Below are 57,671 nucleotides of genomic sequence, written 5' to 3'. Positions count from 1 at the left end.
GATCACGAACAAGGTGGTCTTATGCTTGGCAAGTTAATTTTCGTACTTTTGACTTTTCTCCCGACGACGTTATGGGCGCAATCCATGTGGGGTACGGGCATGTGGGGAGGTATGCAAGGCTGCTCCTACCAAACTCGCGCAGGCAATGGTGCCACCAACCAGGACGATGCCACCAAAGAAATTCAGACCGCCATCGCGGAAGCGCAACAACAACTGAAAACAAAAAAGTCCGAGAAGAAAAAGCTGGATCGAGAGTCTGAAAGACATAAAGCTGATATCGAGAAAACCGTTTCCGACGACTATGCTCAGTTCGTTTTTGAACATATTGAAAACTCACGACAGTGTTATGAATACAAAGGTTTACAGGACGAAAGCGAAATCTCAGCCCAGGGACAACAAGGGGCGGAGGTCCTTCCAGGAACAGCCATGACGCCGGTTCACGGGTTCACGATTTCCGAGTGGAAACAGTATTGTGATCCTGGAAAGGCGGGCTCTGTCAGTGCGTCGATATGCTCCAACCCACGTTTCAAATCCAGTGAAGGTGGTCGCGCTGACGCCAATTCATGTAAAAAAGGTTTGAATGACTACAGAAAGTCTTACGCCAAATCACAAAAACTTCAGCGAGAGATCGAAAATTTAGAAGCCACACTCGAACGTTCGAAAGAAGATTTGAAAGACGCCAAACAAAATGCCCTGGAAGAACAGCGCGAACGTATGACCGCGCAAACCGAGGGCGGCATTTGTGTCGAATGCATGCAACAAGGCAATGGGGGCTATCAATATCAAAAACCGCAAACAGATTGGGCCAATGTCATTGCCAATGTTGGAACCGGATTGTTGGCAACGTACGCGGGATACCAAAGCAATAAAATGGTTGCGGAATACAATTCCAACATCGGCTGGCCAACACAAAGTTATCCAAGTTGGAGCTATGGTTTTCCCTATCTTGCCGCGGGAATTTATGGAGCTTTGGGGGGCGGTACAGGCCAAGGTACTTTCGGTTGCGGCAGCGGTATCGGTGGGACCGGAAACATGAATGGTCCGATGGGAATGATGGGTGCTTACGGCACCGGAAGTTTGTACGGGTCGATGGGAATGAGCGGGGCCTTTGGTTACCCCACAGGCATGATGGGCAACACCATGGGCGGAGGAATTTTCAACGGCGGCATGGGCCCCTGGGGCATGGCCGGCTACGGCATGGGCGGCGGCTACGGCAACATGATGGGTATGGGCAACATGATGGGTATGGGCAACATGATGGGCATGGGCAACATGATGGGTATGGGAAACATGATGGGTATGGGAAACATGATGGGTATGGGCTCAATGATGGGTCTTGGTGGAATACTGGGAATGGGTGGAATGACCGGCTATGGAAATATGATGAGTGGTTACCCGATGAGCGGAATGATGGGAATGGGTAATATGACGGGCTATGGCAACATGATGGGCATGGGCTCAATGATGGGGTATGACTCAACGTCGATGCAATATCAGCAGCAAATGATGCAACTGCAGATGCAACAATATCAGATGCAGATGCAATACCAGCAACAATACCAATCCCAAGCCATGCAAAAATATCAGGCCGTTTCGTCTTTGCAGCAGGAAATGTACAATCTCATGTACCGCATTCAGCAAATTCAATATGGCGGATATGGAACCAGCTATCTGGGATCAACTAGTTCCATTGGCATCACATCCTTGGGGACAACTGGCTCGGTCCTGACTCCTCTTCCTGGAAGTGTGATCGGTACCACAGGAACAACATCAACCCTCATTCCGTCCAGCCGATAAAAAGTTTCGATCAAAAAGCTCCGCGCTGAAGAAGCCGAGCTCCTTGACGGTAAGTATCTTCAGAGAATCGGATCACACCATCTGAGTTCATACTTGAAGTTTGAAACACAAGATAGACCGGGATGGGTTTCTGCAAATTGACCCTGGTGTCGTTTTCCATGACCTCGCCGGGTTTTGCCATCGCCGACTCGATAGCGCCACGATTCCAGTTAGTCCCTTTTAAAAGATATTCGGCCAGCTCTACAGGTTGTTCCAGACGAATGCAGCCGGAGCTCAATTGCCGTTGTCCATCAGCGAAAAGCTCCCGCTGATTGGTGTCGTGCAAATAAATCGCATAGGGATTCGTCATCATAAACTTCAAAACCCCCAGAGCATTTCCCAAATGAGGTCGCTGACGAATATAAAACAAGTTGTCCGAGTTAGGATCGAGCGAGTTCCAATCCACCGTCGAAGGGTCCACCCGTTTTGTGAAGGTGCTATTCCAAAGTTCATAGTTATGGCTGTCAAAATATTCGGTGATTTGCGAAGGGCTTAAGCCTTTTAAATCCTCCATCTTGTCTTCGCGGAAGATCGTGGGCGGAACCACCCAATAGGGGTTGATCACAATGTACACGATTTTGTCCTTCATCGTTGGCGACGGGCGTGCGGTGCGGCCGTTGATGGTGCGAAAGTTCATACTTGTGCCCGACTGCTTGTCGATAAGATTGAACTGAGTCATCGCCAAGTTCACATAAATATAACGATCTTCAAAGGTTTGCGGAAACCAACGCAGCTTTTCCATGTCTAGACGAATTTGGCGAGCCCGTTCCACACAACCCGTATTAAGATATTTGTAAGTGCTTCCCGTTGCCGTGATCGAGCCATCGGGAACAACTTTATTGAGCCATTGAATATCATTGATAGCGGTCATCATCTGCGTATCGAAAGTCTGATCCACACTGGTCACTTTGTAACCCAACAAGCGCAGACGCTCTTTCCAGGCGGGAATAGCCGGATCACTGCCACCTAATTCCACCTTTTTAGACGGTGGTGGTAAACTTCCCCAAAGGCCGTTGTTACAATAAGAAGTGATTCGACGAAGAGCTTCTTTGAGCGCAATGTAAGGAGCCGATTGAGAAGAAAAGCTCATCAATAAAGGCTGAGAGCGCAAACCGTGCGTGTACATCAAGACGCGCAGCTGTTTGTCGCTGACGAAGGACTTTTTTGTCATTTTCACGTCAGAACCCATCGTACCCGGGTCGACAACGCCGCCATTCATGTCTTCCAGAAGCAGCAGAAAATTTTCATTGGCTTGCCGTTTCAGATTAGCATCCCAGTAGCCACCGGCTTTCCAGGCTTGCTCCATCCCGGTCGTCCAATAGCGATTCGGATTTAAACCCTCATTGCCAACATTGAGCATCGTGTTTCGCATGTCGCCTAAATCGAGCTCATCAATAACGTTCAGGTAGTCGGCACGCGCGGCCTGCGTAAATTGGGCTTTTGCCTGCGTCCCCATCAATAGCAACGTGTGAAGAAAAGCGATTAGAATCAATTTCATAGCCTCCCCCTCAGGTTCCATCATTTAGCTAAATTCTGTTCCGATTTGAGGTTTTTGGGCAGCTTTGAGTGGGCTAGGGACGCATATATTTCGAAAAAAAAATAGTCTGCAGAAGTACAAAAAAAAGAGGAGACAAATGTCTCCTCTTTGCGAATGAAAATTTAAAGTTCAATAAATTATCTTTGCGCTGCAGGAACCCATTTAAGGCCTTCTTTTCCGGCCCATTTACCACGAGGACGATAGATGCGGTTGTTTGCGTATTGTTCAAACGCATGAGCGCACCAACCAGAAATACGAGATGCCGCAAAGATCGGTGTGAACAGATCTGTCGGAATACCCATAGAGAAGTAAACAGTCGCTGAATAGAAGTCCACATTCGGCATCAAACCTTTTTCTTTGTACATAGTGTCGTCAATCAATGTCGACATTTCGTACATGTGGTGAATGCCAGCCGCTTTGGTCAATTTGTCAGACATGCCACGCAAGATACGCGCACGAGGGTCCCCATTTTTATAAACGCGGTGACCGATACCCATCACTTTTTCTTTGGCTTGCAAAGCGTCTTTTACAAATTGTTGCGCCTTATCCATGGTGCCGATTTTCTGAAGCATCAAGATCACTTGTTCGTTGGCACCACCGTGCAGAGGTCCCTTCAACGCCCCGATCGCAGAAACAATCGCAGAATGAAGATCTGACAAAGAAGACGCCGTTACGCGAGTTGCAAATGCAGAGCAATTCAACTCGTGGTCGGCATGAAGGATCAAACAAGTGTCCATCACCTTCACGTGCTCAGCATTAGGCTCTTTACCACCACCAAGCATGTACATCATGTTCCAAGCGATAGACTTATCCGCCTTGGGTTGAACCGGCTCTTGCCCTTTGCGAATAGCATCAAAAGCGCAAAGCAAAGTTCCCATTTTTGCAGTCAAACGAACCGATTTACGAAGATTCGCTTCTGGAGAGTTGTCATTGGCATCTGCATCCCAGTGAGCCATCAATGAAACCGCTGTGCGCAACCAACCCATAGGATGAACATTGGTTGGGATCGCTTTTAGAACTTTAATAAACTCGGGGCTCAATGCCATTTCTTTGTGAAGTGTTGCAGAAAAAGTCTCAAGCTCTTTCGCATTAGGCATTTTATCATTCCAAAGAAGGTAAGTTACTTCCTCAAAAGTTGAATTTTCCGCCAGATCGTCAATTGTGTAACCACGGAAATTAAGAGAATCACCGACGATAAAAGATACTTTCGTCGTACAAGCGACAACGCCTTCCAAACCCTTATCTAAGGCGCCTTCGTAGATATTTACTTCAGCCATTGTAGTTTCCTTTCTGACTTTTCACTTAAACATTGTACTCATAACAAGAAATTCAACAACAAGTCACGGACTTACACATCCAAAGTCTCATAAACTCTTTGTTGAAAACGATTTGGGCCCCGACGAAGAACCATCAAAATGGAGTTATCATTCCATAAAATGACAGCCCCAGAGAAGAGCCTTTTTCATAAAAACCATCGCAGATCAGGGATCTTATGTCTTCGCGAGTTTGATGACCTTGTCTTTCACTTCCGTGACGATCAAAGTTTGGTCGCGGATAGGATCGGTTTTGCCGGTATATTTTTCGTTCGAGAACAAAATCTCATTACGCAGTTCGTGCACGCCTTGTTTGGGGGCTCGACCAATAGCCTCTGCCAAACCATGCCCGCCCCAATTCACGCCCAAAGAGTTTTGCGAATTTTTTAGACCTTCGGTAGCGATCACCACGCGATCTCGCGGATTCAGCTGCACAGTCCGACTTTGAGGCTCTGTGTTAAAATCTTTAGCCAGACTGGGCCCGGTCGGCAATAGCTCAACTAAGCTATCCTGGCCATAGACCTGCAAGAATCCGTCTATAATCCCTACGGAACAGTATTGCATCTCGTAGTTGCGGCGATCTACGACACCATAAAAGACGCTGGCCTTATCCTCATTCAAGATGTGCGGCACGATCTCTTTGGCCAAAAGAGCAACGACTTTATGCGCCTCCAGCCCGCGACGGGCTTCCATTTGCGACGAGATTTTGATGATCACAGAAAGCAATAAGGAAGACAGCGAATAACCACTGGCGCTAGAAATCAGAATACCAAACTTGAGTTTGTCTTCGTGCTCGAAAATATCGAAGTAGTCACCGCCCGAGCGGGTGCCGGGAAGAAATTTGGTACTGAACTCGAAGCCCTGCACATTGGGCAGGTCGGTCGGAGAAAGAAACTTTTGTAAAGTCTGGGCCAACTTCAGTTCCTGACTGATCTGCGTGATGAGCTTTTCCAGAGCCGTGTTGGCCTTCGAAAGCTCCAGACGATAACGATGAAGCTCGCCATCTTTCACTGCGAGTTCATGCTCTAGTTCGGAAATACGCTCTTTATAATCAGTCTCGTTAGCCATGAAAAATATTGTAAGGAGGACATCCTGAGGTGTCACCCATATCAGTTTTCACGGCCTTTGGTCGAGTTAAAGAATGAGTCGGGCCAACTGTTGTTCTTCATCCTTCAGGCGACTTTGCAGGTGTTCCGGCACTTGTCCTTCCTTAAGACTTCCCAATCCTTGCAGGTGGTAGCGGATTTCACTGAGTCGTTTTTGCACTTTTTCTTTCGCCCAGGACATGGCGGCGGCTGACAAATACTCGCGCTCGCTCCACATCGGAGAAAAATAACGGGCCTCTTGAAGTTCGCCCACTTTCACCCGACTGCCGAAATGACCCCAAAGCATTTGCGCCAAAAACTGACACACAAGAACCAATAAAAAAAGCCCCATCAGTTGCAGGCTTCTATCCTGGAAGGATGCCAAGTCACCGGAAAAATCAAAGTAGAAAAGATTGCGCGCTTCTCCGGCCAGCCAGAAGCCGATAAGCACCCCAAAAATGGAGACAAGCGAAAGTTGCTTACCAATACGCTGACAATCCTGATTGAGTGAACGAGTGTGCCACCAAAATAGAATCATCCGCCCGATTCTTTCTCCGACGATCATCCCTAGCACACCATTGAAAGACACCGTGCTGGTCAAGAGCAGGCTTAACCCCAACACGAAAGACCAAAACTCAACCTTCACGACCAGAGTCAAAAGCACGCTGGCGATCAGCAAAGTGAACACGGCAGGAAAGCGCCCGTCCGCCAGAAAGAACGCCAGATCACTTTGTCCCAAAAGAGACTGCAACACGGTGGAATTTTTGATCATGCTTTCCCCGCCAATCAAAAAGATTCCAATGTTAAAAGCAAATTGAAGAAGAGTTTTGGTTCTGGCGCTAGAACCAAAAACAAACAACCCTAAGACACAGAAGCCTAAAATGAAGTAACCGCTAAAACCTAAAAAAAGAATTCCTAAAAGCGCGACCCACCACACCCCTAAAGTGCTCATGCTCATGATCAAGGCCGCAGGTGCCAATCCCAGAATCCGCAAATTGTACAAAGCCATTCCGGTGTAAAGAGAGCGCTGCGGGGACGCTTCAAAAATCACGACGTCAGCGCATCTTATGAACATTTTGACCAGACCGGTTTCCACCCCAAGATTCAAAACTTTTTTATGCAGCGAAAAGAAAAGTGTCGACAGTTGCTTCTGTGATTCTGCCATTCCGTACATCACCAGAAAAAAACTACCCAACCACATAAGTATCATAGCGGACCACCTTTCCTTCATAGGCGTGACGGACGCCTGGCAGTAACTGTTCAGCGTGCAATGGGCGCTTCACCACAACTCTCTGCACTGGCCAGGTCAAAGCTTCCTTAAGAACCTCTGCCGCATCCTCATCGTGTCCGACCAGATCGCGAAACACGACCATCTCTTGTTTGGGCAAAGCCGACTTCTTTTTATGCGGATACATCGGATCAAAATAAATGCTGTCGATGTCGAGCTGCCCTTTTTTTTCCTTAAGAAAATTCAGACTGTCAGAATAATAAAGCTGGTACGTTCGCAGTGACTCTTTCTGAGTTTTTTCGAACGCCTCTTGCAAAAGGGCATAAAGAACAGGGGATCGTTCCACACCAGTCACTTGAAAGCCCAACTGAGTTAAAAACACACTGTCGACGGCAAGCCCCACTGACAGATCTAAGATTTTATGGCAGCCCTTGGCAATACCTAAAGCTTTGGCGATAAGTTCATTCTTTCCGCGATGTCCTTTGCGTTCATAGTCGAGATGATTTTTATCAAAATCAATTTCAAGCAAACGACGCTCCTGATCGCGCACATAAACGCGCTCATTTTCAATGAACAGGTGAAAAAAGAATTCTTCGGGGTTCGGGGGATTTATCGGACAATTTAAAAAAGTGGCCCAGCGCGAGGCTTTTTCCGTGGCCGCTTCTGACGATATAATACAGAGGCGTGACGCCTTTAAGCTCCCAGATACCACAGACATTCAAAAACCCACAAGCCTATGGTGACAAGGAAAAGTCTAAAACCCGCTTTAAAGACTGACCGAAGCTCACTCCCGACAGGACTGGAAATATTTTTTAACCGATAGATAAAACTAACTGAAAGTAAAAGCAAAACCAGGGAAAGATAGAACCCCCAATAAAAGCCGCCGTAACTCATATGAAAAAGAAAGTTGAAGCCTAAAAAAAGAAACCACCAAATCGCCAATAGGCGACGGCTTTTATCAAAGCCCAGCCAGTTCACAGTATTGGTAAATCCAGCTTGGGCACTGGCAAAAATGTTCATGAAATTTTTAAGCTGAACTACGAAGAGAACCAACCAACCCCACACACAGCCTAGCCACACACTTTCCCAGTCAAAACCCGCCCCCATGGCCAACTGATAGCCGACCGTTAACAAGGGACCCAACATCAGGAACAGAGCAAATTCTCCACCAATCTGATATTTGAAAGAGTTTTGTTTTTTAAACTGCGCCCACAATCCCACGACCAGACTAAGGAAAATCACTCCGGCCACTTCCGGGAAAGCAAAGATGATGGGAAGCGCGCACAGAATCGCAAGGGTCAATAAAACTGTCGAATAGCTTTTAACCTGAGCGGCCGTGACCCATCCGTTTTGAATCGAGCGACTGCCACTTCTTTCCAGAACGCGGTCCACACCCTTCATGTGATCCATATAATCATTGCGCAAGTTCACCGCGATGAAAGCCAGAATCACCCCGACGGTAGCGATAATTGTGGTGATGGGGTCTACGACAGTGCGAAATACAATGTTTTTTGTAAGCACCAAAAACAACGGCGCTAAAATCAACAGAAAACTGCGAGCCTTGAAAGTCTGCAATAGCACGATCAACCAGGAAGGCTTCTGAATACTCGCAAGAGGAAGAACACGAAAAGTCACTGTTTCAGAGGCAGAATTCACGTTAAGTGTCTGTACCGGCAAAGCTCTTTGTTCTTTAGAGAATGTGCCTAACAAGTACGATTCAAATTCCGGAGAATTTTTTGAAAGCGTGATCAGTTCACTCACGAAGGCTTCCTTCTCCAATAAAGAATTTCCGTCAAAGGTCGAAGTTGCTCGATCAAGCCTTCTTCCCCGGGCTGCAAAAAGGTCTTCAAACGCTCAAGGTGATGATTGTACATCTGGATAAGACCTTTGTTCATTTCATCGAAAGCCAAAAGTTTTTGATCGAATTGAGCTTTGCCGCCGATGCTGGCGTAGAACTCTTCCAGATTTTTACTTTTCACCAATGTGTCGATCTCTTGACGAGAACGCCCTTGCGATACGAACGCGCCGAAGGAATTTAGATATCCGGATTTAAGATCGCCCAAAATGGCTTTGCCTTCATCATTGCGAATATCATAATCCAATAAGTCATCGCTGCGCTGGAAGAGTTGACCTAACAAGGTTCCCATTTCCTCAAGGACGCGATGCAATTCCACGTCGTATCTTTCCTGCGCGATGAAGGGCGCACGGATACACCATTTAAACAAACTGGCCGTCTTTAAATTGTGAATGCGATCCAATTGCTCAAGAGTGACAAAGAAGTCGCCCACCACAGAGTCTTGAAGCCACTCCCCTTCTAAAAGATCAGAAATGACTTCGGCTGTGTATTGCACAAGCTGGATATTGCCATGACCGGAAAGGTTGACCATCACGCGCGCCAAAAGATAGTCGCCCGCCAAAACAGCGTACTCGGGAGTGTACTTCAGCCACGCAGCCGTTTTGCCACGACGAAGATGCGAGCGATCGATAAGGTCATCATGAAGCAAAGAGGCGTTATGAATAAACTCGATTGTCTGTGCCAAAAGAAGTTCCGCTTTGGCATCCAAAGACAGGTTAGAACTCATCATGCGAATGAGTTTTGCGCGGAACCCTTTTCCGCCAGCGAAGAGATCCTCGTAAAGCTTATTCAGCTTCGGCAAATAAGCCGGAAAATCCTTTGGATCATAGACTTTAAGATCAATGACACTTCGCTGCAATTTGAACTCCTAAAGGTGGGTCGTAAGCCGATAACTTGGCGATTTATCTGCTTGCTGTCAAGGGCTCTCCGGCCTTAAAGTTCGAGACATTATGAATAAAATCTTTCACACCAAAAAGACCCTGACCTTCAAGGAAGCCGATCCTGCTGGAATCATGTTTTTCGGGAATATTTTCGGCTTTGCGCATGACGCATTCGAAGAGTTTATCCAGGCTGCGGGTTATACCTATCAAGGGTGGTTCGGACAGCGCGACCTGATTATTCCCATCCGCCATACTGAATCTGACTTTTTATCTCCTTTTTTTCCTGGGCAAACCTACGACATCGCTGTCACGGTCGCGAGTTTTGGTGAAACCTCTTTTAAAATGAAGTATGTTTTCTCTCAAAACGGCAAAAAGAATGCCGTGGTTCAAATGGTGCATTCTGTGGTCGATGGCAAGACGAAACAGAAAGCGCCTCTGACTGTGGAAATGAAATCTCGTCTTGAGCCCTATCTGGAAGCTGTGAAAGGTTAAAACGATGGAAGAGTTTAAATTTACAGGCGATGAGTGGTGGCGCAAGGGCGTGCGTTTTGAATGCACAGGCTCGGGCAAGTGCTGCACGTCACACGGTGAATACGGCTACGTTTTTTTAAGCCTTGAGGATCGCAAACGCTTTGCTAAACATTTCGATATGCGGGTCAGCGAGTTTACGAAAAAATACTGTGCCCGCAGTGGCGGTATCTGGCACTTGAAAGAAGATCCCAAGAACCCGGACTGCATGTTTCTTAAGGGAAAAAGCTGCGGTGCCTATGAAGCACGTCCCACTCAATGCCGTACTTGGCCTTTTTGGCCTGAAGTCATGAATGCCAAAGCCTGGGCCAAGGATGTCAAAGCTTTCTGTCCTGGCGTCGGCCGTGGCGAGCTGGTTTCTGGTGACCGCATCGAAGCGCAACTGCGTGAGCAAATAAAAAGTGAGAAAGGGTGGGGAAAATAACCCACTCTTTTTTTCCAACCGTTTCATCCTGATTCACTTTTTTTACAAGAAAGTTAGTTCTTCGAAGAATCTCATTCTGAAGCTTTAGGATACCCCGTCCTTTGTCGAAGAGATACTCATGAAGAACGTAACCTCTAAATATGCCTGTGTTTTATTCCTTTCTGCGATCTTGTTAACAAGTTGCAAAAGTCCCGAATTAGAAGTGGCGTCACTAGGAAAAAAACTTCCCGCCCCTTCTTTGAAGGGATCGAGTCCGTTTGATCAGGACTTCGATGTCCAAAACTATGTGCGCATTCAAGGAAGTTGTGACACTCGCGTTGGCAACGTCTTACTTAGCTTCGACAAAACAGCATGGCATCAACCGCCCTCGATTCCCGATACAACAGGAACATCCTTGACCGGAATTACCAACGATCGGGATTGTTCGGATGGATCTTTCGATCTTTATTTGACTAAAAATGATCTTGAAAATATTTGGGGCATTACGGCCGGAAGCAGTGGAACCGACGTCGACTACATTTATATAAAAGGTGAAACGGCCATCGGCGACACCGCCATTCTCGTTTTACAAGACCCCAAACAAGGCGGAGGCTCTGCCGCCACCGTGAATATCGAGAAAACCTGGCCGGCTGGATATGCAGGCTCGGGACAGTGCGATTATCTGCGGGTGTACCTGACCAACTCACAAGGATATCGAACTTCCCATTCGGCAGCCGTCACTTTTTCAGTGCAAAAAACTTATCAATCTGTGGCGGCTCCCATCGCCGCCTATGCGACTTATCAGGATTGTGAAAATGATGTCGCTGGAACCGCCGGGCAAACGTCTTTCAGTATTCCCGCAGGTCAAGATGGCATCGACATCATCTATCGCTTTCCCACCACCGCGAAGTCTGGAAACATGAGTTTCAAAGTCATCAATACTTCGGCACTCACACCAAGCTCCACTCCTTATTCTGTGGTCATGCGCGACTCAAGCTCGGCAAACACGCGCTGGATTTCCCTGGAAGATCATCGCTATCAAATCTATAAAGACCTCTGTTATCCGATTAAGATGCGTGCCAACAATTATGATCGATCTGCCGTGTCTTCAAACTCAGGTGGGGTGATCAATTTAGCCAGCTCCGATTCGAAGGCAAAATTCTATACCGATGCTTCCTGTTCTTCGGAAGCAACGACGATGAACCTGGTAGACTCAGGTGAATTTACGGCCTATTTGAAATACCAATCTGCATCGGAAACGGACTCTTATAAATCGTTCAACATCTCAATTTCGACCGGCACCGGCAGTGCGTATACTTACGACTTTGCTCCGTACAACATGAAGGTGGATCTCACCAATAAAACAACTATCACCAAGACCGATATCTGGGGACCTCGCGATGTGAATCGATACTCCTGTCAGTCTTTTCAAGTGGTGGTCATGAATGAAAACGGGACTCGTCTACCCGCAAGCAGCAACACGATTATAAGCCTTGCGACTTTGGAGGCTTCGGTAGGTACATTTTACGCACATTCGGGATGTTACGCCGGGTATGAGGCCACGCAGGCGACGATCCCTTCTGGGGCCGATTCGACGATCGTCTACTTTAAAGCCACCGCAAGCGACGGCACCTATCATTTCAAACTGAGCGGCTTGGCATCGAACAGTACAGAATTAAGAGTGAAGACGATCGCCAATCGCATCACTCTGCAACCACAAAGCGATCTATGGGATTTGGCCGTAGCACCCAGTTGCGTTCCGGTTCTTGTTACACGCAAGGATGAAACTTCCAATCCGGTATCTTCGGCAGCAAGCCTGACCATTCCTATTGACGTGAACTTTGGTGATGGCGTCAACAATCGTCTTTATGCGGATGCCGCATGCTCGATCTTAAGTTCACCGTCCGTCATAATTCCGGCAGGCAGTGACTCTGGCATTTTCTATATTTCCAAACAGACCATCCCGGGCGGAACGTCGTTGACTCTCAGTGTAGCAATGCCAGGCTTCTACTACACCAACCTCACCGGCTACTTTAGTCCTTAATTTTCTTTCGTAAAATATTAAGCAATTCTTCACGGTCCTCCTCTGGGTGGACCGTGAAAGTTTCCGTTTGACCATCGACGCTGGCGTACGTCAGCGCTTGAAGCTCATCGATGCAGACATCCAAGCAACTGGATGTCACGATCCGTATTTTGGAAAGCTCGCCGCTTTCTTTGAAAGACTTCTTCAAAAATGTTTTTAAGTTTTCTCCGGCATTGCCTTCTTCGCGCAAATTTTTAGAACTGATAGCTTTGTGACATTTCGTACATACTAGCACGATGCCTTTGGACCACGGATTGTCTTCTTTTTTAATCATAATGAATTCCTTAATTGCGCCCACAAAATCTTGCCTAAATCGCTGCGCGGGATTTCTTTCGCATAATGGATCTTACGCGGTTTTTCGAATGGAAGCACTTTTTCAGAGAAGATTTTCACTATGTTTTCAGTTTCTTCCTGGGAAAGCAGACTGACAATATGAATTTCACTGCCTAATCTTTCAGATGGCATATCCAGCAATGTCATTTTTAAAGGAAAATCCGGACTTACCGACAGCGCACAATTTTCGAGTATAGACCGCAAGTGTGCGACATTAGTCCCCTCGCCGCCGATTTTTATATAGTCCTTACTGCGGCCCTGAATATGCAAAGCCCCTTGAATAACTTCACCCCGATCCTCCGTGGTGAACCACCCATCAACTTTAGGGTCCCACCAGCGAGCTTGTTGCGCGGAGTTTTGCGCATAGCAAGTGAACAACGATGTTGCCTGCACCTGTAAGAATCCATCTTCATTTTTCCGTGCCTGGGCATGGGAAAGAAGAACCATCTCAGGAAAGTCAGATTCTGTAAGGGACTGCAAACGAGCCGTCGCAATTTGGGAGGCCGTCTCGGTCATTCCATAACTGGGTAGGACGGGCCACCCCAAAGCGCGGGCTTTTTTAAAAAGCTCCACTTCAAAGGCCCCCCCACCAACGACGATCGCGCGTATCAACGGCGGTGCCGGCAAAGAGCGAGCCACCAAATCATAAACTTGAGTGGGAACCAAAGCCGAAAGTGTGCAGCGTTCTTGAAAAAGGATCTTATAAAAATGATCCGTGTCCCAACGACCGTCTTTTAAAGCCGAAACAACCCGTGCGCCCGCAAGTTCGGCACGCACTTCGATGCCCAACCCGCCAACATGGAAATGAGGCAAAACCTGAGTCCACACGTCGTTTGATGTGCTTTGCAAATGCTGATTCACGGCTTCCGCAGAACTAAGAAGAGCTTTTTTGGAAAGCGCGACCAGCTTCGTTCGCGCCGCCGACTCTGCCGTCGAACCGGATGTCGCTAACCACACATGTCCTTGAAGCTGTTTTTCTTTTTGCACATTTTCCGCTAAAGCGTAAAGAGCCTCGTAATCTTCGCGCGGTAGACGAGGGTTCAGAAGAATTTCATTCGCCGTGGAAAAGAGATCTAATTTCTCTTGAGCTGATGCCACGGCAGTTCCTTTAGAAGTTTGTCAAAACCCACACCATGCCCTTTGATTCTCAAAAGATACGGTCCCTGCGTATTTATTTCGGCTGAAAACGAATCCATGTTGTAATGACGATGAGTTAAACAACCCGCTTCCAGGATCATCTCGCCATGCTTTTTTTTGAGTTCCATGGCAACGGCCGCGGCATGTGCCACACCGACCGCATGATCCATATAGCTTGTCACTGTCGCTTTTAGATTCCACTGCCGACAACGCTCAATGGCCTTATCCACGTCCATTTTTGCCGGTTTAATAACGATGACATCAAAGGGGGCCGTCCGCAAAATCTGCCAGGGGACTTTGTCATACTGATTGTCGATCGCTATTTTCACAAGCTTCTTGGCTTCGTTCCAGGAAGTCACGTCGAACGGAAAGGGATCTTCGACGTACTCAATAGATGGCTTTACCGTCGTAGGAAGGCTGCGCATGAATCGTTCAAAGATCTGCCAGGTTGCGACCGCATTAAAATCTAGACGAATTTTCAGCCCAGCGGCCGCCACATGAGTCAGCACATCCGCTTCCTCTTGCAGATTCCTTCCGACTTTTATTTTCAAAGACGTGTATCCGTCCCTTTTGAGCTCGTCTAAAAAACCGGGCTTAAGAGAATTAAAGTTTGTAAGAAGAAAATTATTTTTAAGCTTCTCTGTCCCATCAAAAAGACTTTTCTTTTCATGCCGAGCCAAAGCATCCCGGCGAGCCAACCAAAAACTTTGCTCAATTTGTGGCGACATGCGTCCGCGGCGCAGTTCTGACATCTGCTCTTCCAGGCTCAAGTCACCCAATTCAGGCCAAGGATGCAGATCCGCGTAGCCCTTCATTCCATCATCCCATTCGATCTTTAGCAAAACCCCTTCGCGGGGTGATGCCCCCGCCACGGCATTAAGTGCCTGCACGGGTTTCAAAGAATAAGGGCTGTATGAAATTTGAATCAAAATGCAAATCCTATCGCCAGAAGAAGACCGAATACCAAATGCAAACCCGCTGCTTGCCCCAAGAAACGATTATATGCGGGACTGGGCTGGGTAGAGAAAACATTTTTTGTGATCTTGATCGCCAAAGGAACGGCGAAGAGCGAAAGCACGGCCGGAATTTTATATCCTTCAAACCACCAATAAAGATTGAGTACGAAAGGGAGAAAGCACAAAGTCGCAATTTCATAGCGAGAAAACTTCACCCCGAAACGAACGGCCAAAGTTTTTTTATTCACCAGGGCGTCGCCACTATGGTCACGAAGATTGTTGATGGCAATTAGGACCGTCGCATGAAGGCCAATCTGCAGCCCCAAAACAAAAGCTTCTTGCAGCCACTCGCCGGTATTTAAAAATACGATCCCCGTCACCGCCAAAAGGCCGAAGAAGAGAATCACAAACAGGTCCCCCAGGCCAAGATAGGCCAAAGGAAAAGGACCCGCCGTATAGGAATAACCCATTAAAACGGAGGCGACGCCAATCGCGACAATCACCCAGCCGCCTTTCATCACCAACGGAATTCCACACAGCACCGCCAAAAGAAAACACAAAGAACCCAAGGCCATCACCTGACCCGCCGTCAAAATTCCCGCCTGAGTGATGCGCTGAGGTCCGATGCGTTTTTCCGTATCCGCACCTTTTTTGAAATCAACGGCATCGTTCACGAGGTTGGTGCCGATTTGAATAAGGAAAGAGGCTGCCAAGGCGTAGAATAAAACCCAGCCATCCCAGGAAAGTCCAATGGCGCGAACCAAAGCGGTTCCGGCCAAACAAGGAACCAAGGCCGCCGTCAGAGTTTTTGGTCGAAACGCCAGAAGAATACTTTTGAGTTGAATTGCAGAAGAAGCCATATTTTGCATTGCACCATTGTGAGTTGGAACGCTTATGTAGCAGGGCCTTAGCCATTTATAAGCGCTCTGAATTTCAATCCTTTTCTATCAGAACTTTTTCTGATGACCAACGCAAATTCTAAGTGCAAAAAGAAACCGTCGGAGGTCTTTCCATGAATCTTTTTGCCATTCTGTCTTTTATTGCGGGAGCTCTTATTGCCGGGCTTATCGTCTATTTCAAATTGAAAGCTCAAGCGACCTCTGAAAAAGCCCAATTGCTGGCCGATGTGCAAGCTTTGCAAATGAAAAACGACCTTCTTTCACAAAGCCTTTCGGAACAGAAATCGTTGATGATCGAAGCCCGCAAACAGCAAGAAGCTTTGGCCGAAAGAATGAATACCCAGTTTGAAGTTGTTGCTCAGAAAATCTTCGAAGAAAAGTCGGCGAAGTTCACCGATCAAAATCACAAGAATATTGCTTCTGTTTTGGAACCCCTGAAAGAGCGTATCAAAGACTTCGAAAAGAAAGTGGAAGAAACTTATTCGACGGAGCGTTCGGAACGCGGCATGCTTCGCGGTGAGCTGACAAAATTGATGGAACTGAACAAAGTCATGTCGGCAGAAACACAGAATCTGACCAAAGCTTTAAAAGGCGAAGTGAAAACGCAGGGAAACTGGGGCGAACTGATTCTGGAAAATATTTTGGAACGTTCGGGCCTACGTAAAGGCGAAGAGTACATCATACAAGGCACGGACTTGGATTTGCGTGGTGAGGACGGCCAGATTCTTCGCCCCGATGTGATCGTCAGTCTGCCCGACGAAAAACATTTGATTGTCGACTCGAAAATGACATTGATCGCCTATGAGCAATATTCTTCTGCGGAAACTCCGGAAGATCTGGAACGCGCTGGAAAACTTCATGTCGAGTCTTTGAAAAAACATATCGATGGTCTGTCGGAGAAAAAGTATCACGCCGCCGACAAACTGATTTCACCGGACTTCGTGATTTTGTTTATGCCTTTAGAGCCAGCCTTCGCCTTGGCGTTTAAGCTGAAGCCAGAACTTTTCCAATATGCCTGGGAAAGAAATGTGGCTATCGTAAGTCCAACGACATTGCTAGCAACCCTCAGAACCGTGGCTGCTTTGTGGAAACAGGATCGTCAGGAAAAAAATGCGCTTGAAATCGCTAAGCGCGGCGGTCTTCTATACGAAAAGTTCGCAGGTCTTTTAAAGGATCTTCAAAACTTAGGCGAAAAACTGTCTGCCGCCCAAAAAGCGCATGAGGATGTTATTAAGAAAGTTTCTGAAGGCCGCGGTAATTTGATTGATCAGGTCGAGGACCTTAAACGCTTGGGCGCAAAGACTGAAAAATCTTTGCCTCAACTAGAGAATGCTTAAGGGACAGAAGCATTTGACAGCCCAGGGGCCACGATCAAAAGTCGCTTTCCATTTTTTAAAAATAAAAAAGGCTTGGTCTCCCAAGCCTTTTTTTATTCTTCATTTCGAACAGGGTTTATAAGCCCACTTCTTTCACGACATTCAATTTCGTCGCAACATCAATACCCGAAGACTGGTTCTTGATCGCTACCGCAGGATTTTGCACCACGCGCTGCTGAAGTTTAGTAAAGATAGGCTCTCGGATTGCCAAGTTATTATCTTGAAGAACGCATTGACGAGCTGTGCGCGCCTCGACGTTGACGACGACAGGCGCTTTTAAATTCGCCGTCATTTGTGTAGGGTCGTCAGGAATAGTCACGATAGAGAAGTAGCGAGCTTTTTCTTGCGCCGACAACTTCAAAGCTTCCATATCACTTTTCGTCAAGGTGGCTTTGTATTGAGGAGCAAACAACTCAGGCTCTAAAACTGGGAAAGCGATTTGCGGCGCTTCGCAGCTTTGCAACCAGGCAAAGATTTCGTCATTTGGATCATCAAGAAGAGCGAACTTACGTAGATCCCCAAAACCCAATAGGCCTTCTGGAAACGTCAGAACATCTTCCTGTTTCAGCTCAACTTGGCCGAAGCGCGATGTCGAAATGATCATTCATCCTCCCGGAAAACGCATTCATCCATAATTTAGACACACCAAGACGGTATGATGGTGAATACATCTATAAATCTGGACCTAAATCTAGGGAGACTCAATTAAAATTTAGAGCATTTGACGACCCGCTTCTTCAGCGCGCTGGGAGCGGGTCTTAAGATGACTAAGGCTTTAGGAGTTTGGCAACACTGCGCGTCTTATCCGCGGGGACGCTTGCGGACTGCTGGTTTTGTTCCTGAATAGCTACGTAGACTTCTTCACGGTGAATTTTGGTGTCTTTAGGCGCTTCAATGCCTAAACGAACCTGTTTACCTTTGATTTGAACTACTCTGATTTTGATGTGGTCATCGATAGCGATGCTTTCACCCAACTTCCGTGTGAGAACCAGCATGACAACTCCTTTTGCTGCAGTCGTTATCGGTAGTTTTAAGCGGAACTGTAGGTATTATTTTTATCTTAGAAAGTCAAGAAGGCTTGGTTGAATAAGCTTTCCCGACGTTTCGAGGGTCGCTTTAAGGGTGCTATCGGTCTTATTAATATCTGAAATGACCTGGAATGCGTCAGCGTCCTCAAGCTGGGAAGCTGCCACTTTATTGTCCACCACGGCTTTTTGCAGGGAATCCATGGTATTGTTCACTGCCATGATTCTGGACCCAACCTCTGAACGAGACAAAACCACCTGAGAAATCGCCTGATCCAGGGTATCCAAGGCGGACTGAACGCCTTGCTTATCATTCGTGCGCAAGGATATCTCAAGGTCCTTAATGGTCGAGAATATATTCGTTCCCCCACCACCCGTCACCGGATCTTGCTTATCATAGCGGGTTGAACGGCGCTCTGAAGCAGGACCGCGGGTTTCAACGTAGTTTTCGTCAACCTGACGGTTAAGCTCTTCACGTTCTTTTTCTTCCCTTTGAAACTGCTTCAACTGCTCCACACTTGTCGGAGCCTCATAGCGAGCACGAACTATACCGTCCGCGCCTAAGCCACGCCCCAAAAAGACCTTGCTGCCCGGAATATTCATGGCAACAAAGGAATCCTTGTGAGTTTGGATTTTCATATCCCCATCGTCACCAAAGTATTCCCCGGCTTGATTAAATGGCATCGTCTGAGTTTTATAACCGCCAAAGACATAGCGCTCACCCAACTTGCGATTTCCGATTTGCACAGCCTGATTATAAATCTGTTCAATTTCCGACGCCGTCACCAGACGAGTTTCTTCATTTCCACTGGCATCATTGGACTGACTGATAGCCAATTCCTTTGCGCGGACCAGGATTTCAGAAAGCTCTCCTAAAGATTGATCTGAAAACTCCAGGAAAGAACGAGCATTATTGATGTTCTTAATAAACTGGGAATTGCCACGCTCTTCAGTACGAGCGGCAAGGACCCGCGCTGACGCCAAAGGATCATCAGAAGGTTTGTTAATGCGTTTTTGAGTTGCAGCCTGATTTTGCAAGTCGGCCATATCTGAACGATTCTTCGTCAGATTTTGGTTTACTTGATTAAAAGCCATCTTATCTGCAATTCTCATTAGCTCTTTCTATCCTTCTGCTTCAGTTACGGCCTAGGGGCCTTCACTCTGCGGGCTTCCGCCCGGCTTCAGTTACGGCCTAGGGCCTTCACTCTGCGGCTAGCGCGCGTTATAACCTCTTTAAGTTCAATACTGTATCGAACATTTCATCCGCTGTTTTAATCAAACGGGCGGAGGCATCGTAAGTTTTTTGAAACTCAATCATCTTTGTGGTTTCTTCATCCAAAGAGACACCGCTGATGCTTTCACGAATGTTTGTCAGCTGATTCATGACGTTCTTTTGTGACTCTTGAGATTTTATCGCCCGTTGCACGACGGCACCGATCTGGCCTACTTGAGTATTGTAGTAGTCATCCAAAGTCGATGTTCCACCATCCATAACTTGGCGGTGTTGTAATGACGAGATCAGATTCGCAACAGTATTGTCGCCGGTCGCGCCCGACTGGGCTCCGGCCGCGATTCTGCCAACATCGTTAAAGATTGTTTTATTAACTCCGATAACCGATGCAGCTCCCTTTGTCGCTTCTGGCATTTCAAAGAACAAAACACCAGGACGACCGTTTTTATCAAAACCTTCGATATGGGCTTTGTTGACTTCTTTAGCTAAGGTGTAAGCCATGTTGTCGACATGATTTAAAAGGTCTTCGATGACCCGGTCACGGACTTCCAAAGCGCCGCCGATACGGCCGCCGGTAATCTGATCAGTGATATTGGCCGGAGAACCTGTCCCGACAAAGAAAACTTCGACACGGTCACGAGCGCCAGTCTGTTCCGCTTTTAGTTCTGAAGAGCCGATACCAGAGACAAGAATGCCTGTGCGTCCCGCAGTGACAGTGACCATACCGTCTTTGCCTTCGGCCCAGGAAATATCGATCTTTTCGCCTAACTTTTTAAGAACAAGGTCACGACGATCCCGCTCATCATTGGCAGGGGTCTTCTGCACTTCGATCATTTGAATTTTTTCATTCAACTGAGCGATTTCCTTCGTCAACTGATTGATCTCGTTCACTGTGGTCTTTACCTGACCATCCAAGTCTTCCTGCACCGCTTTCAATTGCCCGACCACACGACCGAAATCTTTCGACATCGCGACGGCAGATTCACGCACCAAGGTTCGGGAAGCCAAGCTTTCCGGATTATTGGAAAGTTCGCGAAACGAATTGAAGAAGTCCGTCATGTATTGATTGAGGCCTTTGTTGTTCTGCTCATTGTAGATTTGTTCGACGCGACTCAAGGCATCGGCACGTGAGTCTTGATAACCCATACTCATGCCTTCTTTTTGGATTTGTTTTTCTAACCAGGGATTGTTAACTCGAGTAACGACACCGGCACGGGCCCCCATGCCGATTTGCAGATTGCCCTCACCGATAGGCTGATTCGACATAAGCTCAACACGCTGGCGTGAAAAGCCTTCGGTTGATTTATTGGCGATGTTATGACCGACCGTTTGTAAGGCCGTCTGAGAGTTCATCAGCGAGCGCTTACCCGTATCCATCATAGCCGAGATTTTAGACATCCTATCCTCATCTTCGGTGGGTCGTTATTACTTCAGCTTCGCGCCTTCTGCGCTCCGCTCTGTGACCTTACGGCCTTAAGCTTCTTTACTTACAAAATTTCCGGCAACTTGAGGGCCTTGTTTGTACTGGCCTTTTCCACTGTAAGTTTTTTTACCGGAAAGAGTTTCTTTAATTTCCCCCAAAGCTCCATTTAAGGTTTGCAATGCGGTTTTAGCATACTCTTCGTTATCTTTGTTGATGTCTGTAATTCTTTTGATCAGCATATCCAAGGCTGCATGCTGTGTGCGAAGACGATCTGCCGCGGGAGTGCCGGCAAGTTTCTGCGCAAGCTCCAACAAACGCGGATTTTCAACATCGGCTCCAACCATCGTTGCAAGATCCATCGCATAACGAGCACGCAAAGCATCTTGGGCGCGTAGCTTAAAAAGCAACTCTTCCTTAAGCTTATTGCTTTCATCCAAAGCATCGCGATCCGCTTGCAGAAGAAGGTCTTTTTCTTTACGTACGATATCGAGAAGAGAACGATAGATCTTGGTGAGTTCTTCGAGATTTGCTTCTAACTTTTGAAACGCTCTTTCTACTGTTGCGTCCATCATTTCATCATCCTTGATGCCGCCAGGGCGGTGAGATTTTCTTTAGCTTCGACCTTATGGCCTCGGCTCGGTCCGCTGCCGCGGACTAGAATTCCAAGTGTTCGTCGACCATCTTGTCGGCGATCGCTTTTGCATCAATGTTGTATTTGCCGTCGTCGATCAGTTTTCTGAATTTAGCAACTTTGGCTTCGTCAACATCAGGAGCCGACATCGCAAGTTCTTTGATTCTTTTTGCTTCTTGTGCACGTGGAGAAAGCTCAACACGAGAAGATTCGCCCAGAGTCGACGCAGTCAAAGCATCTGCTTTTGCTGTCGGCGCACCAGCGGAATTATTTTTAATACCGTCCGCTTTGTTAGAGCGAGAAGAATCTGTCAGATTCAAATTCTGTCCAACTTTGTTGTGCGTGATCTTCATTGAAGGCCTCCTGCTTTCGAGTGTTAGAATACACTCTTTGTTCTTTTCATAGTATCACAATGGGACAGTTACACCAAATCATTCTGAGACAGTTTCTGGTCCAGGTTCCACACCCTTCTCTACGGTCCAGTAGAGGGACTTCGCCTCGGGACTTAAAAACCCAAGGGTGTCGCCAGCTTGCAGTTTTTCTCCTGTCGAAACTTTAGACACTCCACCCTTAAAAACCATTTGGCTTTTAAGACCATTGTCGTGCTCAATCTCAATCATTGTTTGGTCATCCGCTAAAGTCTTCTTCCCCAGCAAAACCCCGTCCCATGGGGCTTTGACGGCTTCAGGAGCCTTGTCTGCACCTTGTGGGCCTTGCATATTGTCAATGCGATATGAGACCGCTTGTTTTTTGCCAGGATGCTGAAACGGACGAGCCGCGAAAGATTTCGTGTCAAGAGGGAGAGGCCCTTGTGGCTTATAGACCTGCGCCTTAATTCCCATCATCACACCAAATTTCTCGACGAGCTGATTGTAAATCATATCGGAAAGACCCACACCACCGCGCTCACCCCATTTTTCAACATAGTGGTCATCTAATTGCTCGAGAAAAATTTTTTCCGCATGCGAAGTCTGAATGAAACCACCTTCTTGAATCGTCGAACGCATCGCTTTCGTCATCTCGCGAAGAAAGTGCTTCTCATACATATCAGAAACTTCTCGCAGTTTCTGCTCTGGGGACTTAGGCGCCGGCCGAGAAAGAAACTTCGACCCCAAAGCCTTAAAGTTTCCCGCGCCACCAGCAGCATCACTCATACGAAGCTCCCACTCTAAGAAAACCAGAAGAACTGATTTCCCCTCTAGCACCCATTTCACTTTCAACAAGTGAGCGCGTCGTTGGGATTCGAGAGTGGTGGATTGCAGAACCCTGACACAAGTTCCGCAGCGCCAACAAACGTCGGCAATAGAAATATAAAGAAAAAGAATGACCCGACATCAAAGCCAAGAAAATCTCCAAGCGCGAGGACTGTCCGCAGCAGCAGGTTTCAGCAACCCACTACTTACAGAGTCCAACGCAACGATGTCCTTTGAAGAAAGAGAAAAAAGGGGAGTTAGAGTCGGAGAATCATATGCATCCTGCAATTGATTCTTAGAGTGTAGCTTCGGCTCGTGTTCACCAATCCTTGGTGCCTGCTGACCTATTGCTTCTGTTTCCTGCGAGAAACTTTTGACTCTTGACCTTCCATGGTTCGCGATCTCTTCCTCACCCTCCCCGCGTTTCAAACACGTCCATGTGTCTGAAACTATAAAATTAATTCTATTGCATAGTGTGTCATTTCGAAACACAAATTTCATAATACTTCGAGTTCCCCGTGCAAAGCTCCAGCTGATTTTATGGACTGAAGTATAGTTATTAGGTCCTTCGGCGAGACACCTAATTTGTTTAGTGCCTGCACAAGCTCCCCAACACTGACACCACTTTCTAAAACAGCGACTTTTTCTTCGCTGCCTTTTTTGCCATCGCCCACTTTCACTGACAGTGAACCGTGAGAAATAGCCACTTTCGAAATCTTCACTTTGTCACCGATCACAATCGTGCCGGTTTTTTCATTCACGACAACACGCGCTTTCATGTCGGGATTGATATCGATAGATTCAATTGTCGCCAACAACTCCACACCGCGATTTTCATAGGCAAAAGGGGTGATAATATCAATGGTTCCAGAATCCTTGGCAGAGGCATAATGGCCGCCCAATTCTTTATTGATCGTCAAAACAGCCCGGGCTGCCGTCGTAAAATCAGGATTGATCAAGGTCAGCCGATACATTTTGCGAGAAGCAAAATCCGCGGTCATATCGCGCTCGATCGTCGCGCCGTTGGGAATTCTTCCAGAGGTTAAGTGCTGATCTTTTCCATCTCCACCGATGATGATACTTCCCTGGGCCACGGCGTAAACTTGTTCGTTGGCTGCGCGCAAAGGAGCTTGCAACAACGTACCGCCTTGAAGCGAAGAGGCCTCACCAATCGCACTGACTGTCACATCAATCGGATTTCCCGCTTTACCGAACGCTGGCATGGTTCCGGTGATGATCACCGCCGCCACGTTTTTACTTGCGAACTCAGGGGAATCCAACTTCATTCCCAGTTTATCCAGCATGCGCACCATGCTCTTGCTCATAAATTCATTTTTGCCATCACCTGTGCCTTTAAGGCCGACCACGATACCGTAACCCAAAAGTTGATTTTCCCGCACACCGCGAATGCTGGCGATGTCTTTCAAACGAGCGGCATTCGCGGCCTCAAAAGCCACCATCACAAAAAAGGCTGTGAGTGCGATTACACTAAATAGTTTATTCATTGCGTGCGTTCCTTCTGATGCTGACCACATCGTATTGTGGATCAAGAAGTTTATCAGAGACGATACCTTGATCATTGAAATCTTCCGGACGAATTAAGCCGGTCACGATGACTTTGTATTCGCGTTTACCAATCATGAATGGCTGCTGACCTTTAATGCGGTAATTGCCATCAGCCAGTTTTTCGACAATACGGGTAGGAATGTTTTGCACATCCGCCAATGCATCCTTGTCTTCTTTTTCCTCGGGCTTGGCCGCTTCCGGCTTTTTGGCTTCTGCTGACGCCGGAGCACGTGACGCCTCAGTCCCGTTTGCCGCCAAAGAGTTGTTCAGACTTTGCTGCTGCTGCTGTTCTTCAAGCTGCTTTAAAAGTTTTTTGATCACGGAAACTTTTGTTTCGACCTGTTTCAAAGCCGGCCCGTCCAATTTCACATTCAAAAGATCGCCTTCGCGACGCATTTTGTTCTGAGCAAAAAGATAAGCCCCTTGGCCTTCCATCACCCACGTGGAACCGGCATTGGCGCCCAGATCCGACTCTTCTTCCATGCGATTGCGAGTCATGCGTTTGTATTGACGATCTGTCGGCACACCCAGGTTCTGAGTGTCTGAGTAGCGCGCGGCCGTATTGATCTTTTCTAAAGGTGGATTTTCTTTAGGCGTATCCAATGAGGCCAAAAGATCGTTCATCGTCGCACAACCTGTGAACAACGTCAGAGCTACCAAAGAAGAAATCGTCACGAAGAAAGATTTAAGTCTCATTGCAACTTCACCACACCTTTTTCAATCACTACACCTGAGAGAACTTTTTGATTATCCAAGTTTTTAACTTTAATGAGATCCCCAACAAAGCCATTGTCCTCAGCCTGCATGTTGACGGAGATTTCAAATCCCTCATCGCCAAGCAAAGCTTTGACAATTTGTCCCTTCTTAGCTGCCGGTTCACGTTTGAGATCGGTCGACCAAATAGCCGTACCGACGGGAAGAGATCTCGCCGCCAACTGTCCTTGGATGTCAGCCAGGCGAAGTGCATTGTCTTTGGCAAACGTCACATCGGTCATCACCATGTGCACGTCTTCCTGTTGCACTCTCTCTCCCTGTAAGATCAAACGCGAAGCCACCGGGGTTAATTGGGACACGCGAATTGTTCCAGAAATCCATTTTAATTGGCGCTGATCGCCGTCGCGCAGTGGCAAAAGGAAGCCCCCTTTGCCCGTTAACTGCGTAAAATCGAGATCCCATTGTTTCTGCGCCGGGGCCGGTGTGCTTTGAATACTCACCTTATACTCACATTCGTTGCAACGAACCTGAAGATGATTCAGAACTTTTCTTTGAATTTCTTCGCGAGAAATTGGCGTTGCTGCGAAGGCCACTTTGACTTCAGAAGGAATTTTGTAAGCGGGATTCAAGGTGCGAAGGCCGGCCTGACTTTTCATCGCCTCGCGCACTTTAGTCAGAATTTCGGAAGAGGGCAGCTTTTGAGAAAGCAAAAGTTCGCGCGCATCTTCACGAATCACCACACTTTCGATAAAGGATAGAAGCTCGGGTGTGCCTCCGGAAACGGTGGCAATATCACTTAAACGCAAAAGTTCGCGTTGAGAAATCTCAACACTTGCGGGAATAGTGATTTCCGGTCTTGCGAAAGACTGCGAACTCACCAGCAAAAGAACAAAAGACAGAAACTTCTTCATCAATTATCTCATGTTATTCACAGATTGAAGCATTTGATCCGAGGCCTGAATAACTTTAGAGTTTGTTTCAAAAGCGCGTTGCGCCGTGATCATATTCACCATTTCTTCAGCTATATTGACGTTACTAGTTTCAAGCTGTCCTTGCGCCAAGTAGCCCGTTCCATTCAGACCGGGACGAGAAATCACGGGTTGACCGCTGGCGGGACTTGGCATGAAGACATTTTTCCCCATCGCTTTCAGACCTGCGGGGTTGACGAAATTGACAATATCAATTTGACCAATTGTTTGAGGTGCGGAACTCAAGCCCTGAATAACGCGGACTTCTCCGCTGGGTGCGATTTCCAAACCGGCGATATCGGGTGGCACTGTGATTTCCGGCTGAAGAAGGTTTCCATTTTTATCAACGACACGACCGTTCGGATCTTTTTGGAAGGCTCCGTCACGAGTGTAACCGATTTGGCCATCCGGAGTCAGAATTTGAAAGAAGCCAGAGCCTTCAATTTGGATGTCTAAAGGATTCTTGGTGACAGCCGCATTGCCACCTTCAAAGTTTTTCTGAATACCCGCGGTGCGAACACCCAAGCCGACCTGCACACCGTTGGGTGAATAGGCATTCATTCCCGTCTGAGCACCGGGCTCTTTCTGAGTTTGGTACATCAGATCTTCAAATTCAGCGCGAGACTTTTTAAACCCGTTCGTTGAAACGTTGGCGATGTTATTTGAAATGACGTCCATATTTGTCTGCTGGGCCGCCATACCTGTCGCTGCTGTATTTAAACTTTTAAGCATTAAAGAATCCTTCCATTAACTGCTTATTTAAAACTCGTCACTGCAAACCGGTCCTACTGACTAGTTTGTTTTTCCTACCACGTTGACCATCTTATCAGCCATCTGATCGTAGGCCGTGATCGCCTTCTGGGTACTTTCAAAAACACGATTGGTAGAGATCATATCCGTCATTTCTTGAACAATATTGACGTTAGAGGCCTCTAAAAAACCTTGTTTTAGACTGGGATTATTCACATTCGTTAATTCGGGCGCCATGTTGGGCTTAAAAGAATAAAGAGAGCTTCCCATCTTTTGCAGCGAATCCGGATTATTGACGTTCACCAAAGAAAGGCGTCCGATATTTTCAGCACCTTCGAAAACGTCTCCATTATCGTTGATAGACAGAGGCAAACCTGTGCCCTGCAAACGAATCACCCGAGAAGCCGGGTCCGCACCGGGTTCTCCACCACGCAATACGGGAAAACCTTCTTTAGTGACCAACTGTCCATTTCCATCCAAAGTGAAATTTCCCGCACGAGTCAGCCTCACTCCACCCGGAGTCGCGACTTCAAAGAAGCCCTTTCCATCAATCGCAAGATCCATCGGATTGCCGGTGTGTTTTAAACCACCTTGCGAGAAATCAGTGAAGGTTCCTTTGGCATCGACATAACTTTTGTCTCCGCCTTGCATATTGTAAAAGCTTTCGATGGAAGCGACATCGCGGGGAATTTGCGTTGTTTCGGGAGGTTTTTCATTGGCGGTCAGATATTCCTGAAAAAGCTGTTGATCGCGTTTGAACGCGGGCGTGTTCACATTCGCCAGATTATTGGCGATGGTATCTAGCTTTGTACTTTGCGCGATCGCTCCACTCAGAGCGGTATAGACCCCTTTTACACTCATGAACACTCCTCCACACCTTGTTGAGCAGCAAGGCGTGTGCCATGTTTTGACAGGACGGATCTTCGTCTGGGAAATGATTTCCATCCCCGACCTTTGTCGTAAAAGAAAATCTTGGACTCAAGTTTTTTTGGATCTGACCGAGCATTGACCTTTGTCGATGGCACCGAAGAGTTGTCAGTTCTTTGTCGACAGTGTCAAAGAATCGGCTTCATAATGAACTTTATGAGCACGTGGTCAGCAGTTCTTTTTTCTCTATTCTTAGTTCCCTTTGCCCAGGCGGAAACGCCGGCCGTGGCTGCGCTCCCTGCACCCGCATTGACCTTAAAAGAGAAATTAAAGGCACTCACCTCACGTTCCACGCATGTCCAATCGGACAATCTGATTTTTGATTTGCCGGTCACTTATAACAAAAAAGTCAGCAAGTGGGTGGCTTACTATCAAGGGCCTCGCGGAAGTAAGTGGTTTCGTGAATGGCTTCAACGCTCCTACAAATACATGCCCTTCATTCAAACCGAATTAAAAAAAGCCGGACTTCCCTTGGACTTGGCTTACATGGTGATGATCGAAAGTGGATTTGCTCCCAATGCCATCAGTCACGCCGATGCCGTCGGGCCTTGGCAGTTCATTGAAAGCACGGGCACTCGCTACGGCCTTAGCAAAACATGGTGGTTGGATGAACGACGCGATCTTAAGAAGAGCACTCTGGCAGCGATCCGTTACCTCACGGACCTGCATCAGGAATTTGGCTCGTGGTACCTTGTGGCGGCCAGCTATAACATGGGCGAAAATGGCCTTCGCAATCGCATAAAAAAATATGGCACGAAAGACTACTGGACGCTCATTAAACTGAATGCGTTGCCCGCTGAAACACAAGAGTATGTCCCCAAAATTCTTGCGGCCATGTTAATTGCCAAAGCGCCGAATCTTTATGGATTCCGAGATTTGGAAAAGATGGACCCGTTGGAATATGAAGTCGTCCTTGTGCCAGGAGGCACAGACTTGGATGCCTTGGCCGACCATCTGAGCGTCACCAGAAAGTCATTAAAAGATTTGAACGCCGAACTGTATCTGGGTTACATTCCTCGTCAGGTCGAGAAGCATTTTATCCGAGTTCCCAAAGGGGCAGGACAGCTTGTTTCCTCTTACGTGCACCAGTTTAGTCGGAAAGTTGCATTGGAATGAAACCTCTGATTGTTCAAAAATATGGCGGCGCTACTTTAGCAGATCCTGAGAAAATCAAAGCAGTGGCTGCTCGCGTGGCTGCCCAATCCAAAGAAAATTCTTTGATCGTCGTCGTCAGTGCCATGGGTAAAACCACGAACTCGCTGATTGATCTCGCAAACCAGGTGTCTTCTCACCCGCAACGCCGTGAAATGGACATGTTGCTCACAGTGGGCGAAAGAATCAGTATGTCGCTGATGAGCATGGCACTTAACGATTTAGGATGTCCTGCGATCAGTTTCACCGGCAGCCAAGCAGGTATTTTTACCGATGACTCGCACGTCAATGCCTTTATTAAAGATGTAAAACCCATGCGCGTGGAAGAGTCTTTAAAGACGGACAAGGTTGTGATCCTGGCAGGCTTTCAGGGCGTGTCTCCTCAGACTAAAGAAATCACTACTTTAGGGCGCGGTGGTTCAGACACTTCGGCAGTAGCGATGGCGGCGGCCTTTAAGGCAGAACGCTGCGAAATTCTTAAAGACGTTCCTGCCGTGTTCACGGCCGACCCCAATGTCGTAAAGTCCGCCAAGCCGATTCAAGAGTTGAGCTATGATCAACTGATGGATATGACATTTTGGGGTGCAAAAGTTCTGCATTACCGCTCTGTCGAACTGGCTAAACTTCGCGATGTCACTTTGTACATCGGTCCGGCCTCTAATAAAACTTCAGATGGAACACTTGTAAAAAAAGGATTGAATATGTTTGAATCCTGCAAAGCCCTTTCTTTGAACTCTCATGAAACGGTCGTCGGAATCTTAAGCAAGGAAAAAAATCCTGCTAAAGCCCTGAAAGATCTGCAGGTTCTGTTTGATGAAAAGCAGATTCCTTTTCCTCAGCTTCTTCATTGTGAAATGAATCTGGATAAAACAGAAATGCTCTTGACCGGCCCTTCTGAAATTATCACTGCCATTAAAAAAGAACTGCAAAATCATGCTCAGTTCACTTTGCTACCCACAGATTTTTCCACAGTGACTTTGACCTGCACAGGCGCAACATCACCGGAAATCACACAAAAAGTTTTGAATGTTTTGTCAGATAAAAAATTAGAAACTCGCAAGCTGATGATGGGCGCGATGAGTGTCACGGTTTTAGTGGATGCACCACTGAGAAAACAAGTTATCGAAAGCCTGCATCAACTCATCTAGGCAAAGACATTAGGGTCCTTGCCTTCTATGGAAGAAGTGATGGCACCATCACTTTGTAGCGATTTTGAATCTTCAGCCAAATGTTCGAGTGAGGCCCGGTGATCCCGTCGGGACCCGCGGCGCCTGCCACTCCGCGCAGTTTCGGATCGAATTGACCGCCCGGTAAAAACTTTCTTAAATCAGGGCCATTCGCAGAGGGAGCTCCATTGCCCGCGCCGCCACGAGAAGCTCCCGCAGGTCCGCCGCCGCCGGAGTCGCCACCGCCTGCGTAAGAGCGACTTCCACCGCCGCCGCCATAAAAGCCACCATTCACGTTGGCTCCGTTGTCGTCACCAGAAGCTCCGCCACCTGCGGAACCGTAAGATCCACCGCCGGAACCGCCACCGCCGCCTAAAGAGCCGCCGGATCCACCTTGGGACCCATCAATCGCCTGACCGCCACCCGAAGGAAGTTGCCCATGTTCAAAACCTGGTAGGCCTGGAAGATCTCCGCCTAAGGCATCACCGCCTGCTTTCGCCGCCAGACGCGAAGAAGAATCAATCATCCCTGTCACCACACCTGAGTCGCCTGCTTTTTGAGCCGTGACACAAGCGGGGTCTAAAGGATTCTTCTGACAGATACAAACTTTATTGCTGGCAGCAACCGTCGGATTCGTACAGTCCACATTTTGCTGGGCTAAACAACTGACATGCGTGGGATTTGCGGCACAGAATTGCGGGGTCGGTGTTTCATCCCCGGCATTCAAGGCCGCGCACTGAGAAGCGTTGGCTGATGTCGCGCCAAAATTCGCAATCGCCTGATTGGCTTCGTTGACTTTATTTTGAAAATTATCACAACGCTTCAGTTCACTGTCCGCCCGTGAAATAATCGCCGTATAGTTCGCACCAGGGTTTGCTGCAACCAAACAATGTGCCTGTTGTTCCGCGTAGGTCTTAGCAGCACTGCACGCAGACTTACAACTTGAAATCGAATTGCTGCAAGTGAGGCGATAAGCCGCCACCGCCGCATTCGCTGCTTGAGTCAGCCCCGCCATTCTGGAACATGCGGCTTGAATGCTCGCCGAGGTTTGCTGCCCCATCATGAGCGCCAACTGTGACGCCGTATCGGTCACTTCCGCCATTCCGGAATCGTTTTTTTCATCGCATGTATAGGAAGTATCTTCAAGTTGTGAAGAGCATGCTTGCATAAGTTGCTGATACTGTTGCTCACAGCTCGGGCCATTATTCGCGGCAGGAGTTCCATTGGGTTCTCGGCAAGAATAGCTGGTACGCTCGTTGTTATCCGCGTAGCATTGCTTCGGAGCCTGACAGGTTCTTTGACATTGCTCCATCGGTGTCGCCGCAGTTCCCGCGGTGGGTCCCACAAAATTGGGATCTTGCTTACAAGTTTCCGTCATCTTGCGAGTGAGAGGGTCTGTCTTTCGTTCGCAGAAATGGCCTTCTCGACAGGTCATCGAGCCACAGGCTTCACCAGCCCATGAAGATGAGGAAGCTCCCAAAAAAAGGAAGGAGAAAGAAAAAAAGGCGACAAAAAACTTCATTCCCATAGAACCATTTATCGGTTCTATGGACCAACAACTTTACAAAAGTATAAACTATCTCAAAATAAAACGTCTCAATATGGCAATAAGGAAGGCGTCACCACCTTATATCTGTTCTGAATCTTATGCCAAATGTTTGAGTGAGGTCCCGTAATCCCATCAGGCCCGGCGGCTCCCGCAATTCCTCGCAGACGCGGATCAAATTTTCCGCCCGGCAAGAATTGACGAAGATCTGGGCCTCCCTTTGCGGCGTTACCTGCAGCTGCAGCGGATTGGCCCAGACCTGCGACGCCTCGGCCTTCACCTTCAGCACCACCGGAACCGAAACCGCGAGCACCACCGCTGCCGTAATATCCGCCATTCACATTCATAGAAGCTTCGTCACTGGCCTGACCACTTCCATTTAAACCAGAATAGCTTCCACCGCCGCCATCTCCTCCTGATCCCAAAGTGCCCCCCATACCGCCTTGTGATCCGTCAACGGCATCACCGTAGCCTCCCGAAGGAAGTTGGCCCTGTTCGATACCGGGAAGTCCGGGAAGATCACCGCCCAAATCATCGCCCGCTTTATTTGCCAAACGACTGGAGGAATCAATCATGTTACCCACGACCCTGCCGTCGGAATTTTTTTGCTGCGCGAAGCAAGCGGGATCCAAGGGATTTTTAGTACATATACAAACTTTGTTCGTGGTGGCTAAATCCGGTTTGGTACAATCCACGGGCGCTGCAGGATTACATCCCGGATAGTTCGGCGTCGATTTACAGAAGTCGGGTACATTTGAAACTTCGCCTTTATTTTGTTCCGCACATTGCGAAGCATTGGCAGACGTGGCGCCATAGTTTTGGATCGCCTGCTGCGCTTCATTCATTTTGCTTTCGAAGTTATCGCATCTATCCCGACGCGATTGCGCCTGAGATAAGGCATTCACAGCATTTAACTGATTGCTGGAATTGCTTGGAAAACAGCTTTGATTTGCGCGCACATACTCAACGGCCGCATCACAGGTCGTACGACACGTTTTCATCGATTCACTGCACGTCAGACGATAAGCAGCCAAGGCCCCACTCGCCGCTTGCGATAGGTCCCCCATTCTGGAGCAGGCGGCCTGCACACTGGCGGCAGTCTGTTGCCCCATCATGAGCGCCAACTGGGAGGCCGTGGTCGCCACATTATTCATACCTGAATCATTTTTTTCGTCGCAGGTATAAGACGTGTCTTCAATTTGTGTGTTGCACTGTTGAAGCAGACTCTCATACTGAGTGTAACACTGGCTTTGCTGATTCTGATTTTGGTTTTGATTTTGGTTATTTTGATTCTGTCCGCTATTTTGATCAGGAGGCTGCCTGGTCTGCGTACTCGACGGCGTCGAACTGCCGGGACGTTTCCCGCAATAACCTTCGGTCTGTGTTTGCACAATGCAATTATCCCAGCCTCTACTGCCCACAGTATACTTGGCAGCACAATAGTACTCACAACCCAAAAAAGGTTCCGCACTATGTGCCTGAGGCAAAGAAATCACAGTTATGAAGAAGATCCAGAAATACCAATTCCCCATGGTTTCATTATCGGTGCACACTTCTGTAATATAAAGAGAAGTTCGCAAGTTTTTATCGGCATTTGTCTCGACAGGCAATTAATGGCTTTATATGATTCTGTTTGTTTCAGGCTGAGAATACATGACACAATAGTAATTCAAAATTTCAGTTAAGGAGTGAACAAATGGAAAAAACCTTACACTCATTCACCGTTAAAGCGGCTGATGGCAGCGACGTCCCACTGGACAAGTATAAAGGACAAGCGGTTCTTGTCGTGAATGTCGCTAGTAAATGCGGCTTCACACCGCAATATGCAGGCCTTGAAGAACTCTATGAAAAATTCAAAGATCAGGGTTTCACTGTTCTTGGCTTTCCCTGCAATCAGTTTGGCGCGCAAGAACCCGGCAGCGATTCAGACATCCAACAATTTTGCAGCCTCACCTATAACGTGAAATTTCCAGTCATGGCCAAGATTGACGTGAACGGTGATAACGCTGATCCACTTTACAAGTGGATGAAAGAGTCCGCACCGGGATTTCTGGGAACCGAAATGATCAAGTGGAATTTCACGAAATTTCTGATTGGCAAGGATGGGAAGATCCTCAAGCGTTATCCGCCCCAAGAAGAACCCAAAAATCTGACTGAGGACATTAAGGCTGCGATTAAATAGTCCCTTAAGAAGTGCGGACGAATTCTTCGCATTACATTGTTAAAAAAAAGAATACACCCTTTTAATTTGGCATCCACAAGTCGTTGAACAATCATTCTGGCTTTTATTGCATCGGCAAAGGAAACAAGAATGATTGTACAAGTTCCTGACTATGTCATTGATTGCAGAAATTTTGTCTCTGGCAAATTTCAAAAAGCTTCGGGCTTCAAAAGCGAAATTATCAGTCCCTACAGCGGAAAAAAAATCGGCGAGTTTCATCATTCCAATCACGAAGATGTGGAGCTTGCCATTGTCGCCGCAGCAAAAGCGCAAAAAACCTGGGCTGACATTCCCATCAAAGAAAGATCCAAAGTCATGTTCAACCTGCGGCACATTCTGCTGCGGGACCTGGATGAAATCGCCCATCTAAAGAGTGCCGAATCCGGCAAAAGCTTTGCCGAAGGTAAAGCGGGACTTCTAAAGGGAATCGAGGTCTTGGAGTTCGCCACCGCTGTTCAAAATCTGGATCTTGGCGGCAAGGTCGAAGTTTCACGAGGGGTCAGTTGCGAATACCGCCGGGAACCCTTAGGAATCGTTGCCAGCATCACCCCCTTCAACTTCCCAGCGATGGTTCCCCTGTGGACGATGCCCATCGCCCTCATCTTGGGTAATGCCTATATTTGGAAACCTTCAGAAAAAACCCCGCTGACTTCCCTAAAAATAGCAGCCGCTTTTCAAGAAGCGGGACTGCCTTCGGGGCTGCTACAAGTTCTGCAGGGTGGAAAAGAAACTGTCGAAGCCATCGTCGATCATCCTTCCGTCAAAGCCGTCGCTTTCGTGGGCTCTACAAAAATCGCACAAGCCATTTACGAACGGGGCACACGACTGGGGAAAAGAGTTCTGGCCCTGGGTGGGGCGAAGAATCACATTGTTCTTTTGCCTGATGCTCATCCTGAATTGGCCGGTTTGGCGATCAGTGACTCGTTCACCGGCTGCGCGGGTCAGCGATGCATGGCTGCGGCGGTTCTTTTAGCCGTCGGTGACGTCGATCAACACATTCAAAAAATTATCGAACGAGCCCGTTCTTTAGAGCTCGGCAAGGATATGGGAGCTATCATCACTCGCGGGCAAGTTGAGTTTTTAAATAAAGCCATAAAAAAAGCTGAACTCGAAGGCGCTAAAATTCTTTTGGATGGTCGCAAAATCAAACCCCCTCTAGGCTTTGAAGAGGGACATTGGATCGGTCCCACAATAATCGACAACGTCTCTCCGCACAGTGAGATAGCCAAAATTGAGCTGTTCGGACCGGTTTTAAGCATCCTTCGCTGCAAGGATATCTCTGAAGCCATGCGAATTGAAAACACGGTCGAATATGGAAACGCGTGTTCTGTGTTCACGTCCAGCGGAAGCTTGGCCGAAAAAGTGGTGCGAATGGCCTCGACCGGCATGGTGGGCGTGAATGTCGGTGTCCCCGTTCCCCGCGAGCCCTTTTCTTTTGGCGGAGTTAATGCCTCAAAATTCGGGCATGGCGATATCACGGGCCATCACTCTTTGGATTTTTGGTCGAACGTAAAAAAAGTAACCGTCAAATGGGAAAAGCAGGAGGACACCACATGGATGTCATAACCGGGACCGAAATAAAGAGATCATCACACGTCGTTCTGACATCACACTCAAGCCAGATTTTTAAAGGCAGCCCACCCCTGAAGTGGGGCGCACGTTCCGCCATCGAGCGCGGTCCGGTCATTGCCTCTTTGACCGATACTAAAAAGCGCAATGCCATCGGTACGCACAGTGGAAGCTACACCGTTTATCGCGCACTTTCGATTGCTCAGGGTAAGTATTCCACTTTACACCGACCGGATCTGCATAACACGGAAAGCCCGGTTTCTCTTGGTCCCTATCCCTCGTGGTTTGATCCGCAAAAAATAGTTTCCATCGATCCTTGGGGCTTCGATGTTCCTCGCCATTTTCAGGAATACTTTAACCAGGGTTATGATATCCGCCCGACTGTGGCCGTCACACAAGCCCATCTGCAAATTCCTGAGATTACTGAAGCCATCGCCGCAGGACGACTTCACATCGACGGAAAAATCATCAAAGAGAACAAAGACATTAAGATCACAAAGGTCGCTTTCGAGCCGGTTTGGTATTTACCCGGAATTGCCCAACGTCTTAATGTGGAAGAAGGTTTCCTTAGAAAAATTCTGTTCCAGGAAACGGGCGGCATGTTTCCGGAATTAGTCACTCGTCCCGATCTAAAAGTGATGCTGCCGCCGATTGGAAACACCACTGTCTACATTTTCGGAGACCCTCAGAATCTAGCCAAACCCGACATCGAACTTACTTGCCGCGTGCACGACGAGTGCAACGGCTCTGATGTTTTTGGCTCGGATATTTGCACCTGCCGCCCCTACCTTATCTATGGAATTGAGGATGCCGCCCGCACGGCGCAAAGGGGCGGTGTCGGCCTTATCGCGTATTATCGCAAAGAAGGAAGGGCTTTAGGAGAAGTTACAAAATTTCTTGTCTACAATGCCCGTAAGCGCCAGCAAGGCGGCGACTCTGCGGCGACATATTTTCATCGGACCGAATGTGTCGCAGGGGTCGAAGATGCCCGCTTCCAAGAATTCATGCCCGACATTCTGCATTTCTTTGGCATTACTAAAATTCACAATTTGCATTCCATGAGTAATATGAAGTACGACGCCATCGTAAACAGCGGTATCGACGTTATCAATCGCATCAGTATACCGCCGCATCTGATTCCTCCCGATGCACAAGTGGAAATCGAAGCAAAAAAAGCCAAAGGCTATTTCGACGCAGGCACAAAAAAATCAACGGAAGAGTTAAAACACGTTATTGGGAGACCCATCGATGAATAACCATTCCTACTCTGAAAAAGATCTGGATTTTCTTTTGTCTCCTTCAGCGATTCGCAAAAGTGCTGAGGAAATTCTGCAACTGACCATCGCAGGAAAAACGAATTTCGTCTATCACCCAGAGGAAATGGATACCGTGGTCAACTACGTGCTTGAAGTGATTCGCGATAAATATCCCACCTTAGACATTCCTTTTCATTCACGTTGGGGACACTTTCGCGTCGGTAACGTCGATCGCATTAAGATCCTGGATGCGAAGCTCTCTGAAAAAGACGCATTGGCAATCGCCCGTACTAAATTCGATCTCGTCATCACCTCAGTTTTGCTGGATGCAGGCGCCGGCGACCTCTGGTCTTACGAAGAACGAAATACGGGGCAAAAGCTGTCCCGTTCTGAGGGTTTGGCTGTGGCCAGCTTCTATCTTTTTATGCAGGGACATCTTTCCAGTCACCGCACCAACCCTTTGCAAGTGGACTCGCTAGGACTAAGAAGTCTTTCAGAAAAAACTTTACGTTCTGCTTTTCAGGTTACCGCGGAAAATCCCCTGATCGGCGTTGAAGGCCGCCTGTCACTACTGAAAAACTTGGGAGAAGTTCTTTTAAGCAAGAAGGACCTTTTTCCCGGAGAACGTCCCGGTGGTCTGGTCGACTATCTTCTGAATCGGTACGGATACACCGTGACCGGCCCCCAAGTGCTGCGCGCAGTTTTGGACGGTTTAGGAGAGATTTGGCCCGGCCGTGTACGGATTGGCACTACGAACCTCGGTGATATCTGGTCTTACAGTAAAATCTCGGGCGGATTGGCGGCATTTCACAAGTTGTCTCAGTGGATGAGTTATTCGTTAATGGAGCCTTTGCTAGAAGCGGGTTTTGAGGTTCAGGAAGTGGAACAACTGACAGGCCTGGCTGAATACCGTAACGGGGGCTTGCTTTTGGATTTGGGCCTTATCACGTTGAAAGACACAGAACTGCAAAACCGCCCTCTCCGTCCTGACTCTGAAGTGGTGATTGAATGGCGGGGACTGACAATCTCTCTGCTTGATCGTATCGGCGCTGAGGTTCGCAAAAAATTAAAGAAATCCAGTCAGGATTTTCCTTTAGCGAAGGTCCTTGAAGGAGGCACCTGGTGGGCCGGCAGAAAAGCAGCGGGTTCTCTGCGCAAAGACCAATCGCCCCCCTTGCAAATCGAAAGTGACGGAACGGTTTTTTAATGGAGGCTCTATATGCATAAACAAGTAAAAATCATCGAACACCCCTTATTAAAACACAAGTTGGGCTATCTGCGCGACAAGGACACCTATTCCCACGAGTTTCGCGAGATCGTAAAAGAGATTTCGAAAATTTTAGTTTACGAAGCCATGCGCGACTGGAAACATCTGGAATCCGTGCCTATCGAAACTCCCATCGCCAAAACCACTGCGGAAAGAATCATCCAGCCGCCCGTGGTCGTGTCGATTATGCGCGCAGGAAACGGAATGCTGGATGCGGTCCTTTCAATGATCCCCCGGGCTTCCACGGGCTTTATCGGCATCTATCGCGATAAATTTATTCAGAACACCGTCGAGTACTATTTTAAGCTTCCTCAGGACGTACAGAATAAAGAAATTATACTTTGTGATCCTTTAATTGCCACAGCGGATACAATTGTGGCAGCTATAGATAGATTAAAGAACTACGGTGTCGGCAAAGTGAAGGTTTTAAGCATTCTGGCCAGCCAACAGGGCTTGGACAGAATTTTACACTTTCATCCGGATGTCGAGATTTATACCTTGAACATCGAAGAACAAGTCAACGACATGGGATATCTGGTACCAGGCTTGGGCGACGCTGGAGATCGATTGTTTCAAACGAAATAGGACCATGCATGAGTGTTTATATTATCGGCGTAGCCGGTGGCAGCGGATCAGGAAAAACTCACTTTGCTTTGGAGCTGCAAAAGCAGTTGGGCGAAGACAATTGCATGATTCTTTATCAAGACAACTACTACATTGACCAATCCGCCCGCTTCGATGGCGATGGTGGATCAGTTAATTTCGACCATCCCAACAGTCTTGATTTTTCTCTTCTTGCGCAGGGTCTGCGCCAACTTAAAGAGGGGCGTAACATCGAAGTGCCCCTTTATGATTTTGTTACGCACACCCGCAGCTCCGAAACGTTGATCAAAAGCCCCACCAAAATCGTCTTGGTCGATGGCATTCTTATTCTGCATTCGGATCTAGTGCGCGCCGAGCTCAATGAAGCCGTCTTCTTTGATACTCCCGAAGCGTTGCGTTTTCAAAGACGCCTGCACCGCGATGTTCATCATCGCGGTCGCACACCTGACGGAGTTAAAAAGCAGTTTGAACTTCAGGTGCGTCCGATGCACAATGAATTTGTTGAACCTTCCAAAAGTTTCGCCGATATTATCGTCAAAGACTTGGGAGAGTACTCGGAAGCTTTGAACTCCTTTTGCCAAAGACTGAAGTCCTATTTGCATTCCTGACGTTTTTGCGCAAAAGCCTTTTGCACCAAGGAAGTTGCGCATGAAACAAAAAACACTCGTCCTTTTTCTTACCCTCGGTCTTTTAAGTTGTCAGAACAAAGTCATTCGCACAGATAAAGAACGCGTGGATCGCGAAACCGCACAAGCTTACGGATCGCGATATGCCGTCGCGACCCAGGGACGCTTCTCTTCAGAAGCAGCGGAAAAAATCTTCGCCGAAAATGGAAATATTGTCGATGCGGCCGTTGCGGCGTCCTTCACCGTTGCCGTTGAACGGCCTCAATCGACCGGTATTGGTGGTGGCGGCTTCATGCTTTTTCACGAAGCTAAAACCGGTGAAACTTACGCCATTGATTTTAGAGAACGTGCACCATTGAAAGCCACTAAGAACATGTACATCGGTAAAAACGGTCAAGCCGACCCAGACAAATCGCAGAACGGAATCTTAGCCGTTGCGGTCCCGGGAATGGTGGCTGGCTTATTGGAAATTCATCAGCGCTTTGGATCTTTGCCTCTGGAAAAAGTGATGCAACCTGCAATTGACCTCGCGGAAAAGGGATTTCCAATTTATCCCGAGTTTCATCGCGCTTTGGAAAACCGCGCCGACGTTCTTGCACGGGACACTGAAGCAAAAAGAATTTTTCTTACTGCCGAGGGGAAAGTCCCTGCCCTGGGAACGATCTTGATTCAAAAAGATTTGGCTAAAACACTTCGTCTTATCGTCAAACATGGTAAAAATGGTTTTTACAAAGGAACCGTGGCGAATTCTATTTTCAAGATTTCGAAAGAGCGGAAAGGTCTTATCACCCAAAAAGACTTTGATAGCTATCAGGTAAAATGGCGCAAGCCGGTTCATGGAAAGTTTCAAAAATATGACGTCGTGTCGATGCCTCCACCGAGCTCTGGTGGCGTTCACGTCATTCAGTTCCTTGAGTTTTTAGAAAACGATCAATTGAAAAAAACGGGTCCCCTTTCCGCCAAAGCCATCCATCTGGCGGCCTCCGCACTCCAGTCCTCTTTTGCCGATCGGGCAAAATATTTGGGCGATCCCGATTTCGTTAAAGTCCCTGTCGAAGGCCTGATTTCCGAAGACTATGTACGAAATCGTCGTGCCGAAGTTTCCCTAGATAAAGCCCGAAAAGCCTCTGAAGTGAGTGCAGGCAAACCGCCTGGCTACGAATCCACTGAAACCACTCACTTGGCCTTGATGGACGCCGATGGCAATGCGATCAGCACCACTCAAACCATCAATGGCTGGATGGGAGCTGCCATTGTCGCTCCGGGGACCGGGGTCGTTCTTAACAACGAGATGGACGATTTTTCGGCCCAAGAAGGCGGTTCAAATCTGTTTGGCGCCATTGGTGGCAAACCGAACGCCATCGCCCCGCAAAAAACTCCTTTAAGCAGTATGTCGCCGACGATACTTTTGCATAACAAAAAACCCATTCTTGCCGTGGGGGCTCCCGGCGGAACACGTATTATCAGTTGTGTGGCGCAGACGATCCTGAACTACGTTGAATTTAAAACCTCCCTGTATGATTCCATTGCCATGCTACGCTATCACCATCAGTGGCAACCTGACGTTTTGTACATCGAGCCCCCGGGCCCCGGCGCCGATGTGGTCGCAAAACTGGAAAAGATGGGCTACGAGATTAAAATGGAATCCATCCCATGTAACGTGATGGCCGTGGCAAATGAACGAGACACTCTTCACGGAGTCGCCGACCCCCGTGACATCGGGACCAGTATCGCAAAATAAAAAGGAGAGCATATGGAAACAAATGAACTACACCGTGGCCGCCTGATCGATCACATTCAGTTGGTCGTTAAAGATCTGGACGCCAGCAAAAAATTCTACCTGGCCGTTTGCAAAGCCTTGAGCATCCCTCTTGGCGGTGAAGGCCCCGGGTTCTTCTGGGTCGATGAGCTGTTCATTTCAGACGTGAAGAGCCCCGCCTCGGCAGGAACTCTGACTGGGCGAGTGCACTTGGCGTTTCAAGCTCAGAATAAAGAAGCAGTTCAAAGTTTTTATAAAGCCGCTGTGGAGGCTGGTGGAAAAGACCATGGCGCTCCGGGTGACAGACCTTACCATCCGGGTTACTACGCAGCCTTTGTCCTTGATCCCGATGGGAACAACATCGAAGCCGTGTATCATGGACCCGCTAAAAAATCCGCGGACTCTGTGAAAATCACTTTTTAAAAAGTTCTTTCTATTTCCTGTCAATCCGCAGAAGCCGGGAACAAATCCCGGCTCATATATTCCTTCCGTGCCTGGCGCCTCACATTCTTCTCTCGCGCAGGCTATTGAGAAAACCCAAAATAGGTTTTACAATATTTGTTGGAGGTTTTCTGTATGAGAACACTCACTTTAGCCGTGCTGTTGAGTCTGTCTATGAGCGGGCCAGGCTGGGCAAAAAAAGAAATCGTCGCCAAGGAGAAATCTGTGAAGACCGATAAATACAATCCGGAAACCTGTGCCTTTCCCCAAGATGATGCCGAGCTAAAAAAACTTTTAAGCCCCGAACAGTACGAGATCACAAAACGAAATGCCACAGAAGCTCCATTTAGAAACGCCTACTGGAATAATCACCATCCCGGCATTTATGTCGACGTCATCTCCAAAGAACCACTTTTTTCTTCTAAGGACAAATTTGACTCGGGCACGGGTTGGCCTAGCTTCAGCAAACCACTAAATAAAAGCACTGTGAAAGAAAAAAAAGATTTTTCTCACGGCATGATTCGCACAGAGGTTCGCTCAATGCGTGCGGATTCTCACTTAGGTCATATCTTTGATGATGGCCCCGGGGAAGAAGGTTTGCGCTATTGTATTAACTCAGGCTCTCTTAAATTCATACCTTTGGAAAAAATGAAGGAAGAAGGTTATGAAGACTGGCTCGCTGGCTTTGACGAAAAGGATTGGGCCGAGGCGAAAAGACAACCTTACAAACCATCAAAATAATTTTTTATTTATTGACTCCGCAAGTGCAGTGAAAATTTCAGATACTACGGGGACCTTCAAAAATCCCCTCGATATCACACATATGTGAGGTGTGTTTCCCTCATGTCCAACAATGTCGACCGTGTACAGGTCTAAAAAAATGCGAAGTTTAATTTTTGTGATTCTTTCCTCTTAATCTTTCGGGACTCAAGACCGATCTGCCTATCAAGAACCTTTAACAACTGGAGTATACGCATATGAAATCTTGGAGCCTCAAGTTAAAGCTGACGGTCATGGGTTTATTCGTTGCTTTGTTATCCGCCACAAGTGGTGTCATTGGTTTTTACTTCCTGAATGAAGTGAGTTCTGAATACAGCGTCGTTGTCGATGAAAACCTGCCTTCGTTAAGGGAACTTGCCGAGCTTCGCTCGACAATTCGTGAACTGCGTATCCATGTGCGCAGCATCGGGCTTGCCGGAAACACAACCGCAGACGTTCAAAAGTATGTTGAGGAATCAAAAAGACAGATCGAGCATTTTGAGTCGCGCATTAAGGCCTATACTCAAATTGATCCCTCTGCCAGCCAACGGCCCAGCTATCAAGATTTCATCAAAGGCTGGAATGAATTTAAAGATTTTGGCTCCGAAGTTTTTATGCTGACTCAAGACTTTCAGGCCAACGAACAAAAGATCGTAAACATGATTCGGAATATCTGCGCCGTAAAGGCGGAAAAAGTCTATCAACCCCTTTTGAAAGAAACCCAGCATCAGCTCGATTATGCAGAACGCTCTTCAACCCTGGCGCATACGGCAGAGGATAAATCAAAAGCCTCTGTGAGTATTTTTGCCATAGTGTCGATCCTTCTTGCCGGGGCTGTTTCTTTCTTCGCTTCCATCTCGATATCAAAAACAGTTAAAAGTATTTGTGATGCTTTAGCCGAAAATTCGCAAGAGGTTCACAAAGCTTCTTCGGCACTGACTGAAGCCAGTAAAACCGTTCATGGCGGATCCAGCAAAGCGGCCGCTATGGTGGAGGAAAGTACAGCTTCAATGACCGAGATCGAATCCATTGTAAAAAACAGCGCAGAGCGCGCGCAACAAGCCAAGGTCGCCTCTGAAAACTCGAAACGCTCTGCTGAAGATGGTTCAGAAGCCATCGCACAACTTATGGCTTCTATGGAGAAGATCAGTGAAAGTTCCAAAAAAATGCAGGATATCATCAACATCATCGAAGACATTTCGTTTCAGACGAATTTGCTCGCCTTGAACGCCGCCGTTGAAGCCGCTCGCGCTGGTGAGGCCGGTCGTGGATTTGCGGTGGTGGCGGAAGCCGTTCGCTCTTTGGCGCAACGAAGTTCTATCTCGGCCAAAGAAATTTCCGAATTGATTTCCCAAAGCGTGACCTACATTCAAGAAGGCGCAACGAAAGCTGAGCTCAGCCGTGATGTCCTGAAAACAATTTCTGAAAATATCGAACAAGTTTCAGGTATTAATCAGGATATAGCCTCGTCTGCTGTCGAACAAAAAGCCGGCATTCAGCAGGTCAGTAGTGCTTTAGTGAATCTGGATTCGACATCACAAAGCAATAGCAAGGCCTCGGAAGAGATGTCGTCTATTGCGGACGATCTGAATAATAAAACAGAAGCGGTTGATGCTTTGATATTGGATCTGCGAACGCTCATTGAGGGAAATAAGGCCGCTTAAAAATTCAATCGAAGTGATGACGATAAAAAAAGCCCCGCGGTTTCGCGGGGCTTTTCATTTTAAAAAACTAGTGTTTGCCCTTTTTGGCTTTCTTTGGCGCAGACTCTTCTGCTTCCGCCGGAGCCTCTTCTTTCAAGTGCTCTGCATTTTCAGGATTGTTGGCGTCCATCAAAAGTTTACCGATACCATTCGCCGCCAAAATCTTGTTGCGAAGCTCCGTCATGTATTCAGGATGTTCTTTCAAGAAATTCTTAGCTTGGTCACGGCCTTGTCCCATGCGCTCGCCGTTGTAAGAGAACCACGCACCTGACTTTTCAACCATGTTCGCAGTCACTGCCAAATCCAAGATATCGCCTTCTTCAGAGATACCATCGCCATACATAAGGTCGAATTCTGTTTTTGTAAACGGAGGCGCCATCTTGTTTTTCACTACTTTAACCGCCGTACGGTTACCAACAACATCTTCGCCATTTTTAATAGCGCCCACGCGGCGTACATCCAAACGAACTGAAGAATAGAATTTCAATGCGTTACCACCGGTTGTTGTTTCAGGGTTCCCGAACATCACACCGATCTTCATACGGATTTGGTTGATGAAGATAACAAGAGTGTTTGAACGGTTGATCGCCGCTGTCAACTTACGAAGAGCTTGCGACATCAAACGAGCTTGAAGACCAACGTGAGAATCACCCATCTCGCCTTCGATCTCTGCACGAGGAACCAACGCCGCTACGGAGTCGACAACCAAGACGTCGATCGCGCCAGAGCGAACTAGAGTCTCTGTGATTTCCAAAGCTTGTTCACCGGTGTCTGGTTGGGAAATCAAAAGATCTTCCGTGTTGACACCCAATTTACGAGCATAGTTAATGTCCAATGCATGTTCCGCATCCACGAAAGCGACAACGCCGCCTTTTTTCTGAGCTTGAGCGATCACGGACAAGCAAAGAGTTGTTTTACCAGAAGCCTCTGGACCGTAGATTTCCACGATACGACCTTTGGGAAGACCACCGATACCCAAAGCGATGTCCAAGCTCAAAGCACCCGTGCTGATTGCTTCCACATCTTTCACTAAAGACTCATTTGCGCCCAAGCGCATGATCGAACCTTTACCGAATTGCTTTTCGATAGCAGAAACTGCTAGCTCCAAAGCTTTAGATTTCTCGTTGTTCACTTTGCTGTCTACAGAAGCGTTTGCCATCTGTTGTTCCTCTCTCGTAGCACCAGCTACGACTCTTTAATGTTAAATGTTCTGGCCGAGGCCGTTTTATTGTCGAGATTTCAAAGAAGTGCTGAGCACTTCACACAGCCAGTTTACTGAATAGTCGACGGATGCATTCTGGATGGCTTTGCGATCTCCCAAAAACAACTGTCTTCGTGAGTCTTCAAATCCAGGTCCAGAGATAGCAAAGCACACAGTCCCTACCGGCTTCGTGGGTGTTCCACCACTCGGACCGGCAATACCTGTGATTGCCACAGACCAATCAGTTTTAAGCTGTCGACGCACTCCGTGCGCCATTTGACGAGCGACCGCTTCGCTCACCGCACCCTCTTGCATGAGAGTGTCTCGACGGACCCCCAGAAGATCCTCCTTCGCCTCGTTAGAGTAAGAAACCACAGAGCCTAAAAAGATGTCGGATACGCCAGGCTGCTCTGTTAAAAAAGCTGAAAGTGCACCTCCAGTACAACTTTCCGCAAAACCCACTGTGAGTTTTTGGTCGCGAAGGGATCGAATGAGTTCTTGGAGCTTTTCGGAATTTAGCGACATTGTTATGGCACCAAAACCTGCGAGCCCAACCAGTTGGTTTGAGTGTAGAGAACTTGCATGATGAGACTCGCAATTATCCCCGCGGCCACATCGTCCACCATCACCCCAAGACCTCCTTGGATCTTCCTATCTAAATATCCTATGAATAAAGGCTTTGTAATGTCCAGTAATCTAAACAGAGCAAAACCGATTAAAATGGCCTGCCATGTCAAAGGAAGCCAGACCATGGTAATCAAAAAACCTAAAACTTCATCAATTACGATCTCTTTGTGATCGTGGCCCCCTTGATCCTGCTCATAAACCTCGCAGGCGGCAATTCCGACAGGGAGCAGCAAAACAATGGCCGCCATATAGACCAGAGGCCCCGTTTTCCACAGCAAAATTACCAGAGGAATAGTCGCTAATGTCGCCACTGTTCCTGGGCCTTTGGGAAAACGCCCAACACCAAAAAGAATCGCCAATTGTTTCAAGAATCCACGCATGATTTGAGAACTACGCTGTCCCATTTTTTATTGCAAAGCAAAATGAACGGCGTCACGCGAATGCAGGCGGATTCCCTGGTCGCGACCGGGAGGCCCCTTAGAGATCTTCGTAGTGAGACAGATCCTCTGGATAGACATAACGAGAAACGATATTACGGAAGGTTCCTTCTAATTGAAGATCCTTGATAATTCGCTGAAGCTCCTGAAATTCAGAAGGCGAAACACGACGTTTGGAAACGTAGATTCCGATCGCAATTTTATTTTTGGGATCACGAATGAAGGACACCTTGTTTTGCATGTTCTTCGTTTCAACAAAATATTTATTAAAGACGGCGGATGAAAACATCGCCTGCGCCCGTCCCTCTTTCAAGAAATCAAATAGATGCTCGGGACGAGGACTGCGAATCACCCGGCGCTGCTTTTCCAGACTTTCTGACTCTTCCGGCAGATAGAAAAAACGCCCGCCCGTTTGATCCGCAAATTTCACTCTGGGATCTTTCAAGTAATCCTGCATTGATTTTTTGGGATCATAGACGACGTTGTTTACTACCATCAAACGTGCCGCCTTATACAGAGGAATGAAACGACCGTATTTAGACCATTCTTCGTCTGACGTTCCGAATGCAAAAATATCCGTTCGTGAATTTTTCAGATCCTCGAAGGCGCGCGGCAATTCAACAGGATTTAGCGTCATCGTACAGCCCATGCGCGATTCGATGGCCTTGATCAAATCAAAAGAAAGTCCTCGCCCACCGTTTTGCACATCGGGCACAAAAGAAGGAGCCTGATTGTTGACAGTGACTTTGTAACGTCGCTCACAAACCTTCGTGTCCGCTTGTGCAAGCTGACAAAGGGTTACGCAAAATGTAATCAAAAACAAGTTTTTCACAAGGAACATCTTAGCAGAATCTTAACAAAGACACTTCTTACAATACAGTTATAAAAATAAACAATCTTTAGACGACTAAGGAAGTTCCTGAGCCCAGGTCTCTGGCAGACTGATCTTCGCATCTTCTTCCCAAAATTCGTAAGGAGATTTCTCGCCAGTGTGAACCTTGTCTCGTTCACGCGCGATAAGCTCGGCGCGCAGAACCTCACCTTGCGTGTTCTTGGCAATTTCGGCGAACTCAACACGACGAATTCTTTTAAACGGCGAAAGTCGCATCCGGGCAAAGTTCATAATATCCAAAGCCAGTTCTTTGGTAGGCTCGACACCTTTTATCAATGACACTAAGGCCTTGGGCACGCAATCGCGAATTGGGTCCGGGCTGGGAATAACAACGGCCTCTCGAATCGCCGGGAATTCCTTCAAGACAAACTCCAGTTCAAAGGGGCTAATGCGATAGTCTGACGACTTAAACAAACCATCCACCCGATCTGAAAACGAAAAATTGTTCCCATCGTCGTGATAAGCCAGATCTCCGGTGTGAAAGTAGTCTGCATCACCGTTGGCGCCGCCACCCGCCAAACCGACGGGATCGTTCTGCAAACTGACGCAAACTTCCCCAGCATCAACGACATTTTTCTTCTCATCAAGAAGTGCAATACGAAATCCCGGCAAGGCTTTGCCCATCGTTCCAAATGCATTCTTTTCTTCAGGAGGGATGCCGATTAAAGCGGGCGTCTCTGTCTGGCCATAGCCATCACGGACAAAGATATTCCAAGCCTTGTGGACTTTAGAGATGACTTCCGCACTTAGGGCTTCGCCCGTACTTAAGGCTTCTCTTAACTGAACTTCATAAGAGGCCATGTCCTCTTGCAAAAGCAATCGCCAGACTGTGGGCGGAGCACAAAATGTCGTGATGGGATATTCAGAGAGAATATCCAAGACGGTTTTTGCATTGAAGCGTTCCTGTTTATAGATAAATATCGTAGCTTCTGCATTCCAAGGAACGACAAAATTGTTCCAGTCATGCATCGCCCAGCCCGCCGAGTTCACACCGAAATGCACATCACCCGGACGAAGTCCCATCCAATACATCGTAGACAGATGTCCCACGGGAAACCCACCATAGCTGTGTTCGACGATGCGAGGTTTTACGGTGTTGGATGAGGTGAAATAGCGAAACAGCGGGTCGCTGGATTTGGTCCGATCCGAAGCCTCAAAATCAGAGCTTTCACTTTGACACTCTGAAAGGGATCGCCACCCTTCGGCTTCGCCATCCACGATCAAAGATAGAATGCTTGCACTCGAAACCGAAAACTTGTCGACATGCTTTTTCGTGGTCGCAATGACTTTAATTTGTTCGCGACTCAGACGATCAGACAGTTCTTTTTGCGAAAGCAATGGACTGTTGGGGACAATGACCGCACCCAACTTCATGGCCCCTAACATGAGCTCCCACAAAGAGGTCTCGTTTTCAATCAACAGAAATAGAGAGTCACCTTTTTGAATCCCTTGGCGCCGCAAAAAGTTCGCGACTTTATTAGAGCGTTCAGAAAGCTCCGCAAAACTCAGCTTTTGTTCGGCTCCATTTTCGTCGACAATCCAGAGCGCGGTGTTCGCATTGCCTTCCGCCATGGGATCAAAGTAATCAAGGGCCCAATTGAACTCGTCCAGACGCGGCCACTCGAAATGTGAGTAGGCGTGGTCATAGTCAGAACGGTGTAAAATCAAAAAATCCCTCGCCTGTTCGAATTCGCTGCGGAAACTCATAAGACCTCCCCGTGCGCCTTTTCTTAATTTAGCATTCTTTCCACAGGAAGCCTTCGTGTGTTTTTACATTGGACTGTGCAAAATCAAGGCCGCATGGTATGACTTCGTATGGGTTTATTTCGCACTCTCGCCAGTTCATTTATTCTCTTAATTTTCATTTATGTTTCTCACCAATTGACGCGCTTTACAGACTTCACCTGGGTGGGCACCGTCGGCATTGTATTGCTTTTGGCTTTCTTGTTTGCCCTGGTCATCGGAACATTTCTGTTCTTTTGGAAGGAAAAGAATCTGGATCACCGCCCCTGGCGAGACCGTCTTTTGGACGGTTCCTTGACGGTCATGGCCTATATCAATTTCCTGGTCAGTCTTGTTATCCTGCGTGACGTGTTTGCCTTTGTGGAAAAGTGGGTGATGCCCACTCAGTTTGAAAACCTTTACAGCTCGCAAGCCACTTTTGCGATGCTAGGGCTTCCCTTGGTGTTCTTAATATTCGGAAATGCTGTGATTCAAGTGGGACCACGCCTTAAAAAAGTTCCCGTTTATTTTAAAAATCTTCACGCGGATCTGGAAGGTCTGCGGATTTTACACATCACCGACTTACATATCAGCCCCAGCCTGTCCCCGTCCTTTGTAAAAAAGCTGGTCCGACAGGCTTTGCAGCTGAAGCCCGACCTGATTGTTTTTACGGGCGACATTCTAGACAGTTTCGTGGAAAAGCACGAAGCTGAGTTTAAGATGCTTCAGGATCTTCAGGCCCCGCACGGAATTTATTACGTTCCGGGCAATCATGAATACTATTGGAACCCGCAAAAGGGTTTGCAGGCCTTTCGGGATCTAGGCTTCCAGGTTCTTATTAACAACGTTAAGAACATTCCGATCGGTTCTTCCACCCTCCAGATGGCGGGTGTTCCCGACCCGGCAGCCTTGCACTTCCGGGAAGAAGGACCTGACTTGGCGCGGGTGCAAAATCAATTCTCTGCAGAGAGTTTTAAAGTCCTTCTGTCGCACCAACCCTCGTTAGCCCCCAAGGTCCAGTCTTTAGGAGTAGACCTACAGCTATCGGGTCACACCCACGGCGGCCAATTCTTCCCTTGGAACTGGCTGATCGTCTTTTTCGAGAAGTATGCAAAGGGTCTTTATCGCATCGGAAATATGCAGCTCTATGTCAATCAGGGTACGGGCTATTGGGGCCCCCGACTTCGCCTGGGCACATATTGTGAACTGACCGAAATTGTACTTCGCAAGGAGCCCAAAACAGAGTAATAATCTCTGACATGTCTCGAGAGAAAGATCCCCAAAAAACCCGTCTGGCCGCCAAGAAGAAAGTCATGGACTTGATTGCCCGCCGGGATCATTCCGAAAAAGAGCTGCGCACAAAACTGCGCGAAAAGTTTTCGGATGAAGATTCCCTGGGCGAGATCATTGATGAAGCTATCGACTTCGCGAAAGACCAAAACTGGATCGGCGATCCCGCTGATCTTGCGGGCCGTCTGGCAGACATGCTTCATCGGCGTAACAAAGGCATTCACTATATCAACAACTACCTTCGTGAAAAAGGTTTGCCATCGGTTCCCACTGATCGAGACTTGGAGCTTGAAAAGGCTCTTGCCATTGTCAAAAATAAATATGATGAAGATTTTCAATTTTCCCGCGAAGAAAAAGCCCGCGTGGGCCGCTTCTTAGCCGCGAGGGGATTTGATTCCGAGACCGTAAGAAAGGTTATTTATGAAAAGCTCTGAGATCCGCAACGCCTTTGTCGAATACTTCAAGAAAAAGGGTCATACTCACGTCGGCTCTTCTTCGTTGATTCCTGAAAACGATCCCACTTTGCTTTTCGCGAATGCCGGGATGAACCAGTTTAAAAATACTTTTTTAGGTTTGGAAAAGCGCGACTACTCGCGCGCGGTCACTGTGCAGAAGTGTGTGCGTGCCGGTGGTAAACACAACGACCTGGAAAATGTCGGTTTCACCGCCCGCCACCACACCTTCTTTGAAATGCTGGGAAATTTTTCCTTCGGTGATTACTTCAAGAAAGACGCCATTCATTTTGCCTGGGAATTTTTGACTAAAGAATTGAACATCCCTAAAGAAAAACTTTACGTAACTGTGCATATCTCTGACGACGAAGCCGCAGAGATCTGGCATAAGCAAGAAGGCATCCCCCAAGACCGCATTTTCCGTTTTGATGCGGATAACTTCTGGAAAATGGGCGATACCGGCCCTTGCGGTCCTTGTACCGAAATCTTTTACGATCACGGTCCTAAAGCCGGGACTATTGCCGATCCTTACAAAGGGATTGCGGCCGGTGAAGACCGTTTCGTAGAAATCTGGAATCTAGTGTTCATGCAATACTTTGAAAATCCTCCAGGAACACTGACTCCACTGCCCAAACCATCTGTTGATACGGGTTCAGGTCTTGAACGTGTTGTGGCGGCCATGCAAGGCAAGTTCAACAACTACGATACAGATTTGTTCATGCCGATGATCGAGCGCGCTTGCAAAATCGGCAACCTTGAATACATCACGGACAAAGAAGTTTTAGCGAAAGATAAAATGGCCTTGGAAAAAACATCGGCATTGCGGGTGTTAGCGGATCATTGCCGCTCGACGTCCTTCCTTATTGCGGACGGCGCTTTGCCTTCCAACGAAGGCCGCGGTTACGTTCTTCGCCGTATTATGAGACGGGCGATTCGTTATGGTCGTAAGCTCTCTGCGGACCAATCTTTCCTACCGGCGATGGCCGAAGCACTGATTGAAAGCATGAGTGCTGTTTACCCGGAACTCAGTGCTCGTCGTGATCATATCTTGAATACTATCCGTGACGAAGAAGACCGCTTCATCAGCACCTTGGACAATGGCACCAATATCCTGATGGATGAAATCGCCAAAGCAAAAAACCAAGGCGCCAAAGAACTTTCAGGCGAAGTGGTTTTCAGAATGTACGACACCTACGGGTTCCCCGCCGATTTGACTCGCGTGATTGCGAATGAGCAAGGCATAGAGGTCAACGAAGCGGCTTTCGAAAAGGAAATGGAAGCCAATCGAGCAAAATCCAAAGCCTCCTGGAAAGGAAAGGCCTTGGGCGCTGATGAACAGCATTTGATCAAGTTTGCAAAAGATTATGTGGCCACGGGGAAAGCCGTTAAATTCACGGGCTATGCTGATTTCGCAGGTGGCGGCAGCATCACGGCTCTTTCCAATGGACAGGAAGTCGTGACCTCTTTGAAAGAGGGCGACCACGGTGTGATTATCACTGACGAGACGTCCTTCTATGGTGAAGGCGGCGGCCAAGTCGGTGATATCGGTTACATCATGGACAAAAAGGGTTCACGCGCAAAAGTTGTGAACACGACAAAAACTGACGACATTGTTCTTCACCACGTCGAAGTGGAACACGGTGAATTTAAATTGGGGCAAGCCGTTGACACTATCGTAAATCCTTTCGAACGCCGTAACACTATGAGCAACCATTCGGCGACTCACTTGCTGCACTCTGCACTTCGTAAAGTTCTGGGTTCGCATGTCACGCAAGCCGGTTCGTTGGTGGACTCTCAAAAAACTCGCTTCGACTTCACTCACAACAAACCTTTGTCTTCGGAAGAAATTCGCCAGATCGAAGATCTGGTGAATGAACAGATCGCCATGGCTAATGACGTGAAGGTGGAGGTCATGTCTCCGAAAGAAGCCCAAGCCAAAGGGGCGATGGCTCTCTTCGGTGAAAAGTACGGCGACAAAGTCCGCGTTCTTACAATGGGTGATTTTTCCTGTGAACTTTGCGGTGGTACGCATGTGCAGAACACAGCGCAAATCCGTTTATTTAAAATCGTTTCTGAAGCGGGCGTCAGTGCCGGAGTTCGTCGAGTAGAAGCTATCACCGGGGATGGAGCCGTTCGTTATGCGATGAATGCTGTTGCCCATCTGGACGAGGCGCTGTCTGCGGCAGGTTTCCAAAAAAGCCCGCATTACTTGAAGCATCTTGAAGCCACGGGCGAGACAGCGACGCTGGCTCATCGCGTGGAGACGCTAAAAGAACAAATCAAGTTTATGGAAAAGGAAATGAAGAAGCTTCAGGGTGGCCAAGTCAACGTTGACGATCTTGCCGCGAAAGCTTTGACCTTTAAAACGAAAGCCGGCGCTTCTGCAAAACTTGTTTTGGCGGATCTAGCTCTCGACGATCGCCAGGTTTTAGCTGAAGTGACAGACCATTTGAAAAATAAAATTCAAAACGGTGTCGTCGTCGTGGTTGGACAAGGCGAAGGATCGAATCCCATTATTGTGAGCGTCTCTAAAGAGATCACGACCGAAACAAAAGCCGGAGACCTCTTGAAAGAAGTCGCGGCCATCATGGGAGGTAAAGGTGGAGGTCGTCCTGACTTTGCACAAGGGGCTGCTCCAAACAGGGGCAATATCTCTCAGGCCTTTGATAAAGTAAAATCCCTGTTGGGTGTCTAGACATTATATTTCAAGAAGATCCCGTCGTCTGCGACGGGATCCCATTTACTCAGATATTTTAACTTCTTCAAAATAAGGTACTTCAACGACGGCTCTAAATCCGTAGCGCCCCGTGACTGATGTCACCAAAGTTCGGATGGCATCAATCGTCTTACCCTTTCGACCCAAGATTCTTGCGATATTGTGTCTTTGACAGGAAACCGCAAATACGGTGGTACGCTCTCCCTGTACGACAGAAATTCCGACATCGTTTGAATCTTCGACGATCATCTTTAACAGACCTTCGATTCGGTTTTTGAGATCTTCTACGACCTGCTCTTTAGGAAGGTTTCCCTGAAAACTTTTAGGTACTTCGTCAATTGTCTTTGTTCTTCTGACAATATGCGGTTTAACTTCACTCATTGAATTGTCTCTCTTTGTTTATGGATCGCGAAAAAATATTCGAACGAAGGTTGTTGATATGTGCCGTCATAATATTGTGGTGTTTTTTTAAAAATCCGAGCAAGTCTTTTCAAAGAATCAAAGCGTATCCAGTTCACCAAGAGATCTGGAATACAATGATTATTCATGTTCTTTTTTGGTCGGCGTTTTTCTTGGGGATCTATGCGAAGCGCCCCTCAGTCCCGATCTATCAATAAGAATTTTTCGAATACTAAAAATGTGTTCGCCAAGAGATCTAATGCGTCTCTTCTACATGTAGAAACTGCAATTATCGGGTGCAAATGGCCTCATCTAAGAATAAATTTCTTCAACCAAATCCGAGAGGTCGTATGAATATAAAATCGTTCGCTACAGGTATAATATTTTTGCTACTTTCATTGAGTGTACAAGCCCAGCCTCCTGCGCCTGTTTCTCTGAATACTGTTCTCTCATGCGAACAAGAAGTCGGGAACCCATGGTACGAACTAGGACTTATTCCTTTCAAAAATGGCTCCGGCTATTTACTAGCGCTGGTCATACATGACGACATCACACAAACCAGTCATTTAATTCGAGAATCCTTCGTGTACGAAACGAAGCTTCAAGACAGTAAAAATTATGAAAATGGTAAAAAAACACTCCGTCTTACAGTGACGTATGACGGGGCCCGCATGGATCGCGGCCTTCTAACTTGGGTCGACGAAAAATCTTCGTCTCTCCAACTCGATCTCAGTTGTTATACCAATGGGCTTCTTGTCTACGATCGCATCTCTCAACCTCAACCTCGAATCTCAGTGGGAAACTAAATGCTAAAAACGGATGAAATGATTTATTTAGACCTTCTTGAGGCTTCAGACGCCCAAACATTTTTAAAGCATGCTTTAGATGTCCGCTATAAAAAACGTGGCAAGGTCAACGTCGCGGATTTTTCTCGACGTGCTGGTTTTTCTTCGCGCAGCTTTCTATCGGAATACTTAGCGGGAAGAAAGGGGCTTTCGCGCGAAAGTCTTTCGCAAATTAGAACAGCTTTAAAGCTGCCGAAGCCTTACTTAGAAATATTCTCTTTATTGGCCGCCAAATCCCAACCAGAGTTACTCAATCCGAAACTATCAGGCGAAGAGATCGAAGCAAAAATCCTCGCGACGAAAAACTCAATCATCCGCAGAAATGAAGCTCTTTCGCAAATCAAAGATCCCCAGCGATTTATTTCCAAACCCATGCTCTTCCGAGTTTTCGCAAGCTTAGGCGCGGTGGATGAAGGAGCCAGTCTTTCGGAAGTGGCGGCTCGCGCAAAGTTGACTCCTGATGTTGCTCAGGAGATGTTGCAGATTCTAATTCAAGAAGGCGCTGCCACATTCAAGGACGACCGATATTATGCCCCGTCTCACCAAATTGATTTTCCGAAAATTTCAAGCCCGGCGAGCATGGTGGATCTTACCCGAACAATGTGTTCGCAGATTCGCACCGAAGCCCATGAGATCGCCTTAGATCCCAGAAACTTTGTTTTTTATACGGCGTTCTCGATACCTTCACATCAACTGGCGGAGTTCAAAGATAAACTACGCGAGGCCATTTTCGGCGTTCTTGATCAATATCAGGATGACCGAGGAGACTGCGTGCACGAAGTGTTTCTTTGCGCCAAGTCCTAACGATTTCTTTGAGTCCGTCAGTGACAGAGCGCCGCTGACGGGTCTTTTGAGCAGATCCAAGATTTGATGGCGCTGTTTTCTTTCTTCATTGCCTCAAGCTCTTTGGTTTTCTGAACGTTTTCTTGTTCTAACAGCCGGATCTGCTGGTCTTTGGAAGCCAGCTCACGGTGAATGCTCTGACTGTCATCCAGCCAATGATGATAAAGCTCTTTGACGGCATTGATCAAAACGTAGGTAAAAGCCGTGTAGTTTACTTGCTTGATTTCTGTCTCTTGGCTGTCATCAGGATTCAACTTCACTTTTTTAGGCACAATCAATTCAGGTGCCGTCTTTTCCACTTCCTGGGCAATCACACCAAGTTCAAGACTGCGACTTGCTGGAACCTCTGCAAGACCATTGTATTTGAAGTAGTGCGGAGTAATCCCCAGAAGGGCCTCAAGCCCCAAATCAAAAGATTGGATGTTTTCTTTTAGTCGCGAATCAGACGCGCAAGTACCACCCAACGTTGAGCCACCAGCCCTCACACATCCCGTAGCATTAATATCACCGCCCACATCAAGCTGGTAAGCCGGAGTCATGTTGTTGATACCCACCTTACCGTCAGCATCGATCGTCTGATGGATGGTACCGTTAGTTCTAAAATAGAGAAGAGATGAATCCCGTCCGATAACCAGATCGTTCGTCGTCACTCCGTTATCATAGTAAATGGCGTTGTCGTAAGTTCCATCATTTTTCTTAAACTGAAGGTAACGACTATCACTCATTAAAGCCCCACTAGTACGTATAGCTCCGACCACATCAAGCTTCACTCCCGGGGTAGCTGTGCCAATACCAACATCCGCTGCGAAGTAGCTAGGCGCCGTGGCATCTGCAGAATAGATAGACCATTGGTTTGTTCCGCGAATGGCCCCTAGGTATAAACCATAAGCGTTAGTAATCGTTCCAGCCGTGCGAAGAACCTGACCATGCAAAGCCATGGCCGAAGTGATCGTCCCACCAGCGTCATTATTTAAAACTTCACCTTGAGTTCCGATGGCCTCTCCAATCGTTCCGGCGGAATAATTTTGGGCTTTTCCGGCAGCACCAACACTGTTAGTTACAGCGCCACTAGCGAGATTATAAGCTACTGCTAAAGAACCCCACTGGCTGCCAACGCTACCAGCAGCCGCGTTTTCCGTTGAAAAGCTTCCGCCAATTTGGGATAAGATATTGCCTGTGGTTGAGTTGTTAACAGCCCGAGATACCGTTGCCCTTTGAAAATCCAAGGCCTTACTTGTAATGGCAGCGATATCTGCTCCGTACTGAATACCACCGGCTGGAATTGTCCCCGAATTCGTTGCAGTCGCATTCAATCCCCACTGATTTGTGGCAGTACCGATATTATTTGCCGTCGCCGACACCCCAGACTGGGCGGCGGTGGTGCCGACATTAGTCGTGTTCAAATTAATACCGCGCAACCCGCCAGTGACAGTTCCGTTCGTAGAACTGTTATTAGCTATTAAATTAGCTCCATAAAGATATGATACGGTCGATGCTTGGTTTGTGGAATTATAGTTTTGAATCATTGCAGAACCATTGACACCGACGATGCTACTACGAGTTCCAGCACCAGCGTAAAAACCGAAAAAACTCGCCCCGTACACTCCTCCTGTTGTCGTAAAACCAGCGTAATCTCGAGCACCCGCAGTCAATCCATAGGTTAAGGAATTGCTTGCACTGGTCGCCGTGGGTGGAGTGACAACGTAGACATAGTCTCCTGACACGGCCGAATTTAAAGTGGTTGATGGGTTTAAAGTTATTTGTTTAAAACCGCCCGTCGTAGTCCCGTCGGAAGGTAAATTAGTAAAAGTGGCTTCAAGGTTCGAGCTTGGATAAATAAGACTTGAGGTTGGGTAAATAGCCAGGTTCACAGGCTGTGATGGATTCGTTGTCGTCTGAAGGTCTAACAAAGTCTTCGGGGAGGTCGTGCCAATGCCCACTTTACCCGTATTATAATAAATATCTGTGCTATTCGTCGTCCACTGAGTCACAGCAGACGCCGGCAAATCCGAAGTGGCAATAGATCTAAACACAGGGGTCCCTGCCGAGCCCGCAGGTGCAGCAAAAAACTGACCCGCCGTCTGAGAGCCGAAGCTGACCTGTGATTTGTCGATGGCAATATCACTGCAAGCCAACGAGTCCGTTGTAGAAATCCACGTCAACGTCTGCGCGGCTGTACAGCCTGTCGTCAACGCTTGAGTGCCAGTCACCTTAGAACGAAGATCCGCCATAGACACAAAATTCGGCGTCCAATCCGTTCCATCAAAGCGAAGAATCTGTCCATCCGTCGTTGGTGTTGTC

Annotated in this window: 52 protein-coding genes and 1 pseudogene; 21 read left to right on the top strand and 32 right to left on the bottom strand. The window is 47.6% G+C overall.

Annotated features, from left to right (window positions below; translation table 11 throughout):
• Positions 1 to 21: 21 nt before the first annotated feature.
• Positions 22 to 1,797 carry a hypothetical protein gene (locus OM95_RS01140; RefSeq protein WP_041869377.1) on the top strand — a complete coding sequence of 592 codons (1,776 nt, stop codon included), beginning with the start codon at positions 22 to 24 and terminating at the stop codon, positions 1,795 to 1,797.
• A 10-nt stretch (positions 1,798 to 1,807) separates the two neighbouring features.
• Here OM95_RS01140 and OM95_RS01135 read toward each other — a convergent pair whose 3' ends face one another.
• From OM95_RS01135 to OM95_RS01105, 7 genes are all read right to left on the bottom strand, one after another.
• A complete protein-coding gene (locus tag OM95_RS01135; RefSeq protein WP_041869376.1) occupies positions 1,808 to 3,334 on the bottom strand; it encodes a L,D-transpeptidase family protein in 1,527 nt (508 codons plus the stop codon).
• A gap of 176 nt (positions 3,335 to 3,510) precedes the next feature.
• Complete coding sequence (locus OM95_RS01130) at positions 3,511 to 4,650, bottom strand: citrate synthase (RefSeq protein WP_041869374.1); 1,140 nt, start codon at positions 4,648 to 4,650, stop codon at positions 3,511 to 3,513.
• Between the two features lie 213 nt (positions 4,651 to 4,863).
• Positions 4,864 to 5,754, bottom strand: coding sequence for a SpoIIE family protein phosphatase (locus OM95_RS01125; RefSeq protein WP_041869372.1), 891 nt, complete (start codon positions 5,752 to 5,754; stop codon positions 4,864 to 4,866).
• Between the two features lie 66 nt (positions 5,755 to 5,820).
• Entirely contained in the window at positions 5,821 to 6,981 is a 1,161-nt protein-coding gene (locus tag OM95_RS01120) for a hypothetical protein (protein WP_291515416.1), read from the bottom strand.
• The gene (locus OM95_RS01115; protein WP_291515415.1) at positions 6,959 to 7,717 is read right to left on the bottom strand and encodes a class I SAM-dependent methyltransferase; all 759 of its coding nucleotides are present in this window, start codon (positions 7,715 to 7,717) and stop codon (positions 6,959 to 6,961) included. Before OM95_RS01115 ends, OM95_RS01120 begins: the two co-directional genes overlap by 23 nt.
• Entirely contained in the window at positions 7,693 to 8,760 is a 1,068-nt protein-coding gene (locus tag OM95_RS01110) for a prenyltransferase (protein WP_041869368.1), read from the bottom strand. Before OM95_RS01110 ends, OM95_RS01115 begins: the two co-directional genes overlap by 25 nt.
• Complete coding sequence (locus tag OM95_RS01105) at positions 8,757 to 9,713, bottom strand: polyprenyl synthetase family protein (protein WP_041869366.1); 957 nt, start codon at positions 9,711 to 9,713, stop codon at positions 8,757 to 8,759. The genes OM95_RS01110 and OM95_RS01105 overlap by 4 nt, the downstream gene beginning before the upstream one ends.
• A 91-nt stretch (positions 9,714 to 9,804) precedes the next feature.
• Between OM95_RS01105 and OM95_RS01100 the strand changes: the two genes are divergently transcribed.
• The 3 genes from OM95_RS01100 (at position 9,805) to OM95_RS01090 (ending at position 12,710) form a co-directional block, all read left to right on the top strand.
• Positions 9,805 to 10,227 carry an acyl-CoA thioesterase gene (locus tag OM95_RS01100; protein ID WP_041869364.1) on the top strand — a complete coding sequence of 141 codons (423 nt, stop codon included), beginning with the start codon at positions 9,805 to 9,807 and terminating at the stop codon, positions 10,225 to 10,227.
• Positions 10,228 to 10,231: 4 nt separating this feature from the next.
• Positions 10,232 to 10,687, top strand: a complete 456-nt coding sequence (locus OM95_RS01095; protein ID WP_041869362.1) for a YkgJ family cysteine cluster protein — start codon at positions 10,232 to 10,234, stop codon at positions 10,685 to 10,687.
• A 118-nt stretch (positions 10,688 to 10,805) separates the two neighbouring features.
• Entirely contained in the window at positions 10,806 to 12,710 is a 1,905-nt protein-coding gene (locus tag OM95_RS01090) for a hypothetical protein (RefSeq protein WP_291515414.1), read from the top strand.
• On the opposite strand, the gene OM95_RS01085 is transcribed toward OM95_RS01090, so the two are convergent.
• The 4 genes from OM95_RS01085 to menA are packed head-to-tail and all read right to left on the bottom strand — an operon-like array spanning position 12,700 to position 16,044.
• Complete coding sequence (locus OM95_RS01085) at positions 12,700 to 13,023, bottom strand: (2Fe-2S) ferredoxin domain-containing protein (protein WP_291515413.1); 324 nt, start codon at positions 13,021 to 13,023, stop codon at positions 12,700 to 12,702. The genes OM95_RS01090 and OM95_RS01085 overlap by 11 nt on opposite strands.
• Positions 13,020 to 14,180, bottom strand: a complete 1,161-nt coding sequence (locus OM95_RS01080) for an AMP-binding protein (protein ID WP_041869360.1) — start codon at positions 14,178 to 14,180, stop codon at positions 13,020 to 13,022. Before OM95_RS01080 ends, OM95_RS01085 begins: the two co-directional genes overlap by 4 nt.
• Complete coding sequence (locus OM95_RS01075; RefSeq protein WP_041869358.1) at positions 14,156 to 15,148, bottom strand: enolase C-terminal domain-like protein; 993 nt, start codon at positions 15,146 to 15,148, stop codon at positions 14,156 to 14,158. The genes OM95_RS01080 and OM95_RS01075 overlap by 25 nt, the downstream gene beginning before the upstream one ends.
• Positions 15,145 to 16,044 (bottom strand): 1,4-dihydroxy-2-naphthoate octaprenyltransferase, encoded by a 900-nt coding sequence (menA, locus tag OM95_RS01070; protein ID WP_291515412.1) that lies wholly within the window; start codon positions 16,042 to 16,044, stop codon positions 15,145 to 15,147. Before menA ends, OM95_RS01075 begins: the two co-directional genes overlap by 4 nt.
• Positions 16,045 to 16,187: 143 nt before the next feature.
• Here menA and OM95_RS01065 point away from each other — a divergent pair, with 143 nt between their 5' ends.
• Positions 16,188 to 17,411: a DNA recombination protein RmuC gene (locus OM95_RS01065; RefSeq protein ID WP_041869356.1), complete on the top strand. Its 1,224-nt coding sequence runs from the start codon at positions 16,188 to 16,190 to the stop codon at positions 17,409 to 17,411.
• A 115-nt stretch (positions 17,412 to 17,526) separates the two neighbouring features.
• Here the strand turns inward: OM95_RS01065 and OM95_RS01060 are convergent, their stop codons facing one another.
• The 12 genes from OM95_RS01060 to flgF form a co-directional block, all read right to left on the bottom strand.
• A complete protein-coding gene (locus tag OM95_RS01060; RefSeq protein ID WP_041869355.1) occupies positions 17,527 to 18,054 on the bottom strand; it encodes a flagellar assembly protein FliW in 528 nt (175 codons plus the stop codon).
• 163 nt (positions 18,055 to 18,217) lie between these two features.
• Positions 18,218 to 18,445, bottom strand: a complete 228-nt coding sequence (gene csrA, locus OM95_RS01055) for a carbon storage regulator CsrA (RefSeq protein WP_041869353.1) — start codon at positions 18,443 to 18,445, stop codon at positions 18,218 to 18,220.
• A 60-nt stretch (positions 18,446 to 18,505) separates the two neighbouring features.
• Complete coding sequence (flgL, locus tag OM95_RS01050; protein ID WP_041869352.1) at positions 18,506 to 19,588, bottom strand: flagellar hook-associated protein FlgL; 1,083 nt, start codon at positions 19,586 to 19,588, stop codon at positions 18,506 to 18,508.
• A gap of 109 nt (positions 19,589 to 19,697) precedes the next feature.
• Positions 19,698 to 21,104 carry a flagellar hook-associated protein FlgK gene (flgK, locus tag OM95_RS01045; protein WP_041869351.1) on the bottom strand — a complete coding sequence of 469 codons (1,407 nt, stop codon included), beginning with the start codon at positions 21,102 to 21,104 and terminating at the stop codon, positions 19,698 to 19,700.
• Between the two features lie 75 nt (positions 21,105 to 21,179).
• Complete coding sequence (locus OM95_RS01040) at positions 21,180 to 21,701, bottom strand: flagellar protein FlgN (RefSeq protein ID WP_041869350.1); 522 nt, start codon at positions 21,699 to 21,701, stop codon at positions 21,180 to 21,182.
• A gap of 82 nt (positions 21,702 to 21,783) precedes the next feature.
• The gene (flgM, locus tag OM95_RS01035; RefSeq protein ID WP_041869347.1) at positions 21,784 to 22,113 is read right to left on the bottom strand and encodes a flagellar biosynthesis anti-sigma factor FlgM; all 330 of its coding nucleotides are present in this window, start codon (positions 22,111 to 22,113) and stop codon (positions 21,784 to 21,786) included.
• 78 nt (positions 22,114 to 22,191) lie between these two features.
• Positions 22,192 to 22,974 carry a rod-binding protein gene (locus OM95_RS01030; RefSeq protein WP_291515461.1) on the bottom strand — a complete coding sequence of 261 codons (783 nt, stop codon included), beginning with the start codon at positions 22,972 to 22,974 and terminating at the stop codon, positions 22,192 to 22,194.
• Between the two features lie 476 nt (positions 22,975 to 23,450).
• Complete coding sequence (locus OM95_RS01020) at positions 23,451 to 24,458, bottom strand: flagellar basal body P-ring protein FlgI (protein ID WP_041869343.1); 1,008 nt, start codon at positions 24,456 to 24,458, stop codon at positions 23,451 to 23,453.
• Positions 24,451 to 25,215, bottom strand: a complete 765-nt coding sequence (locus OM95_RS01015; protein WP_041869341.1) for a flagellar basal body L-ring protein FlgH — start codon at positions 25,213 to 25,215, stop codon at positions 24,451 to 24,453. The genes OM95_RS01020 and OM95_RS01015 overlap by 8 nt, the downstream gene beginning before the upstream one ends.
• Positions 25,212 to 26,144: a flagellar basal body P-ring formation chaperone FlgA gene (flgA, locus tag OM95_RS01010; protein ID WP_041869339.1), complete on the bottom strand. Its 933-nt coding sequence runs from the start codon at positions 26,142 to 26,144 to the stop codon at positions 25,212 to 25,214. The genes OM95_RS01015 and flgA overlap by 4 nt, the downstream gene beginning before the upstream one ends.
• 3 nt (positions 26,145 to 26,147) lie before the next feature.
• Positions 26,148 to 26,933 carry a flagellar basal-body rod protein FlgG gene (gene flgG, locus OM95_RS01005; protein ID WP_041869338.1) on the bottom strand — a complete coding sequence of 262 codons (786 nt, stop codon included), beginning with the start codon at positions 26,931 to 26,933 and terminating at the stop codon, positions 26,148 to 26,150.
• Positions 26,934 to 26,993: 60 nt separating this feature from the next.
• Complete coding sequence (flgF, locus tag OM95_RS01000) at positions 26,994 to 27,812, bottom strand: flagellar basal-body rod protein FlgF (protein WP_041869336.1); 819 nt, start codon at positions 27,810 to 27,812, stop codon at positions 26,994 to 26,996.
• 222 nt (positions 27,813 to 28,034) lie between these two features.
• Between flgF and OM95_RS00995 the strand changes: the two genes are divergently transcribed.
• Both OM95_RS00995 and OM95_RS00990 read left to right on the top strand, forming a co-directional pair.
• Positions 28,035 to 28,994 (top strand): lytic transglycosylase domain-containing protein, encoded by a 960-nt coding sequence (locus tag OM95_RS00995; RefSeq protein ID WP_041869792.1) that lies wholly within the window; start codon positions 28,035 to 28,037, stop codon positions 28,992 to 28,994.
• The gene (locus OM95_RS00990) at positions 28,991 to 30,178 is read left to right on the top strand and encodes an aspartate kinase (RefSeq protein WP_041869335.1); all 1,188 of its coding nucleotides are present in this window, start codon (positions 28,991 to 28,993) and stop codon (positions 30,176 to 30,178) included. Before OM95_RS00995 ends, OM95_RS00990 begins: the two co-directional genes overlap by 4 nt.
• 25 nt (positions 30,179 to 30,203) lie before the next feature.
• Here OM95_RS00990 and OM95_RS00985 read toward each other — a convergent pair whose 3' ends face one another.
• Both OM95_RS00985 and OM95_RS00980 read right to left on the bottom strand, forming a co-directional pair.
• Positions 30,204 to 31,574 carry a hypothetical protein gene (locus OM95_RS00985; RefSeq protein ID WP_291515411.1) on the bottom strand — a complete coding sequence of 457 codons (1,371 nt, stop codon included), beginning with the start codon at positions 31,572 to 31,574 and terminating at the stop codon, positions 30,204 to 30,206.
• Between the two features lie 218 nt (positions 31,575 to 31,792).
• Entirely contained in the window at positions 31,793 to 33,274 is a 1,482-nt protein-coding gene (locus tag OM95_RS00980; protein WP_291515410.1) for a hypothetical protein, read from the bottom strand.
• A gap of 164 nt (positions 33,275 to 33,438) precedes the next feature.
• On the opposite strand from OM95_RS00980, the gene OM95_RS00975 reads away from it, so the two are divergent.
• The 10 genes and pseudogenes from OM95_RS00975 (at position 33,439) to OM95_RS00930 (ending at position 43,907) form a co-directional block, all read left to right on the top strand.
• Positions 33,439 to 33,924: a glutathione peroxidase gene (locus OM95_RS00975; RefSeq protein ID WP_041869331.1), complete on the top strand. Its 486-nt coding sequence runs from the start codon at positions 33,439 to 33,441 to the stop codon at positions 33,922 to 33,924.
• A 129-nt stretch (positions 33,925 to 34,053) separates the two neighbouring features.
• Positions 34,054 to 35,529, top strand: coding sequence for a CoA-acylating methylmalonate-semialdehyde dehydrogenase (gene mmsA / locus OM95_RS00970; RefSeq protein WP_041869330.1), 1,476 nt, complete (start codon positions 34,054 to 34,056; stop codon positions 35,527 to 35,529).
• The gene (locus tag OM95_RS00965; RefSeq protein ID WP_291515409.1) at positions 35,517 to 36,788 is read left to right on the top strand and encodes a GTP cyclohydrolase II; all 1,272 of its coding nucleotides are present in this window, start codon (positions 35,517 to 35,519) and stop codon (positions 36,786 to 36,788) included. Before mmsA ends, OM95_RS00965 begins: the two co-directional genes overlap by 13 nt.
• Complete coding sequence (locus OM95_RS00960; RefSeq protein ID WP_041869328.1) at positions 36,781 to 37,995, top strand: DUF1688 family protein; 1,215 nt, start codon at positions 36,781 to 36,783, stop codon at positions 37,993 to 37,995. The genes OM95_RS00965 and OM95_RS00960 overlap by 8 nt, the downstream gene beginning before the upstream one ends.
• Positions 37,996 to 38,007: 12 nt before the next feature.
• Positions 38,008 to 38,640, top strand: coding sequence for a uracil phosphoribosyltransferase (gene upp / locus OM95_RS00955; RefSeq protein ID WP_041869326.1), 633 nt, complete (start codon positions 38,008 to 38,010; stop codon positions 38,638 to 38,640).
• A gap of 8 nt (positions 38,641 to 38,648) precedes the next feature.
• The gene (gene udk / locus OM95_RS00950; protein ID WP_041869324.1) at positions 38,649 to 39,266 is read left to right on the top strand and encodes a uridine kinase; all 618 of its coding nucleotides are present in this window, start codon (positions 38,649 to 38,651) and stop codon (positions 39,264 to 39,266) included.
• A gap of 40 nt (positions 39,267 to 39,306) precedes the next feature.
• On the top strand, positions 39,307 to 41,025 hold the full coding sequence (gene ggt, locus OM95_RS00945; RefSeq protein ID WP_041869322.1) for a gamma-glutamyltransferase: 1,719 nt from the start codon (positions 39,307 to 39,309) through the stop codon (positions 41,023 to 41,025).
• A gap of 12 nt (positions 41,026 to 41,037) precedes the next feature.
• A complete protein-coding gene (locus tag OM95_RS00940) occupies positions 41,038 to 41,466 on the top strand; it encodes a VOC family protein (protein WP_041869320.1) in 429 nt (142 codons plus the stop codon).
• Between the two features lie 288 nt (positions 41,467 to 41,754).
• Positions 41,755 to 42,225 (top strand): annotated as a pseudogene (gene msrB, locus OM95_RS00935) (peptide-methionine (R)-S-oxide reductase MsrB); the annotation flags it as partial.
• A gap of 236 nt (positions 42,226 to 42,461) precedes the next feature.
• Entirely contained in the window at positions 42,462 to 43,907 is a 1,446-nt protein-coding gene (locus OM95_RS00930) for a methyl-accepting chemotaxis protein (protein ID WP_041869318.1), read from the top strand.
• 67 nt (positions 43,908 to 43,974) lie between these two features.
• Here OM95_RS00930 and recA read toward each other — a convergent pair whose 3' ends face one another.
• The 5 genes from recA to OM95_RS00905 all read right to left on the bottom strand — a co-directional run bounded on the left by recA (position 43,975) and on the right by OM95_RS00905 (position 48,810).
• On the bottom strand, positions 43,975 to 45,105 hold the full coding sequence (gene recA, locus OM95_RS00925; protein WP_041869316.1) for a recombinase RecA: 1,131 nt from the start codon (positions 45,103 to 45,105) through the stop codon (positions 43,975 to 43,977).
• 66 nt (positions 45,106 to 45,171) lie between these two features.
• A complete protein-coding gene (locus OM95_RS00920) occupies positions 45,172 to 45,672 on the bottom strand; it encodes a CinA family protein (protein ID WP_041869314.1) in 501 nt (166 codons plus the stop codon).
• A gap of 2 nt (positions 45,673 to 45,674) precedes the next feature.
• On the bottom strand, positions 45,675 to 46,142 hold the full coding sequence (locus OM95_RS00915) for a phosphatidylglycerophosphatase A (protein ID WP_291515407.1): 468 nt from the start codon (positions 46,140 to 46,142) through the stop codon (positions 45,675 to 45,677).
• Between the two features lie 109 nt (positions 46,143 to 46,251).
• Positions 46,252 to 47,043, bottom strand: a complete 792-nt coding sequence (locus OM95_RS00910; RefSeq protein WP_291515406.1) for a transporter substrate-binding domain-containing protein — start codon at positions 47,041 to 47,043, stop codon at positions 46,252 to 46,254.
• Positions 47,044 to 47,118: 75 nt separating this feature from the next.
• Positions 47,119 to 48,810 carry an AMP-binding protein gene (locus tag OM95_RS00905; protein WP_041869310.1) on the bottom strand — a complete coding sequence of 564 codons (1,692 nt, stop codon included), beginning with the start codon at positions 48,808 to 48,810 and terminating at the stop codon, positions 47,119 to 47,121.
• Between the two features lie 108 nt (positions 48,811 to 48,918).
• On the opposite strand from OM95_RS00905, the gene OM95_RS00900 reads away from it, so the two are divergent.
• The 3 genes from OM95_RS00900 to alaS are packed head-to-tail and all read left to right on the top strand — an operon-like array spanning position 48,919 to position 53,262.
• Complete coding sequence (locus OM95_RS00900) at positions 48,919 to 50,073, top strand: metallophosphoesterase (protein WP_041869308.1); 1,155 nt, start codon at positions 48,919 to 48,921, stop codon at positions 50,071 to 50,073.
• 11 nt (positions 50,074 to 50,084) lie between these two features.
• Positions 50,085 to 50,549: a regulatory protein RecX gene (locus OM95_RS00895; protein ID WP_291515405.1), complete on the top strand. Its 465-nt coding sequence runs from the start codon at positions 50,085 to 50,087 to the stop codon at positions 50,547 to 50,549.
• Positions 50,536 to 53,262, top strand: coding sequence for an alanine--tRNA ligase (gene alaS / locus OM95_RS00890; protein WP_041869306.1), 2,727 nt, complete (start codon positions 50,536 to 50,538; stop codon positions 53,260 to 53,262). The genes OM95_RS00895 and alaS overlap by 14 nt, the downstream gene beginning before the upstream one ends.
• A 45-nt stretch (positions 53,263 to 53,307) precedes the next feature.
• Here the strand turns inward: alaS and OM95_RS00885 are convergent, their stop codons facing one another.
• Complete coding sequence (locus tag OM95_RS00885; RefSeq protein WP_041869304.1) at positions 53,308 to 53,664, bottom strand: KH domain-containing protein; 357 nt, start codon at positions 53,662 to 53,664, stop codon at positions 53,308 to 53,310.
• Between the two features lie 824 nt (positions 53,665 to 54,488).
• Between OM95_RS00885 and OM95_RS00875 the strand changes: the two genes are divergently transcribed.
• A complete protein-coding gene (locus OM95_RS00875; RefSeq protein ID WP_041869300.1) occupies positions 54,489 to 55,331 on the top strand; it encodes a hypothetical protein in 843 nt (280 codons plus the stop codon).
• A gap of 17 nt (positions 55,332 to 55,348) precedes the next feature.
• On the opposite strand, the gene OM95_RS00870 is transcribed toward OM95_RS00875, so the two are convergent.
• Positions 55,349 to 57,671, bottom strand: a 2,323-nt coding sequence (locus OM95_RS00870; RefSeq protein ID WP_041869298.1) for a tail fiber domain-containing protein, incomplete at its 5' end; no start/stop codon positions are given.

It is taken from the genome of Bdellovibrio sp. ArHS (genome assembly GCF_000786105.1).
GTDB lineage: Bacteria > Bdellovibrionota > Bdellovibrionia > Bdellovibrionales > Bdellovibrionaceae > Bdellovibrio.
This window is presented reverse-complemented; position numbering and strand designations above follow the sequence as displayed.

Bases quoted from the DNA above. Each gene is read 5' to 3' on its own strand.
- OM95_RS01140 (WP_041869377.1), top strand. From the start codon at position 22: ATGCTTGGCAAGTTAATTTTCGTACTTTTGACTTTTCTCCCGACGACG.
- OM95_RS01135 (WP_041869376.1), bottom strand. From the start codon at position 3,334: ATGAAATTGATTCTAATCGCTTTTCTTCACACGTTGCTATTGATGGGG.
- OM95_RS01130 (WP_041869374.1), bottom strand. From the start codon at position 4,650: ATGGCTGAAGTAAATATCTACGAAGGCGCCTTAGATAAGGGTTTGGAA.
- OM95_RS01125 (WP_041869372.1), bottom strand. From the start codon at position 5,754: ATGGCTAACGAGACTGATTATAAAGAGCGTATTTCCGAACTAGAGCAT.
- OM95_RS01120 (WP_291515416.1), bottom strand. From the start codon at position 6,981: ATGATACTTATGTGGTTGGGTAGTTTTTTTCTGGTGATGTACGGAATG.
- OM95_RS01115 (WP_291515415.1), bottom strand. From the start codon at position 7,717: ATGTCTGTGGTATCTGGGAGCTTAAAGGCGTCACGCCTCTGTATTATA.
- OM95_RS01100 (WP_041869364.1), top strand. From the start codon at position 9,805: ATGAATAAAATCTTTCACACCAAAAAGACCCTGACCTTCAAGGAAGCC.
- OM95_RS01095 (WP_041869362.1), top strand. From the start codon at position 10,232: ATGGAAGAGTTTAAATTTACAGGCGATGAGTGGTGGCGCAAGGGCGTG.
- OM95_RS01090 (WP_291515414.1), top strand. From the start codon at position 10,806: ATGAAGAACGTAACCTCTAAATATGCCTGTGTTTTATTCCTTTCTGCG.
- OM95_RS01085 (WP_291515413.1), bottom strand. From the start codon at position 13,023: ATGATTAAAAAAGAAGACAATCCGTGGTCCAAAGGCATCGTGCTAGTA.
- menA (WP_291515412.1), bottom strand. From the start codon at position 16,044: ATGCAAAATATGGCTTCTTCTGCAATTCAACTCAAAAGTATTCTTCTG.
- OM95_RS01065 (WP_041869356.1), top strand. From the start codon at position 16,188: ATGAATCTTTTTGCCATTCTGTCTTTTATTGCGGGAGCTCTTATTGCC.
- OM95_RS01060 (WP_041869355.1), bottom strand. From the start codon at position 18,054: ATGATCATTTCGACATCGCGCTTCGGCCAAGTTGAGCTGAAACAGGAA.
- csrA (WP_041869353.1), bottom strand. From the start codon at position 18,445: ATGCTGGTTCTCACACGGAAGTTGGGTGAAAGCATCGCTATCGATGAC.
- flgL (WP_041869352.1), bottom strand. From the start codon at position 19,588: ATGAGAATTGCAGATAAGATGGCTTTTAATCAAGTAAACCAAAATCTG.
- flgK (WP_041869351.1), bottom strand. From the start codon at position 21,104: ATGTCTAAAATCTCGGCTATGATGGATACGGGTAAGCGCTCGCTGATG.
- OM95_RS01040 (WP_041869350.1), bottom strand. From the start codon at position 21,701: ATGATGGACGCAACAGTAGAAAGAGCGTTTCAAAAGTTAGAAGCAAAT.
- flgM (WP_041869347.1), bottom strand. From the start codon at position 22,113: ATGAAGATCACGCACAACAAAGTTGGACAGAATTTGAATCTGACAGAT.
- OM95_RS01020 (WP_041869343.1), bottom strand. From the start codon at position 24,458: ATGAATAAACTATTTAGTGTAATCGCACTCACAGCCTTTTTTGTGATG.
- OM95_RS01015 (WP_041869341.1), bottom strand. From the start codon at position 25,215: ATGAGACTTAAATCTTTCTTCGTGACGATTTCTTCTTTGGTAGCTCTG.
- flgA (WP_041869339.1), bottom strand. From the start codon at position 26,144: ATGAAGAAGTTTCTGTCTTTTGTTCTTTTGCTGGTGAGTTCGCAGTCT.
- flgG (WP_041869338.1), bottom strand. From the start codon at position 26,933: ATGCTTAAAAGTTTAAATACAGCAGCGACAGGTATGGCGGCCCAGCAG.
- flgF (WP_041869336.1), bottom strand. From the start codon at position 27,812: ATGAGTGTAAAAGGGGTCTATACCGCTCTGAGTGGAGCGATCGCGCAA.
- OM95_RS00995 (WP_041869792.1), top strand. From the start codon at position 28,035: ATGAGCACGTGGTCAGCAGTTCTTTTTTCTCTATTCTTAGTTCCCTTT.
- OM95_RS00990 (WP_041869335.1), top strand. From the start codon at position 28,991: ATGAAACCTCTGATTGTTCAAAAATATGGCGGCGCTACTTTAGCAGAT.
- OM95_RS00985 (WP_291515411.1), bottom strand. From the start codon at position 31,574: ATGACGGAAACTTGTAAGCAAGATCCCAATTTTGTGGGACCCACCGCG.
- OM95_RS00980 (WP_291515410.1), bottom strand. From the start codon at position 33,274: ATGGGGAATTGGTATTTCTGGATCTTCTTCATAACTGTGATTTCTTTG.
- OM95_RS00975 (WP_041869331.1), top strand. From the start codon at position 33,439: ATGGAAAAAACCTTACACTCATTCACCGTTAAAGCGGCTGATGGCAGC.
- mmsA (WP_041869330.1), top strand. From the start codon at position 34,054: ATGATTGTACAAGTTCCTGACTATGTCATTGATTGCAGAAATTTTGTC.
- OM95_RS00965 (WP_291515409.1), top strand. From the start codon at position 35,517: ATGGATGTCATAACCGGGACCGAAATAAAGAGATCATCACACGTCGTT.
- OM95_RS00960 (WP_041869328.1), top strand. From the start codon at position 36,781: ATGAATAACCATTCCTACTCTGAAAAAGATCTGGATTTTCTTTTGTCT.
- upp (WP_041869326.1), top strand. From the start codon at position 38,008: ATGCATAAACAAGTAAAAATCATCGAACACCCCTTATTAAAACACAAG.
- udk (WP_041869324.1), top strand. From the start codon at position 38,649: ATGAGTGTTTATATTATCGGCGTAGCCGGTGGCAGCGGATCAGGAAAA.
- ggt (WP_041869322.1), top strand. From the start codon at position 39,307: ATGAAACAAAAAACACTCGTCCTTTTTCTTACCCTCGGTCTTTTAAGT.
- OM95_RS00940 (WP_041869320.1), top strand. From the start codon at position 41,038: ATGGAAACAAATGAACTACACCGTGGCCGCCTGATCGATCACATTCAG.
- OM95_RS00930 (WP_041869318.1), top strand. From the start codon at position 42,462: ATGAAATCTTGGAGCCTCAAGTTAAAGCTGACGGTCATGGGTTTATTC.
- recA (WP_041869316.1), bottom strand. From the start codon at position 45,105: ATGGCAAACGCTTCTGTAGACAGCAAAGTGAACAACGAGAAATCTAAA.
- OM95_RS00920 (WP_041869314.1), bottom strand. From the start codon at position 45,672: ATGTCGCTAAATTCCGAAAAGCTCCAAGAACTCATTCGATCCCTTCGC.
- OM95_RS00905 (WP_041869310.1), bottom strand. From the start codon at position 48,810: ATGAGTTTCCGCAGCGAATTCGAACAGGCGAGGGATTTTTTGATTTTA.
- OM95_RS00900 (WP_041869308.1), top strand. From the start codon at position 48,919: ATGGGTTTATTTCGCACTCTCGCCAGTTCATTTATTCTCTTAATTTTC.
- OM95_RS00895 (WP_291515405.1), top strand. From the start codon at position 50,085: ATGTCTCGAGAGAAAGATCCCCAAAAAACCCGTCTGGCCGCCAAGAAG.
- alaS (WP_041869306.1), top strand. From the start codon at position 50,536: ATGAAAAGCTCTGAGATCCGCAACGCCTTTGTCGAATACTTCAAGAAA.
- OM95_RS00885 (WP_041869304.1), bottom strand. From the start codon at position 53,664: ATGAGTGAAGTTAAACCGCATATTGTCAGAAGAACAAAGACAATTGAC.
- OM95_RS00875 (WP_041869300.1), top strand. From the start codon at position 54,489: ATGCTAAAAACGGATGAAATGATTTATTTAGACCTTCTTGAGGCTTCA.